Source organism: Snodgrassella alvi (genome assembly GCF_002777855.1).
Classification (GTDB): Bacteria; Pseudomonadota; Gammaproteobacteria; order Burkholderiales; family Neisseriaceae; genus Snodgrassella; species Snodgrassella alvi_E.
On the sequence record NZ_MEIK01000015.1, the window covers coordinates 1 to 57,671 of the forward strand.

Annotated in this window: 43 protein-coding genes, 2 rRNA genes and 2 pseudogenes (1 of these 47 running past the window's edge); 32 read left to right on the forward strand and 15 right to left on the reverse strand. The window is 44.1% G+C overall.

All coding sequences use genetic code 11. From position 1 onward, the window contains the following. Both BHC43_RS00785 and rrf read left to right on the forward strand, forming a co-directional pair. Positions 1–311 (forward strand): 23S ribosomal RNA (locus tag BHC43_RS00785); the annotation flags it as partial. Between the two features lie 110 nt (positions 312–421). Next, positions 422–534, forward strand: a 5S ribosomal RNA gene (gene rrf, locus BHC43_RS00790). A 70-nt stretch (positions 535–604) separates the two neighbouring features. On the opposite strand, the pseudogene BHC43_RS00795 reads toward rrf, so the two are convergent. Next, positions 605–790, reverse strand: a pseudogene (locus BHC43_RS00795) (tRNA (cytidine(34)-2'-O)-methyltransferase); the annotation flags it as partial. Positions 791–1,005: 215 nt separating this feature from the next. Here BHC43_RS00795 and BHC43_RS00800 point away from each other — a divergent pair. The 4 genes from BHC43_RS00800 (at position 1,006) to BHC43_RS00815 (ending at position 7,953) form a co-directional block, all read left to right on the forward strand. Further along, complete coding sequence (locus tag BHC43_RS00800) at positions 1,006–2,436, forward strand: UbiA family prenyltransferase (RefSeq protein WP_180297400.1); 1,431 nt, start codon at positions 1,006–1,008, stop codon at positions 2,434–2,436. A 317-nt stretch (positions 2,437–2,753) separates the two neighbouring features. Beyond that, positions 2,754–5,081: a hypothetical protein gene (locus BHC43_RS00805; RefSeq protein WP_100156207.1), complete on the forward strand. Its 2,328-nt coding sequence runs from the start codon at positions 2,754–2,756 to the stop codon at positions 5,079–5,081. Positions 5,082–5,447: 366 nt separating this feature from the next. After that, positions 5,448–6,635, forward strand: coding sequence for a M20 aminoacylase family protein (locus BHC43_RS00810; RefSeq protein ID WP_218966440.1), 1,188 nt, complete (start codon positions 5,448–5,450; stop codon positions 6,633–6,635). Positions 6,636–6,672: 37 nt separating this feature from the next. Further along, on the forward strand, positions 6,673–7,953 hold the full coding sequence (locus BHC43_RS00815) for an MFS transporter (protein ID WP_100139623.1): 1,281 nt from the start codon (positions 6,673–6,675) through the stop codon (positions 7,951–7,953). Between the two features lie 59 nt (positions 7,954–8,012). Here BHC43_RS00815 and tkt read toward each other — a convergent pair whose 3' ends face one another. Beyond that, positions 8,013–9,998 (reverse strand): transketolase, encoded by a 1,986-nt coding sequence (gene tkt, locus BHC43_RS00820; RefSeq protein WP_100152150.1) that lies wholly within the window; start codon positions 9,996–9,998, stop codon positions 8,013–8,015. A gap of 307 nt (positions 9,999–10,305) precedes the next feature. Between tkt and BHC43_RS00825 the strand changes: the two genes are divergently transcribed. Further along, positions 10,306–10,629, forward strand: a complete 324-nt coding sequence (locus tag BHC43_RS00825; protein WP_100152698.1) for a ComEA family DNA-binding protein — start codon at positions 10,306–10,308, stop codon at positions 10,627–10,629. Positions 10,630–10,653: 24 nt separating this feature from the next. On the opposite strand, the gene BHC43_RS00830 is transcribed toward BHC43_RS00825, so the two are convergent. Continuing rightward, positions 10,654–11,541, reverse strand: a complete 888-nt coding sequence (locus tag BHC43_RS00830) for a LysR family transcriptional regulator (protein WP_100156209.1) — start codon at positions 11,539–11,541, stop codon at positions 10,654–10,656. 229 nt (positions 11,542–11,770) lie between these two features. Here BHC43_RS00830 and BHC43_RS00835 point away from each other — a divergent pair, with 229 nt between their 5' ends. The 6 genes from BHC43_RS00835 to BHC43_RS00860 all read left to right on the forward strand — a co-directional run bounded on the left by BHC43_RS00835 (position 11,771) and on the right by BHC43_RS00860 (position 17,480). Beyond that, positions 11,771–13,126 carry a CitMHS family transporter gene (locus tag BHC43_RS00835; RefSeq protein WP_100139626.1) on the forward strand — a complete coding sequence of 452 codons (1,356 nt, stop codon included), beginning with the start codon at positions 11,771–11,773 and terminating at the stop codon, positions 13,124–13,126. Between the two features lie 41 nt (positions 13,127–13,167). Continuing rightward, complete coding sequence (locus tag BHC43_RS00840) at positions 13,168–14,505, forward strand: acyclic terpene utilization AtuA family protein (RefSeq protein ID WP_100152699.1); 1,338 nt, start codon at positions 13,168–13,170, stop codon at positions 14,503–14,505. A gap of 2 nt (positions 14,506–14,507) precedes the next feature. After that, positions 14,508–14,810: an AtuA-related protein gene (locus BHC43_RS00845; RefSeq protein ID WP_100139627.1), complete on the forward strand. Its 303-nt coding sequence runs from the start codon at positions 14,508–14,510 to the stop codon at positions 14,808–14,810. 126 nt (positions 14,811–14,936) lie between these two features. Further along, positions 14,937–15,590, forward strand: a complete 654-nt coding sequence (gene atoD, locus BHC43_RS00850; RefSeq protein WP_100152152.1) for an acetate CoA-transferase subunit alpha — start codon at positions 14,937–14,939, stop codon at positions 15,588–15,590. 12 nt (positions 15,591–15,602) lie between these two features. Next, complete coding sequence (locus BHC43_RS00855; RefSeq protein ID WP_100152153.1) at positions 15,603–16,268, forward strand: 3-oxoacid CoA-transferase subunit B; 666 nt, start codon at positions 15,603–15,605, stop codon at positions 16,266–16,268. Between the two features lie 30 nt (positions 16,269–16,298). After that, positions 16,299–17,480: an acetyl-CoA C-acetyltransferase gene (locus BHC43_RS00860; protein WP_100156210.1), complete on the forward strand. Its 1,182-nt coding sequence runs from the start codon at positions 16,299–16,301 to the stop codon at positions 17,478–17,480. A 115-nt stretch (positions 17,481–17,595) separates the two neighbouring features. Here the strand turns inward: BHC43_RS00860 and BHC43_RS00865 are convergent, their stop codons facing one another. Together BHC43_RS00865 and BHC43_RS00870 are read right to left on the reverse strand one after the other, a co-directional pair. Further along, positions 17,596–18,012, reverse strand: a complete 417-nt coding sequence (locus tag BHC43_RS00865) for a GFA family protein (RefSeq protein ID WP_100156211.1) — start codon at positions 18,010–18,012, stop codon at positions 17,596–17,598. 116 nt (positions 18,013–18,128) lie between these two features. Next, the gene (locus BHC43_RS00870) at positions 18,129–18,512 is read right to left on the reverse strand and encodes an MAPEG family protein (protein WP_100139632.1); all 384 of its coding nucleotides are present in this window, start codon (positions 18,510–18,512) and stop codon (positions 18,129–18,131) included. A gap of 254 nt (positions 18,513–18,766) precedes the next feature. On the opposite strand from BHC43_RS00870, the gene BHC43_RS00875 reads away from it, so the two are divergent. From BHC43_RS00875 to BHC43_RS00885, 3 genes are all read left to right on the forward strand, one after another. Beyond that, positions 18,767–19,942: a phosphoglycerate kinase gene (locus BHC43_RS00875; RefSeq protein ID WP_100156212.1), complete on the forward strand. Its 1,176-nt coding sequence runs from the start codon at positions 18,767–18,769 to the stop codon at positions 19,940–19,942. Between the two features lie 465 nt (positions 19,943–20,407). Next, a complete protein-coding gene (locus BHC43_RS00880; RefSeq protein WP_100156213.1) occupies positions 20,408–22,816 on the forward strand; it encodes a membrane-bound PQQ-dependent dehydrogenase, glucose/quinate/shikimate family in 2,409 nt (802 codons plus the stop codon). Between the two features lie 190 nt (positions 22,817–23,006). After that, positions 23,007–23,507 (forward strand): Spy/CpxP family protein refolding chaperone, encoded by a 501-nt coding sequence (locus BHC43_RS00885; protein WP_100156214.1) that lies wholly within the window; start codon positions 23,007–23,009, stop codon positions 23,505–23,507. A 71-nt stretch (positions 23,508–23,578) separates the two neighbouring features. Here BHC43_RS00885 and BHC43_RS00890 read toward each other — a convergent pair whose 3' ends face one another. From BHC43_RS00890 to recC, 5 genes are all read right to left on the reverse strand, one after another. Beyond that, a complete protein-coding gene (locus BHC43_RS00890) occupies positions 23,579–25,672 on the reverse strand; it encodes a TonB-dependent receptor domain-containing protein (RefSeq protein ID WP_100156215.1) in 2,094 nt (697 codons plus the stop codon). Positions 25,673–25,791: 119 nt separating this feature from the next. Next, positions 25,792–27,105: a DUF445 domain-containing protein gene (locus tag BHC43_RS00895; protein WP_100156216.1), complete on the reverse strand. Its 1,314-nt coding sequence runs from the start codon at positions 27,103–27,105 to the stop codon at positions 25,792–25,794. 245 nt (positions 27,106–27,350) lie between these two features. Continuing rightward, a complete protein-coding gene (locus BHC43_RS00900) occupies positions 27,351–27,752 on the reverse strand; it encodes a hypothetical protein (RefSeq protein WP_100156217.1) in 402 nt (133 codons plus the stop codon). A gap of 50 nt (positions 27,753–27,802) precedes the next feature. After that, on the reverse strand, positions 27,803–31,432 hold the full coding sequence (gene recB / locus BHC43_RS00905) for an exodeoxyribonuclease V subunit beta (protein ID WP_100156218.1): 3,630 nt from the start codon (positions 31,430–31,432) through the stop codon (positions 27,803–27,805). Continuing rightward, positions 31,429–34,656: an exodeoxyribonuclease V subunit gamma gene (recC, locus tag BHC43_RS00910; RefSeq protein WP_100156219.1), complete on the reverse strand. Its 3,228-nt coding sequence runs from the start codon at positions 34,654–34,656 to the stop codon at positions 31,429–31,431. The genes recB and recC overlap by 4 nt, the downstream gene beginning before the upstream one ends. Positions 34,657–34,897: 241 nt before the next feature. Between recC and BHC43_RS00915 the strand changes: the two genes are divergently transcribed. After that, positions 34,898–35,269, forward strand: a complete 372-nt coding sequence (locus BHC43_RS00915; protein ID WP_257377951.1) for a hypothetical protein — start codon at positions 34,898–34,900, stop codon at positions 35,267–35,269. 77 nt (positions 35,270–35,346) lie between these two features. Here BHC43_RS00915 and dsbD read toward each other — a convergent pair whose 3' ends face one another. Further along, on the reverse strand, positions 35,347–37,206 hold the full coding sequence (dsbD, locus tag BHC43_RS00920) for a protein-disulfide reductase DsbD (protein WP_100156220.1): 1,860 nt from the start codon (positions 37,204–37,206) through the stop codon (positions 35,347–35,349). Between the two features lie 155 nt (positions 37,207–37,361). Continuing rightward, on the reverse strand, positions 37,362–38,135 hold the full coding sequence (gene folE2 / locus BHC43_RS00925) for a GTP cyclohydrolase FolE2 (protein WP_100156221.1): 774 nt from the start codon (positions 38,133–38,135) through the stop codon (positions 37,362–37,364). Between the two features lie 259 nt (positions 38,136–38,394). Between folE2 and BHC43_RS00930 the strand changes: the two genes are divergently transcribed. From BHC43_RS00930 to BHC43_RS00940, 3 genes are read left to right on the forward strand one after another with little or no spacing between them, the layout of a single operon-like run. After that, the gene (locus BHC43_RS00930; protein ID WP_100156364.1) at positions 38,395–39,552 is read left to right on the forward strand and encodes a trans-sulfuration enzyme family protein; all 1,158 of its coding nucleotides are present in this window, start codon (positions 38,395–38,397) and stop codon (positions 39,550–39,552) included. Positions 39,553–39,572: 20 nt separating this feature from the next. After that, positions 39,573–40,355: a J domain-containing protein gene (locus BHC43_RS00935; protein WP_100139643.1), complete on the forward strand. Its 783-nt coding sequence runs from the start codon at positions 39,573–39,575 to the stop codon at positions 40,353–40,355. Positions 40,356–40,404: 49 nt separating this feature from the next. Then, a complete protein-coding gene (locus BHC43_RS00940; RefSeq protein ID WP_100156222.1) occupies positions 40,405–41,178 on the forward strand; it encodes a ferredoxin--NADP reductase in 774 nt (257 codons plus the stop codon). A 454-nt stretch (positions 41,179–41,632) separates the two neighbouring features. Here BHC43_RS00940 and BHC43_RS00945 read toward each other — a convergent pair whose 3' ends face one another. After that, on the reverse strand, positions 41,633–42,277 hold the full coding sequence (locus BHC43_RS00945) for a cysteine hydrolase (RefSeq protein WP_100139645.1): 645 nt from the start codon (positions 42,275–42,277) through the stop codon (positions 41,633–41,635). A 158-nt stretch (positions 42,278–42,435) separates the two neighbouring features. On the opposite strand from BHC43_RS00945, the gene BHC43_RS00950 reads away from it, so the two are divergent. From BHC43_RS00950 to BHC43_RS00960, 3 genes are all read left to right on the forward strand, one after another. Beyond that, complete coding sequence (locus BHC43_RS00950) at positions 42,436–42,732, forward strand: MerR family transcriptional regulator (RefSeq protein WP_100139646.1); 297 nt, start codon at positions 42,436–42,438, stop codon at positions 42,730–42,732. 11 nt (positions 42,733–42,743) lie between these two features. Then, positions 42,744–43,001, forward strand: a complete 258-nt coding sequence (locus BHC43_RS00955; protein ID WP_100156223.1) for a DciA family protein — start codon at positions 42,744–42,746, stop codon at positions 42,999–43,001. A gap of 177 nt (positions 43,002–43,178) precedes the next feature. After that, positions 43,179–43,565, forward strand: coding sequence for a cytoplasmic protein (locus BHC43_RS00960; protein WP_100156224.1), 387 nt, complete (start codon positions 43,179–43,181; stop codon positions 43,563–43,565). A 73-nt stretch (positions 43,566–43,638) separates the two neighbouring features. On the opposite strand, the pseudogene BHC43_RS00965 reads toward BHC43_RS00960, so the two are convergent. Next, a pseudogene (locus BHC43_RS00965) lies at positions 43,639–44,413 on the reverse strand (ferredoxin--NADP reductase). Between the two features lie 289 nt (positions 44,414–44,702). Between BHC43_RS00965 and BHC43_RS00970 the strand changes: the two are divergent. The 8 genes from BHC43_RS00970 to BHC43_RS01005 all read left to right on the forward strand — a co-directional run bounded on the left by BHC43_RS00970 (position 44,703) and on the right by BHC43_RS01005 (position 55,456). Next, positions 44,703–45,119, forward strand: coding sequence for a DUF721 domain-containing protein (locus tag BHC43_RS00970; RefSeq protein ID WP_257377961.1), 417 nt, complete (start codon positions 44,703–44,705; stop codon positions 45,117–45,119). 119 nt (positions 45,120–45,238) lie between these two features. After that, positions 45,239–45,772 carry a hypothetical protein gene (locus tag BHC43_RS00975; RefSeq protein ID WP_100156226.1) on the forward strand — a complete coding sequence of 178 codons (534 nt, stop codon included), beginning with the start codon at positions 45,239–45,241 and terminating at the stop codon, positions 45,770–45,772. A gap of 372 nt (positions 45,773–46,144) precedes the next feature. Next, positions 46,145–48,820, forward strand: coding sequence for a preprotein translocase subunit SecA (gene secA, locus BHC43_RS00980; protein WP_100156227.1), 2,676 nt, complete (start codon positions 46,145–46,147; stop codon positions 48,818–48,820). 265 nt (positions 48,821–49,085) lie between these two features. Next, complete coding sequence (locus BHC43_RS00985) at positions 49,086–49,862, forward strand: ferredoxin--NADP reductase (protein WP_100139650.1); 777 nt, start codon at positions 49,086–49,088, stop codon at positions 49,860–49,862. A 111-nt stretch (positions 49,863–49,973) separates the two neighbouring features. Next, positions 49,974–50,891, forward strand: coding sequence for a lysine exporter LysO family protein (locus BHC43_RS00990; RefSeq protein WP_100156365.1), 918 nt, complete (start codon positions 49,974–49,976; stop codon positions 50,889–50,891). A gap of 1,479 nt (positions 50,892–52,370) precedes the next feature. After that, positions 52,371–53,639: an MFS transporter gene (locus BHC43_RS00995; RefSeq protein WP_100139653.1), complete on the forward strand. Its 1,269-nt coding sequence runs from the start codon at positions 52,371–52,373 to the stop codon at positions 53,637–53,639. A 21-nt stretch (positions 53,640–53,660) separates the two neighbouring features. Further along, positions 53,661–54,485, forward strand: coding sequence for an amidohydrolase family protein (locus BHC43_RS01000; protein WP_100156228.1), 825 nt, complete (start codon positions 53,661–53,663; stop codon positions 54,483–54,485). Positions 54,486–54,904: 419 nt separating this feature from the next. Next, the gene (locus tag BHC43_RS01005) at positions 54,905–55,456 is read left to right on the forward strand and encodes a hypothetical protein (protein ID WP_100156229.1); all 552 of its coding nucleotides are present in this window, start codon (positions 54,905–54,907) and stop codon (positions 55,454–55,456) included. A 272-nt stretch (positions 55,457–55,728) separates the two neighbouring features. Here the strand turns inward: BHC43_RS01005 and BHC43_RS01010 are convergent, their stop codons facing one another. Further along, positions 55,729–57,120, reverse strand: a complete 1,392-nt coding sequence (locus BHC43_RS01010) for a KAP family P-loop NTPase fold protein (protein WP_100156230.1) — start codon at positions 57,118–57,120, stop codon at positions 55,729–55,731. A 497-nt stretch (positions 57,121–57,617) separates the two neighbouring features. On the opposite strand from BHC43_RS01010, the gene uvrB reads away from it, so the two are divergent. Continuing rightward, positions 57,618–57,671 carry the beginning of an excinuclease ABC subunit UvrB gene (gene uvrB, locus BHC43_RS01015; protein WP_100139657.1) on the forward strand. It continues 1,974 nt past the right edge of the window, so only the first 54 of its 2,028 coding nucleotides appear in the window; it begins with the start codon at positions 57,618–57,620; its stop codon lies beyond the right edge, outside the window.

Below are 57,671 nucleotides of genomic sequence, written 5' to 3' on the forward strand. Positions count from 1 at the left end.
CGTGAGACAGTTTGGTCCCTATCTGCAGTGGGCGTTGGAAGTTTGACGGGGGCTGCTCCTAGTACGAGAGGACCGGAGTGGACGAACCTCTGGTGTACCGGTTGTGACGCCAGTCGCATCGCCGGGTAGCTAAGTTCGGAAGAGATAAACGCTGAAAGCATCTAAGCGTGAAACTCGCCTGAAGATGAGACTTCCCTAGGGATTTAATCCCTCTGAAGAGACGTTCGAGACCAGGACGTTGATAGGTCGGGTGTGGAAGAGTGGTAACACTTGGAGCTAACCGATACTAATTGCTCGTGAGGCTTGACTCTATCATTTGAAGGACTTCGCACACAGAAGGTGTGCAAGGTAAATGATAAAGCTTACTGATGAGAATACAAGCATCACCAAGATTAAGGCTTTCTGATTTGACAGTTTAAAGTCTGGCGGCCATAGCGGGTTGGTCCCACGCCTTCCCATCCCGAACAGGACCGTGAAACGACCTAGCGCCGATGATAGTATGGATGCCCATGTGAAAGTAGGACACCGCCAGACACCCATTAAGAAGAACCCAGTAGACTATCTACTGGGTTCTTTGCTTTGTGCTAAATGGAAACGCAACTGGTTAAGACAAACCAGCGAACCCCTGCTGCCGTAGCGCTTCGTACAACACAATGGCCGCTGCGTTGGATAGATTCAATGAGCGGATATGGGAAGTCTGAGGGATACGCAGGCAGTGATCTGCTCTGGCCTGTGCGAACTCCTGCGGCAGGCCGGTCGTTTCCCGGCCAAAGAGGAAATAGATTGCTTGCCTGCTGTTGCTGTAGTCAAATCCTGTGTGGGGGCGGGTATAATTAGTATAAAATTATTAACTATATATTTACTCATAACTGTTTCTAAATCAGGGAAAGTTGTTCTTTATTTGTTTGATATCTGATTTAATCAAGATAAATAATCTATATGTTGATGGTATTGACTGTTATATATAAAATTATTTTTTTTTGTTTGATTTGCTAAGGAAAAATAGTGCAAGAATCTAGTCATCCACTTGTAGTGGATTTAGATGGAACTTTAATTCTGACTGATTCGTTACATGAAAATTTAATAGCCTTGATTAAGATAAAACCTTATGTAATTTTTAAACTGATCAAGTTATGTTTTCATAGCAAGGTAGAATTAAAAAAATTTGTTTATGAGCAGACAGGTTATCGTGCTGAACAAATGCCTTATCGCCAAGAACTACTCGAATATATTTGGCATGAAAAACAAAATGGAAGAAAAATCTACCTAGCCACTGCTGCATATGAAGGTATTGCAGAAAAAACTGCTAACTATCTTCAATGCTTCGATGATGTTATTGCTACTAATTCTAGGCAAAATCTAAAAGGTATTAATAAACTCAATGCCATACAGGAAAAGATTGGTCAAGAATTTGTTTATGCCGGTGATAATGTTGCTGATTTAGTAATCTGGAATGAAGCATGTGGTGCAATTGTAGTAGGAAAAAAAGTAAATCAATTAACTCTCAAGATTCAACAATCTGGAACACCTGTTTTAAAGAAATGGGAAAATACAGGTTTTAGCATCACTATCTGGATGAAAGCGATTCGCATACATCAATGGCTAAAAAATATTTTACTTTTTGTTCCTCTGTTAACTGCTTTTCAGTTCTTTGATTTGCATAAATTATTTACAACTTTTGTCGGATTTGTGGCTTTTTCTTTAGGTGCATCAGCAACTTATATCCTTAACGATTTATGGGACATAGAAAATGATCGTGTCCATAGTAATAAAATGCAGCGCCCTTTCGCATCGGGAAAGTTATCAATCGTACAAGGTATAACAGCCAGTCTAGTACTATTAATCATTGCTGCTATTATTGCTATCAATATTTCTTGGATGTTTTTTAGTGTTTTTTTATTATATTTATTGATAACTACTATATATAGTTTGAGATTAAAACAAATTATATTGCTTGATATTATAATTTTGTCTGTTTTGTATACCATCCGAATTTTTGCTGGAGGTGTGGTTACAAATATTGATTTAAGCTATCCGCTTTTAGCTTTTTCAATTTCCATTTTCTTAAGTCTAGCTACAGTTAAACGTTGTACTGAGCTGATTGCTATGCCAGATGAAAAAAAAGTAATTGCTGGTAGGGGTTATATTAAATCCGATTTGGATATACTTTGGCCTTTGGGTATAAGCACCTATATCGGAGCCATTATTCTATTTGGTCTATACATTACTGCATCTGAAACAATTGTTCTTTATCATGTCCCCGCTTTATTGTGGTTGGTGCAGCTCCTCATGATTTATTTGATAGGTAACTTATGGATGATGACAAAACGTGGTTTGATGAATGAGGATCCAATTGTTTTTTTAATTCAGGATAAAAAAAGCCTAGCTTTGCTGGCTTTAATTATAGGTATCATATTATTGGCTAGATATTTATAAATTTAGAAAGTGGAAGAGTTGCAGAAATATTTTCTACTTGCTGTTATTAATTCTAGAATAGGGTTATAAGCCATTTTAGTACATTTCAATTCCGGACTATTTGTTTAGCAGGTTCATTCTGGATTCACTGTACTTGGCGTATCAGTTTTGATGATTTTTATAACACACCTATTTAAAGTACTGTTTGCGAACGTTGATCAAAAGTTTATGTCAGATACTGATAAGATGATTCGATAATTTGTATGAATTCTGTCTAGTACCGATATTGAGTTGATATGTGCCGCTTGTAATAATCTTAATGATTCGGATAAAAATTGATGAACCAAAATAAAATTAACCCTAAACAGGCTCTGTTATTTTCTTTTTTTTATGCTATTACTGTTATAACTATTTGTTGTTTGTTTCAGAACGATTTTTTTTGTGTTGATGATGCCGAATTTGAAATGCTGGGTTTTTTCAAACAGATGGGCCATATATGGTCACAGGGTAAAATACCTTTAATTGTTGATTCGATGTATTTTGGCGGTAATGAAGTGATTGATTTAGATAGAGGAATTTTTTTGCCGCAAAATATTCTCGTTTCTCTCATTACTTACAAGTTTGATGATATTCAGTTACCTGGACGGGTATTAGCTTTCATTAATATTGTATTAGTATGCCTTTCGTCTTTGTCTATTGCTAAAACGTTCAAACTGCAAAATTGTTATGCTTATGCATTTGCTAGTTTAGCTGTGATTCAGCCAATTTTTCTTTATCAGTATTTAGGTGCATGGTGGAATGCAGCTAGTGGGCAGGCTTGGGCCATGGTTTCTATTGCCACTTTTTTGTTACTTCAAAATCATTTTTCTAAAACAAATATTGTTTTAAATTTTATTTCAGTCATTTTTTTGTTAGCAGCTGGCTGGCCACATGGTGTCATCGGGTACGTTGTTTTTGTTGTAGTCAGTGTAGCTTATCAACTAAAACAGTTTAATGGATTGCATAAAGCATTTTATTTAAGTTTACCTACTATTTTGGCTTTTATTTTTGCTTTACCGATTTATTCTGAATATATTTTTTCACATGAGTTAATTAACCGTGTTAGTGGATTTGATAACCAAAATAAAGCTTTTATACCGTCTTGGGCAACAATCCTTATGGGTTTTTTCCCTACATTTTATGATTACATGACTTATTTTAGCTATAAATTAATACTCATTCCTTTAGGTTTTTCAACTTTATTCGTGCCAATAGTTTTTTTTTACTACAATGTGAAATCATTATGGCAAAAAAATGACAATTTAAAATTATTTTTGACTTTAATGATTGCGTTTTTTGTTTTGTCACAAATGCCCAGTCAGTTTGGACCTTTTCGCTGGCCTTTTCGCTTTTTACCTTTTCTAAGTTTATTTGAGTGTTTAGCTGTATTCTATATTTTGCAATTTGCTCAAGGTGTAAATGAGAAAGGTATAAATTTAAATAAAAAAGTTTCTTTTGTTTTATACATTATCTTGGGCTGTTTTTTTCTTGGATTACCTTTTTATGCCGGATTTGATACATTTGCGCTGATTTTATGTTTTATATTAATTTTATTTTTATTGGAGCGCGATTTATTTTTTTTAGATAAAAGTATTTTGGCAAATTTGAATAAGAAATATTTGTGTTTTATTCTTTTGTCGTCAATATTTGTTTTTTTTAATTCTTGGAATCTCCATCCTATTTTTGTTGTGTTGCAGATTTTTTCAATTTGGTTACTTTTATTGAGCCCTATGTTTATAAAGAGAAAAAGCTCATTTTCAATGGTAGGGTTAAGTTTATTAATACTATTAATTATATTAAATGGATTGCCAACTTTGGGTGGCTATTATTCAAGACATACTGATTTAGCAGAGCAAATTAGTTTACCTAAAAATGTCAATTTGGAAGGCTATGTTTTATCGCTTCCTGATAATACTAATTTAAAACAGATTAGACAATTTAATGATATTGCTTCTGCTCTGTTTGGTTTTTATGGTATTAAATCAATAAATGGTTATACTCCGGTTGGTAATAAAAGATTAGATAAGGTTCTGCCTGCAAATCAAACTTCGCATGGTATTTTCAAGCCTGAGATGGCTTTAAAGAATATTTTGCAATTATCTGACAAATCTCATGTTTGTCAGGCTGAATTGATGCGTATTAGCACAATTATTGTAGATAAAGCTAATTATTCTGCTTTTAGTTCTCAGTTTGAGCAATGTGGATATACCGTGGTTCAAAATGCTGGTAGCAAAAATGATCTTTATGTTTCGCTATCGTTTGACAAAACTATAGGATGGAACAGAAATTCTCCTTTTGTATTTCCTAATATTGCGGGCGTTAATGTCTTATCACATCAAAATAATATTGATTTAATTAGAATCCCAGAACATAAAGAGGTGTTAACTCTTATTTTTCCTCGCTTATGGTGGTTTGGTTATACTGCAAAAATTAACGATCACTCTTTACCTGTTGTTGCGGATGATTCTGGATCTTTAGTGCAAGTTTCAGTCCCACCACAATGGAATGGTGTGTTAAAGCTTAGTTATTTTCCTGTTACTTGGCGCTATGTTTGGGTTTTACCTTTGGTTGCCATGTTTGCGCTAATTTTATTATTGATATTTAATAGAGATATGAAATTTAGGTAGAATATTGAATTTTTGTGAGAATTTAATATTTTGATATATATTAAAAGCTGGATAATACGTTTTTAATGTTTAAATGCACTTTATATTTTGATGTAAAGTGCATTTTCTTTTAAATTTTTTTTGGATATTAATCTATCAATTAACAACTTAATTTTAATAATGTTGAAAAAAATTTAAGTTATTAGTTTGATTTTTGGATATAAATATGTAATCTATTTAAATAAATCATATATTTATATAATAGGTTCCTAATAATTATCGTTTATAAAATCAAATTCTGTTTTTAATTATTCTTTTTTGTCAATGAAAATTATGTTTGTTAAGCTATAATCCTTTCTTTTAAATAATATGTGTAAGGGTATGTTTATGAAAGCAGTGAGGGAAATGGTAGAGGCTGAATTGGATACTTTTGTTCAGCTACGTCATGATATTCATCAACACCCTGAGCTGGCTTTTGCTGAAAATCGTACCAGTGATCTGGTTGCTGGTATGTTGGAGCAATGGGGTTATCAAGTTGAGCGAGGAATTGGGGGCACCGGTTTAGTTGCCCAGCTTCGTGTTGGTGATGGTTCAAAGAGTGTCGGTATTCGTGCTGATATGGATGCGCTTCCGATTCTGGAAGAAAGTGGTGTGACGCATTCGAGTAAACATGAAGGGAAGATGCATGCCTGTGGTCATGATGGGCATACGACGATGTTGTTGGCAGCAGCGAAAGTGCTGGCAAGTAGAAAGGTGTTTAATGGAACGCTGAATTTGATTTTTCAGCCGGCTGAAGAGTATGGTAAATCGGGTAGCGGCGCAATGCAGATGATTGCTGACGGCCTTTTTGAAAAATATCCGTGTGATGCGGTATATGGTATGCACAATATGCCTGGTTATCCTCAGGGTGAGTTGCATTTTTATGATGGCTGGATGATGGCTTCTTCTGATGTGGCTACGATTACGGTTAAAGGGGTAGGTGGTCACGGGGCGAAACCACATAATACGCACGACCCTATTGTGGCTGCTTCTTCTATTGTGATGGCTTTGCAGACAATTGTGTCTCGTAATGTGAATCCGCTTGATTCAGCAGTGGTGACTGTGGGTATGTTCCATGCAGGTGTAGCCAATAATGTGATACCGGAACAAGCTGAATTAAAGCTGACTGTGCGTTGTTTTAAGCCGGAAGTACGTAAGATGTTGCAGGAACGTATTGAGGCTATAGCTCAGGCTCAGGCACAAAGTTTTAATGTGGTGGCTTCTGTGGATTATCAACATGGGTATGCTCCTGTATTTAACACGAGTAAGGAAACACAATTTGCCCGTGATGTTGCCCGTGATGTGGTTGCAGAAGAAAATATTGTAGACCAGACGCAACCTATGGCTGGTAGTGAAGATTTTGCGTTTATGCTGGAAAAGTGTCCGGGAAGTTATTTATTTATTGGTAATGGTCTGAAGGAAAAGGATGCTGCTTCTGGTTTTGATCTGCATAATCCTTATTATGATTTTAATGACAAGAATATTGCTATTGGTGCCACTTACTGGGTGGCGCTGGCAGAAAGATTTTTAAAATAATTCTGTTTTGATCTTTTTTTAATCAGGGAGTTTTGATATGAATACAGGCCAAGAGGCTGTTGAACACAGGAAGCCACCGGCGAAGGCGATTGCTGCGGCAGTAGCGGGTAATGCACTAGAATTTTACGATTTTATTATTTATTCGTTTTTCTCTGTTTATATTGCAAAGTCTTTTTTTCCAAACGATGATAAATTTATCAGCTTGCTGACTGCTGTGGCTGTTTATGGTGTTGGTTTTTTTACTCGTCCTCTTGGTGGACTCTTAATTGGCACTTATGCAGATAAAAAAGGGCGTAGAGCTGCCATGATTTTAACGGTAACGTTAATAACGATTGGTACGCTGGGACTGGCTGCTACGCCTAGTTATGAAAGTATCGGTGTTGCTGCCCCAATTATTGTGCTGTTGGCTCGTCTAGTACAAGGTTTGGCGCTAGGTGGAGAGGTTGGTCCGGCTTCATCTATGCTTATCGAATCAGCGCCTCCTAATCAACGCGCTTTTTATGCCAGCTGGCAAATGGCTAGTCAGGGTATTGCAGTGGCTGTAGGCGGAGTGGTAGGTTATGTGGTTTCTGCTACACTGAGTTCCGAGCAGTTGGCTAGTTGGGGATGGCGTATACCATTTCTGGTAAGTCTGGCATTAATTCCGATTGCTGTTTATATTCGCCGTGCTTTACCGGAAACTTTGGAAGAACCAGCCTATCATAGTGATTCTCAGATAATAAAATTAATATTCACGCGTTATCGAAAAGAAGTTATTCTGGGTATTTTAGCTTTGATGTCGACTGCTATTACGGCTCAGGTTGGCAATTATATGACTACTTTTGCTATTAATACGCTTGAGTTGAATCCGGCAGTTGCTCAAATTAGTACTGTTTTGGGCGGGATAATGATGTTTCTGTTTTCTCTGCTTGCGGGTTTTCTAGCTGATAAATATGGGCGCAAAAGTATTATGCTCTGGCCACGTGTGGCTTTGATGTTGCTGATTGTGCCAATGTTTTATATGTTGGTAAAAACTGAAAGTGTGGCAATGTTGTTGCTGGTGACGATGACAGTTACGTTGTTAACAGGAATGAGTGGTGCCAGTAGTTTGGTGGCAATTCCAGAAATGATGCCGATTGCGTTGCGCGCAACGGGTGTATCGTTAATTTATGCGATTGGTGTGACATTGTTCGGAGGTACGGCGCAGTTTGTGTTAACTTGGTTAATAGAGCATTTTGGTGCCGTTTCCCCTGCTTATTATGTGGTGGTTACCAGTGTATTTTCAATCATAGCGATGTTGATGATGCCAGAAACGCGCCATGTTAATGTAAAAGATTGATGAGAATTGATCTGATATAAAAAAGCCAGCAACTATTGCTGGCTTTTTTACGAGTTGATTTAAATTAGGCGTTTAACCACATCAATTACTTGTTCAACGGTAAAGCCAAATTCTTTGAAGAGTTGCTCTGCAGGCGCAGATTCACCAAAGCGGTTGATGCCGATAATAGCTCCGTTGTTGCCTACGTATTTGTACCAAGAATCACTGACGCCAGCTTCTATGGCAATACGAGGTAAGCCGGCTGGTAAGACGCTGTCGCGATAAGCTTTATCTTGCCTGTCGAAGATATTGGTATTGGGCATAGAGACAACGGTGGTGTCTATGCCCATTTCGGCTAGTTTGCTTTGCGCATTAATGGCTAGTTCAACTTCGGAACCAGTGGCAATCAGTACGGCCTGTGTTGTTTTTTCATTTGCGGTTTTCAACACGTATCCGCCACGGCGTATATCTGCTAGCTGTTGGCTGGTTCTTGGCATAAAAGGTAATCCCTGACGGCTGAAAATCAAGCAGCTTGGGTGGTTTTCAGCAGCTACGGCATCAGCCCAAGCTACCAATGATTCTGCGCTGTCGCACGGACGCCATACACTCATATTCGGAATGAGGCGTAAGGTAGCGATTTGTTCCACAGGCTGGTGTGTAGGGCCGTCTTCTCCTAAGCCAATTGAGTCGTGAGTAAATACGAATATCGGATTGATACGCATCAGTGCGGCCATGCGCAGGGCATTACGTGCATATTCGCTAAACATTAGGAAAGTAGCACCAAACGGCTTAATACCACCATGTAGGCTTAGGCCATTCATAATGGCTGCCATGCCGAATTCGCGCACGCCATAATGGATGTAGTTGCCGCCGTCTGTGGCTGTTACTGTACTACTGCCGGACCAGTCGGTAAGGTTGGAGGGAGTAAGGTCGGCTGAACCGCCAACAAACTCTGGCAGGATTTGCGCCAGAATTTCGATGCTGTTCTGACTGGCTTTACGTGTGGCTACTTTTTCTGCTTTATTGCATACTTGTTCAAGTGCGTTTTGCACGTGTTCGTTAAAATTTTCTGGCAATTTGCCATCCATGCGTCGCAAGAATTCGGCTGCTTCAGCCGGATATTGCTGCTGGTAATGGCTAAATAAATCTTGCCAGTCTTGTTCCAGTTTTGCGCCGGCTGCTGCTGCATTCCAATCGTCGTAGATTTCCTGTGGAATGGTAAAGGGCGCATGTGTCCAGTTAAGGGCTGTCCGTGTGGCGGCAATTTCTTCGGCACCTAGTGGGGCGCCGTGGGTTTTATGGCTACCCTCTTTATTAGCTGCACCTTTTCCAATTTTGGTTTTGCAGCATATGATAGATGGTTTATCTGTTTCTGCTTTAGCGGCGGTGATGGCTGCGCGGATGGCGGCTTCATCATGGCCGTCTACATTGGCCACGGTATGCCAGCCGTAAGCAGCAAAGCGTTCAGGAATGTTTTCGCTAAACCAGTTGTCTACTTTGCCATCAATGGAAATGTTATTGTCATCATATAAAACAATTAGTTTGCCTAGTTTGAGGGTGCCGGCCAGTGAGCATACTTCGTGTGAGATACCTTCCATTAAGCAGCCATCACCGACGAAAACGTAGGTGTAATGATCTATGATGTTGAAGCCGGGTTTATTGAATCGGGCTGCCAGAATTTTTTCGGCTAATGCCATACCAACTGCATTACCGATGCCCTGTCCCAGAGGACCGGTGGTGGTTTCGACGCCATCAGTGTAGCCATACTCGGGGTGGCCGGGTGTTTTGCTATGCAGCTGACGAAAGTTTTTCAGGTCTTCTATGCTGAGGTTGTAGCCGCTCAGATGCAGCAGGCTGTACAGCAACATGGAGGCGTGGCCATTGGATAAAATGAAGCGGTCACGGTTGTAGAATTTAGGATTTGCCGGGTTGTGTTGCAGGAATTCGCGCCACAGTACAGTTGCCATTTCGGCCATGCCCATTGGTGCGCCAGGGTGGCCGGAGTTGGCCTGTTGAATTGCGTCCATTGCTAGAAAGCGAATTGCGTTAGCCTGATGTGATGCCATGAAGTTGCCTTTTGATGAAGGGTGACAGCTGCCTGAATCAGCTTTGTTTTAGTGAGGTTCTAAACCTTGTTGTATGGGACAGGGTTTATCCGGTATGGATTATCCTGAATCTGTGCAAACCTTTCAAGGAAAGTATATTTTTTATGTTTGGTTTGTGGTGGGTTGTTTGGGTATTTGTGCTATATGAATTACTGAATGGGTATAAAAATAATATTTGCATAAATGTTATTTGTGTTTTATGCTTTTGGCACATTCTGAGTGTAAGGATGTGTTCAATTCTTCAAGTGGATATGCAGGGGAAATGCAAATGCGGAAAATGTTTGTGCTGCTGACATTATTGTTGGCTATGGTTTCGGTGCGGGCAGCGGTAAATATTAATTCTGCTACAGCACAGCAGCTACAATCCTTACCGAATATTGGAACGGTAAAAGCGCAGGCGATTGTGGAATATCGGAATGCACATGGTCCTTTTGCTTCTACTGCGGATATTATGAAGGTAAAGGGTATAGGTAAAGCTACTTATGAGAAGTTGCAGTATGAAATTAGTGTGAGCGGTAGTACTGCTTCGCCTGCTGTATCTCGTTCTGCATCCGGCCAGCGTCGTGCGCGTCCGGCTACAGCTGTAAAATAGGGTTATTCTAGTTTTTATGCGTATTTAATCGCTGAAGATGTTGGCTTTGATATGGTGGTAAAAATTCTCCGCCTGTGCTGAGAGTTTTCGTTCTTTGTGTTTTATCAGATATATGGATCTTTCCAGATTCATATCTTGTACGTCTTTGACGACCAAATTGTTGTGCTCAAACTGAAATAAGGTCAGTCTGGGCACCAGTCCAATGCCATAATTGGCAGCAACCAGCCCCATCATGGTGGTAAGCTGGCTGACTTCAATTACATAATTAATTCCAAATAAATCAACAATCTTATCGACATAATGGCGGATGCTAGTGCCTTTAGTGAAGCCTATCATGTCATATTCCAGTAGATCTTTGAGTTGGATATTATCTTTGCACGCCAGTGGATGGTTGATATGACAAATAAGATGAAATTTATCTGAAAAAAGAAATTCAGATGATATTTCTGTTAAAGACGGGGATTTGGCGGTTAAGGCCAGCTCGGCGTGTCCTTGTAATAAAGCTTGTAGGCATAAGTCCCATTGTGTGTCTAACAGTTCGACTTTGATGTTGGCATGCTGGTGATGAAAGGTGGCTAGCAGCTGCGACACCCATTGCACGACGATGGAGGGCATGACTGCGAGTATTAGTTTTTCCTTATAGGCATTGGCATGAGAACGTATTTCTTTGGTTGTTCGTTCGTAAGCAAACATGAGTTCACGTGCCAGTTTGATGAAGTGGATACCGTTTTCATTTAGGCAAACTTTGCGGGTATCTCTGTCAAACAGGCGGTAGCCAATTTCCTGTTCTAAATTAGCTATAAGGCTGCTGAATGCAGGCTGAGATAAATGAATTTTCTGTGCGGCCCGGGTGAAATTGTCTTCTTCAACCAATGCGAGAAAAGCTTTTATTTGTTTGATTGATATATTCATTTATCATTAATTGCCGGTTTTTATTTTTATCATTTTCTACGATAGCATATTTTCTGCAAAGTTTATTTTTTTTTTATCAATGTTTTTTAAAGCGGATTTGATTAATCGATTTTCTTTATTAATCCATCTTTTTAATCGATTAGACAGGGTGGGTCGTTATGGTGAGAATGCTGCATTGTTGGATATTGATTCTTTTTTTTATTAATAACGACCCAAAAAGGGGACTTTTATGCTGGCTTTAATAGGCATATTAACTATTGCAACTTTGCTGTTTTGTATTATGAGCAAGCGGCTATCGCCGATTGTCGCTTTAATTACGATTCCGATTCTGGGAGCGGTGGTTGCGCTTTATGCTGTGCCATTGTTCGATGGTGGTCAGGAAATTGTGCCACATTACACCACGATTCCTAAGATGGTGGTGGCGGGGATTGCGAAACTGGCACCGATGGCGGCTATGTTTGTGTTTGCCATTATTTTCTTTGGTGTGGTAAGCGATGCGGGGATGTTTGATCCGATTATTGCCAAAATTCTGAAGGTTGTCGGTACCAGTCCGAAGAAAATCATTATCGGTACGGGTGTGCTGGCGCTGATTGCGCATTTGGATGGTAATGGTGCGGTGACTTTTCTGATAACTGTACCGGCGATGCTGCCTTTGTATGACAAGTTGGGCATCGATAAAAGAATTCTGGCCGGTATTACGGCATTGAGTGCAGGTGTAAATTTTCTGCCTTGGACGGGGCCGATGATTCGCGCTGCGGCTGCTTTGGATGTATCGACGCATGATTTGTTTACGCCTTTGATTCCCGCACAGATTTGCGGTTTGGCATTCATGGTATTTATGGGCTGGTACTGGGGTCGTAAGGAAGAACGGCGTTTGGGGCTGGCTGGAGCTACAGCCGGTGCTGGTGGTGATGAAAATGCGGTAACGCATTTTGCGCCTAAAGAGCTGACTGAGGAAGAACGCAAACTGCGTCGTCCGCATTTATTCTGGCCGAATATTATTCTGGTGGTTTTGGTGATTACCGGTATGGTGGCCACTAAGATTCCGCCGGTTGTTATTTTTATGGTGGCCTGCTGTATTGCGCTGACGCTGAATTACCGTAAACCGGCTGAGCAATCTGCGCGAATTAATGCGCATGCTAAGGGTGCGCTGATGATGGCCTCGATTTTGTTTGCGGCAGGTGTGTTCACGGGCATTATGGGTGAATCCGGCATGCTTAAGGCGATGGCGGTTTCTGCTGGTCATTTTGTGCCTGATGCGCTTTCTTCTCATATTCCGTTTATTGTCAGTCTGATTGCGATGCCGCTGAGTCTGGTATTTGATCCTGATTCTTATTATTTCGGCATTATGCCGGTAGTGGCGAATATTGGCGGTTTCCCGCCGATTGAGGTGGCACAGGCTTCTTTGCTGGGACAGATGACTACAGGTTTTCCGGTAAGTCCGCTGACGCCTGCTACTTTTCTCTTATGCAGTCTGTGTGGTGTGGATCTGGCCGATCATCAGAGATTCAGTATTCCGGTTTTGTGGCTGGCTTCTATTGTGATGGCGATTGGTGCAGTGGTGACGGGTGTATTCCCGCTGTAAAAGGCTGTTTGTAAATTATTGTGTGTAATGAGGTATGGATGATGAAAAAAATCAGAATTGGTTGCGGTGCCGGATATGCCGGCGACCGGATTGAGCCGGCGGTTGAGTTGGCTGAAAAAGGGAATATTCAGTATCTGGTGTTTGAATGTTTGGCTGAGCGGACGATTGCGATTGGTCAGCGCCAGAAAAAACACAATCCGGATGCTGGTTTTAATGAATTGCTGGGTGCACGCATGCGGGCGGTATTGCCGGCCTGTCTGGAAAAGGGCATTAGGATTGTGACCAATATGGGTTCTGCCAATCCGCGGGCTGCTGCGAAGTTAACTGCTGAGATTGCGCGTTCGCTAGGCGCTAAAAATCTGAAAATTGCGATTATTGAAGGTGATGATGTTTTTGAACAGGTCATGCAGCAGGATTTGCTGCTGGATGAACAGCAAAAACCGGTTTCGCAATGTGGCAAGAAAATTGTATCCGCCAACGCCTATATTGGTGCAGAACCTTTGGTGCAGGCACTGGCTAATGGTGCAGATATTGTGATTGCAGGACGTGTTTCTGACCCGTCTTTATTCCTGTCTATTATGATGCATGAGTTTCAATGGGCAGCGGATGATTGGGCGCATCTGGGTAAAGGCACGATTCTAGGACATTTGTTGGAATGTGCCGGCCAAATTACCGGTGGCTATTTTGCTGACCCAGGCTATCGTGATGTACCTGATCTGGCACGTTTAGGCTTTCCAATTGCTGAAATCAGTGCGGATGGTGATGCGGTGATTACTAAAGTTGAAGGTTCTGGCGGTATGGTGACGCCTGATACTTGTAAAGAACAGATGCTGTATGAAATTCATCGGCCGGATGAGTACAAAACGCCGGATGTGACTGCTGATTTCAGTCAGGTAACGTTTACTCAGGTGGGTAAGGATCGTGTGGCGGTATCAGGCGGTACCGGCCGTGCGCGTCCAGAAACGTTGAAGGTGTCTGTGGGGTATGAGGATGGCTTTATTGGTGAAGGTGAGATGAGCTATGCCGGCCCTGGTGCGGTTGAGCGTGGTCGTTTGGCTTTGGACATTGTGAAAGAACGTTTTGCGATTACTGGTGTACAGCCACAAGAGGTTCGTTTCGATTTAATCGGAGTGGATTCTTTGCATGGGGCGACGTTGTCTCGGAATAGTCAACCTTATGAAGTGCGTGTACGTGTAGCCGGCCGTTTTGAAACGAAAGCTGCTGCTGCGGTGGTGGGTAATGAAGTGGAAGCTTTGTATACCAATGGTCCTGCTGGCGGTGGCGGTGCAATGAAGTCTGTCAAAGAAATTGTGGCGATGGATTCTACTTATATTCCGCGTAATCTGGTGACAACCAGCATTGACTATCTGGAGGTTTGATAATGAAGCTACGTGAAATTGCACACTCTCGTACTGGTGATAAGGGCAATACTTCTAATATTTCAGTAATTGCTTATCAACCTGAAGACTTTGAGCGTCTGAAAGCGGCTGTTACACCGGAAAAGGTGAAAGCGTTTTTTGCTGACGTTGTGACCGGTGAGGTGGTGCGCTATGAGCTGCCAAATATTGGTGCGCTGAATTTTGTGATGTATGGCGCGCTGGGTGGCGGGGTGACCCGTTCTCTGGCTCATGATATGCATGGCAAAGGGCTAAGCGCCGCAATTCTAGATATGGATATTGAGTAATTGCTAAATGGCTGGCGGTAGCTGTGGGCACCGCCGGCCGACAAGACGATATGCCCTGATGTGCATGTAGGCTGGAAGGGTAGTTGCTTTTTGTCTAGATTTTGGTTTGTCTCAGGTTAGAAAAATATGAAAACGAAACAGCTCAGTTTGGCAGATGTGAAAAATCATTTGTGGGATGGCATGACAATCATGTTTGGTGGTTTTATGGGTATAGGTACGCCCGCCAAATTAGTACAGGCCATTCTGGATGCAGGGGTGAAAGATTTAACGATTATTGGCAATGACACGGCATTTGTAGAAACCGGTGTAGGGCCGTTGATTACGCATAATCGGGTGAAAAAAGTAATTACTTCCCACATTGGTACCAATCCGGAAACTGGTAAAAAAATGATTGCCGGCGAGATTGAGGTGGAGTTGGTGCCGCAGGGTACTTTGGCTGAGCGTATTCGTGCAGCCGGTGCCGGTCTGGGCGGAGTGCTGACGCCAACAGGGCTGGGAACGGTGGTTGAGGAAGGTAAGCAGAAAATTGAGGTGAATGGGCGCGAGTTTCTGCTGGAACTGCCTCTAGAGGCTGACTTGGCTATTGTGGAAGCCAAAACGGCCGATAAGCTGGGTAATTTGGTGTATGAGCTGGCGGCGCAGAATTTCAACCCGCTGGTTGCTCTGGCGGCGAAAACGGTAATTGTGGAAGCGAATAACGTGGTTGAAGTAGGCGCAATTACACCAGATGCAGCGATTACGCCAGCAGCACTGATTGATTATATTGTTTATCCAGCATAGGGGATTATTGCCATGAATGCAAAAGAGCTGATTGCACGCAGAATTGCGCTGGAATTTAATGACGGTGATGTGGTGAATCTGGGGATTGGTCTGCCGACACAGGTGGCCAATTATGTGCCGGAAGATGTTCATATTACCTTACAGTCTGAAAATGGTTTTCTGGGTCTGGCAGCATTTAATCCAGATGAAGCCAATCCGAATATGGTGAATGCTGGGGGGCAGCCGTGTGGTATTGCAGCTGGTGGCTGTACTTTTGATAGTGCGTTTTCATTTGCGCTGATTCGCGGCGGCCATGTGGATGCCTGTGTGCTGGGTGGTCTGGAAGTGGATCAGGAAGCCAGTCTGGCCAATTGGATGGTACCGGGCAAAATGGTGCCGGGCATGGGCGGAGCGATGGATTTGGTTACCGGAGCTCGCCGTGTGATTATCGGTATGGAACACTGCACGAAGAACGGTGAATCGAAGATTCTGAAAAAATGTAGTCTGCCGCTGACAGCTAAAAACAAAGTAAATCTGATTGTTACTGAGCTGGCGGTGTTTGCTTTTGTCGATGGACAGCTGGTGTTGCAGGAGCATGCGCCGGGCGTTGATTTGGAAACGATTAAGGCCAAAACACAGGCTGAATTTGTGGTTGCAGAAAATTTCTGCGAAATGACAATCAGCCAGCGAGGTTTGTAAAACGGGCAGTTGTCAGGTTAAGGAGTAGATATGGAACATGCGGTAATTGTTAGTGCAGCGCGTACACCAGTAGGCAGTTTCAATGGTTCGCTGGCCAGTGTGGGTACGGTGGATTTAGGCAGATTAGTGATTGCAGAATCGATTAGTCGTGCCGGTGTCGATGCGGGGCTGGTTGATGAAGTTGTGATGGGTAATGTGTTGCAGGCTGGGCTGGGACAAAATCCAGCACGGCAGGCAGCTCTGGCAGCTGGGTTGAATGATACGGTACCGGCTTATACGGTAAATAAAGTATGCGGTTCTGGTCTGAAAACGGTGGCTTTGGCGGCACAGGCTATTGCAGCTAAAGATGCAGAAGTGGTTATTGCGGGTGGTATGGAAAATATGAGCCGTGCACCGTATCTGCTGGACAGTGGAGCACGCTGGGGCTTTCGTATGGGCAATCAGCAGGTAATTGATACGATGGTTCATGATGGTTTGACTTGTGCAACCAATCATTATCATATGGGTATTACTGCTGAAAATATTGCACAAAAATATCAGATTAGCCGGCAGGAGCAGGACGAACTCGCTTTACGTTCGCAGCAGCTGGCGGCACAGGCTGTGGCTGCTGGTGTGTTCGACGCTGAAATTGTGCCGGTGACGATTAAGTCGCGTAAGGGTGAAATGGTGTTTGCTCGTGATGAGTATCCGCGTGCAGAAGCAACCACTGAGGGGCTGGCTAAGTTAAAACCAGCTTTCCGCGCCGAAGGTACGGTGACGGCGGGTAATTCATCTGGTATTAATGATGGTGCGGCAGCAGTGATGGTGATGGCGGAAAGTAAAGCTAGGGACCTAGGTTTGCAACCGCTAGCGCGTATTCGCAGCTATGCCAGTGCCGGTGTTGATCCTGCGCTGATGGGGCTTGGGCCAGTGCCGGCGACTCAGAAAGCTTTACAGAAAGCTGGTCTGTCTCTGGCAGATATTGATCTGATCGAGGCTAATGAAGCTTTTGCTGCGCAGTTTCTCGGGGTTGGGCGTGAGTTAAACTTTGATATGGATAAAACCAATGTTCATGGAGGGGCAATTGCACTTGGTCACCCCATTGGTGCCAGTGGTACACGTATTCTGGTAAGCCTGCTGTATGGTTTGCGTAAACGTGATGTACAGCTAGGTTTGGCTACTCTGTGTATTGGCGGCGGTCAGGGTATTGCCATGATAGTGGAACGGATGTGATGTTGTCGCAATTGTGTTAGTAAGGAATGGAATATGTGAGCCATGTAATACGGATGTGTTATGTGGCTTGTTTTTTGTCAGAAGCTATACCTGTTGATAGGGTGTGACTGGTATATTAGTTTTTATCTGCAATCATTTTCAGAATGTCGGCTTCTGTCATGTTGTGGGTTTGATTGGCAAAGGTGTAGCAGTCGGGTTTGTTGTCTATATACACTTGTAGGTTGAAGTTCAGTGGCAGGGGCGGTTTGAAAATCCATGCAGCTATGTAGTATCGGCCGCTGTGTTTTAATTGGTAGTAAAGATGGGTGCCGCAAGCTGAACAGAATGCCCGTTCTGCCCATTCTGATGATTGATAATGAGTGATCAGCTCTTTGTTATGAAATTGAATTTCACCAGTATGCATGATGGTCATTAATGGACCAGCATTCCATTGGCGGCAGGTATGGCAGTGGCAGGCACTCATGGAATAATCTTCCAGTTCAAGGGAAAAAGTAATTTTTCCACACAAACATGAGGCAGTGTGATTTGCCATGTATGGACTCCAATAGAAGATGTATAGCGTAGTAGACGGCAGCAGTTAGGCTTTTGGTCTGACTACTGCTGTCTGTAGGCTTTGGTTATGTTTTTATATTGCTACTGACTACACTTTTAGATGGCAGCGATATATAAGGCGATGATGCACACGACGCCTAATCCCCAAATGCAGGAGCGGGCAAAGGATTTATCTTGGATGTAGCAGTATAGGTAACCTATCCGGCTGAGTATGAATAGAATGCTCCAGAAGTTAATAGTGAACTGAGCAGCCTCGCCAGTGGCATGAGCTATGATAACCGCAGCGGCAAAGGGGGCGAAAATTTCGTAACCATTTTGTTGCGCTGCATTGGCGCGAGCAGCTTTGCCTTCTGCTCTAGCCAGAAATTCGCGCGGCTGATGATTGTCGTCAGCACTGAAGCCACCGCTTTTTTTTGCATAGGAGGCGGCAATCCATGGCAGTAGCATGGCTATGAAAACACACCAGTAGGCAAGGGTCATGATGTTATCCTGTTTGAGTATGCTTACGTATTGGGTTGATAATGGTTTTAACTATATTAAGGGTATATGTGCTTTCGGTTTTATCCGGTTTCTGACTTTACCCTGAATTTAAATTATAAGATAATTCAAAGTTTTTCAAGTTTTTTGTGCTTGATAACTATTTTTATGTGTTTGTTGCGCTGATGAGGTGGTCGTCGGGCGGTTTTGGGTGGTAAGGCGATTTTGTCGGCGTTTTTTGTTTCGGGAACTCTACCATGTTGTTTAAAAAGTTGGCTGACCAGAATGTGTCGGGCAAAACTGTTGTTATTCGGGTGGATATGAATGTGCCGGTAAAGGATGGTGTGATTGCAGATGATACGCGCATTCGTGCTTCGCTGGATTCAATCCGTTTTTGTTTGCAGCAAGGGGCTGCTGTTGTGGTATTGACGCATCTGGGGCGTCCGAAAGCTGGAGCACCGAAGCCGGAAGACAGTGTGGCGCCGGTAGCACAGCGTCTAGGCGATCTGCTGGGGCAAGAAGTCAGGGTAGTGGAAGATTGGCGTGAGCATAAACCGCAGTTACAGGCGGGAGAGGTGGTGATGCTGCCTAATGTGCGCCTGAATGTTGGAGAGAAAGAAAATGACTCTGCTCTGGCTGAGGCTTATGCTGCGCTGGGTGATGTGTATGTAAATGATGCGTTTGGGACGGCACACCGAGCTGAAGCTTCTACTGTAGCGGTAGCCGCGGTGGCGGGTATTGCCTGTGCTGGTATGCTGTTGACGGCTGAGCTAGATGCGCTGTCACAAGCGTTGCAAAATCCCCAAACACCGGTGGTGGCGATTGTGGGTGGCAGTAAGGTATCGACTAAACTGACGATTCTGGAGAGTTTGGCTGATAAAGTGGACCATTTGATTGTTGGCGGCGGGATTGCCAATACTTTTTTGCTGGCACAAGGCTTGCCAGTGGGACAGTCGCTGGCGGAAGCGGAGCTAGTAAACAATGCGCGGCAGATTCTGGACAAAATTGCGGCTAAGGGCGGGGATATTCCGCTGCCCACTGATGTGGTAGTGGCGAAACGCTTTGCGGCAGATGCGCCGGCTGAAATCAAAAATGTGGCAGATGTGGCGGCGGATGATATGATTTTGGATATTGGCCCGCAGTCAGCACAAAAGCTGGCACAGATGCTGAAATCGGCCAGAACAATTGTTTGGAACGGCCCTGTAGGGGTGTTTGAGTTTGCTTCGTTTGCGCATGGTACTGAGGTGCTGGCTGAGGCAATTGCGGCTAGTGATGCTTTTTCAATTGCTGGTGGCGGCGATACGCTGGCGGCGATTGCTCAGTTTGGTGTCAAGGATGATATTAGTTATATCAGTACTGGCGGTGGTGCATTTTTGGAGTTTTTGGAGGGTAAGACCTTGCCAGCTGTGGCTGCGTTAACTGCCCGTGCGTAGGTCGGAATAATTCTGCCGGTACTGCTCCGGTATCTATGATGATGGCGAAACCGCTACTAATAGCGGTTTCGCTTTTTTTATGGCCGTAAGTCCGGCTGTTATGACTACTCTGATGTGATGATAAAGAATGAGATTATGGATTTGTTTGGATTTAAATGAGTGCCTGCACTGGCTAGGAGCAGAAATTTTTTAAAAAGCGCACTTTTTTAATTTTTTGCTTGGTCTGTTTTTACTTATCAACTATAGCTTGAATGTTAATTTTTTGACAATGGCTTATTTTCAAGTTAATAATAATGCTGTTTTGTTAATTTTATTTTAATTTTGTTTGTTTAGGTCATTTAATTTCATTGATTTATAAATAATTATTTCAAATATTGGTATTGATTGCTGGCTGACGGGCAGGGTGGAGGCTTTGCGTGTTGGGTGGCAATTTTTTATTCACACACTTCAGGTTAGGAGTAGTTGATGTCTGGTTCTTCAGGTGGTTGCTGGCGTTGTTTACCTCGCTGGCTGCTGGTATTGATTTTACTGGCAAGTGGTCTGGCGCTGGGCTATGGCGGGATAGTGCTGCTGATGCAGGGCGGATCCATGTATTATCTGCTGGCCGGTATTGCGTATTTGGTGCTGGCGGTGCTGGTAGCTAAGCGTAAGCCTTGTATGGCTTTAGTTTCACTGCTGATTTTTGTGGCAACGTTTATCTGGGCATTGGTGGATGCACCGGAGCTGACTTTCTGGCCGCTATTGTCGCGACTGGTAGTGCCGGCTCTGCTGCTGATGATGACTTTCTGGTCAGGCAGTGGTTATTCAGGTGTTTCGACTGGGGCTCGCCGTTTCTACAACTGGGGCGGAGCAGTTATTTTCCTGGTGTTGCTGGCTACGCTTATTGCGGCATATTTTCCGCATGGTGAGATTCGTAATCAGGTCGCCATTAGCGAGAATGCAGCTGCTGCTCAGGAAAGTGCGCGTAATCCAGCTGATTGGGCATTTTTTGGCCGTAATCAGCACGGGACGCGTTTTGCGCCTTATACGCAAATTAATCCGGATAATGTACGTAATCTACAGGTGGCATGGACATTCCATACCGGCCGCCGTACCAGTGGCAAGGCGATTGGTGTGGATGAGAATACGCCGTTGCAGATTGGTGACAAACTGTATTCGTGTACACCGGAAAATCTGGTTTCGGCTATTGATGCGGATACAGGTAAGCTGATTTGGCGCTTTGACCCAAAAGCGCGTACAGCTGAACATGTGACCTGTCGTGGTGTTGGCTATTATGATATGGATAAGGACGAAAGTCTTACTGCAGCTGAGAAAGCAGCCTATACTGAGCCAGTATGCCGCCGCCGTATTGTGGTTTCTACTGTTGATGCGCGTTTATTTACACTGGATGCGGATAAAGGTACGTTGTGCCCAGGTTTCGGTAATAAAGGCTATGTGGACCTGAAAACATATATGGGGCCGACTGAAAACAGTAAGCGCTATCACCCAACTTCGGTACCGGTGATGATGGGGCATCTGACGGTGGTTGGCGGCTGGGTACGTGATATCGTGCATGGTGAGCCTTCCGGTGCGGTGCGTGCGTTTGATGTGCGTGACGGTAAGCTGGTGTGGACTTGGGATATTGGTAAACCGGATGGTTTAGCTAAACCTGGTCAGAACTATACTTTAGAAACGCCAAATGTATGGACTATTCCTACTTATGATAAGGAACTGAATCAAGTTTACTTACCAACTGGTAATGGCCCTCCGGATTACTGGGGCGGTGACCGCAATCACATTAAAGAAAAATTTGGTGCAGCTGTGGTGGCTCTAGATGCCAGCACGGGTAAGCTGCGCTGGGTGCGTCAGCTGATTCACCATGATGTGTGGGACTATGACCTGCCTTCTCAGCCGGTGATGTATGATGTGACTAATGATAAGGGACAGAAAGTTCCTGCTCTGATTCAGACCACTAAGACCGGTCAGATTTTTGTGATTGACCGTCGTAATGGTGAGTTTGTGACTAAGGTAGTGGAACGCCCTGTACCGACTGCTCCGGCTGCAGAAGGTGAGCATTTGGCGACTACGCAGCCGGATTCGGTAGGTATGCCGAGTATCGGAAATGAAACGCTGACTGAGCAACGGATGTGGGGTATTACACCGTTTGACCAGTTGTATTGCCGTATTTTGTTTAAGAAATCGGTATACAAAGGCCGTTTCACGCCACCGGGTGCGCAACCCTATATTGAATGGCCTAGTCTATTGGGTGGTATGAACTGGGGCGGTATTTCGATTGATGAATCGCGCAATCTAATGTTTGTTAATGATATGCGCATGGCACTGCGTATGCAGTTGGTCACTCGTGAGCAGGCTAAGCAGTATAAGGTATCCACTGATGAAGTACCTGGCTTTATGGGTACAATCCGGCCACAGGTGGCAGGTATTTATGGTGGGGTGAAGATTGATATTCTGCAATCTCCACTGGGTGTGCCGTGTCAGCAGCCTCCGTTCGGTACAATGAGTGCTATTGATTTAACCACTAAGCAGCTGGTATGGCAGGTACCTTTGGGTACGGTGCAGGATACTGGTCCGCTGGGTATTAAGACGCATCAGCAAATGCCGATTGGTATGCCTACTTTGGGCGGTCCTACGGCTACAGCTTCTGGTCTGGTGTTCTTTGCTGGTACGCAGGATTATTATCTGCGTGCTCTGGATGCGAAAACAGGTAAGGAAGTGTGGAAAGCGCGTCTGCCGGTAGGTTCGGTGGCTGCTCCGCTGATTTATGTTTCGCCGAAAACAGGTAAGGAATATGTAGTGATTTCAGCTGGTGGCACCAGCCATGCTACGGATGTAGGCGATTATGTAATTGCTTATGCGCTGCCGGATAAGAAATAATTCTGGCCGTTTGATTCAACAGCACCTGTAATGCAGGTGCTGTTTTTTTTCTGATAGCGCTATAATGGTATTGTTTACTTATTAATTGCATTTATATTCCTGTTTTTACGCTGGTTTATGAAATACTGTTGATGATATAAGAATGTGATGCTGTGGTGCATTGTTAACTGAAATAATAAGGAGTTGTGTTATGAAAAGTTTTACCCGTGTAGTAACGCTGGCTGCTTTGTCTTCTTTGAGTATGGCCGCTTTTGCAGCACCCGCAACGGAGGTGCCCACTGCGGTGATGACTGAAACTGTAGTGGTTCAAGAACATGCACCGGTAAAAGGGTGGGTGAATACGCATTCAATTTTGCCGCAGTTGAATTTGAGTACGCAACAGAAGGCGCTGGTGCAGAAAATTGATCATCAATATGCTAGTCAGCGTCCGTTGATGAGTAATGAAAATCGGCAGACATTGTCTAATCTTCAGCAGCTGCGTAGAAATCTGGTTACTGGCAAACGTTTTGATGATGCTAAGGCTAAGAATATGATTGCGCAGGAACAGCAGATATGGGCGCAGCAGCAACAGGCTCGTGCTGATTATGATTTTTTACAGCTGAAACGAGAACACGATATTTATCAGATTCTGACGCCTAAACAGCAGCAGCAATATTGGCATTTACGCCAGCAGCAGAAGTTGTTGCACTGATGCGCTGGTGTGTATTCTGTTGATTGAAAACCCCGGATATCCGGGGTTTTTGTATGTGGGTTGGCAATGTATCAGAAGCGTATCTGAGCCCGTGCCCAAAGAGTACGGCCGGGTTCGTTGACGCGACGTTCTTGTACGGAATAGGTGTCGAAGTCGTAGGCAGATTTGTTGACAGCTTCGGCATAGGTTTTGTTGAAGAGGTTGTCGATGCCGATTTGTACGAGTGCGTGTTTGTTGGGTTTCCAGCCTGCATTGAGGGCAAGCGTGCCGAAACCATTGCTGCGGCCTAAATCCATGCCGACGATGTTGCCCTGATTTTTGGCATAGCGATGCTGGCTGGCAGCTAAACGCCAAAGGGCACCGGCGCTGAAGTGTTCGTTTTCCCAGTTGAGATAGGTGCGCCATTCTAGTGGTGGGGTTTGTGCTAGCGGCCGTTTGTCGCTGCGGTTGCTGGCGTAGGTATAAGCCAGACTGCCACCAAGATTCCAGTGTGGGGCAAACTGCCAGTTGGTTTTGGCTTCGAAGCCATAGCGACGGGCATTAATCTGGCGGGCAAAATTTTTGTTGTTTATGCTTTCAATCAATATGAAATCATTGATTCTGCTAGCGAAGATGTCGATGGAGCTGGTGATGCTGCTGCCTTGATAGCTGAGACCAGCGTCGATTTCGTGATTGGTTTCTTTGTGCAGTTTTTCTCCATTTGTTTTGCTGCGTTCCCAATAATCGGGGGCACGCTCGGCCTGACCATAGCCAATATAGCTGGTGAATCTGTCACCACGGTGTTGCAAACGCATGAAGCCTGCGTTTAGGCCTTCATGCTGATGTAGATAATTTGGGGCAATGGTATTTTTCTTAGGGTTGAACTGGGTATTGGTCCAGTCGTGACGCAGACCGCCGTAGAGACTATTGTTTTCGTCGAAATTCCATTCGCTTTGCATGTAGACGCCATGGCGTTTATAAGTCTGATTCCATTCAAACGGCCATCTGGTGAAGTTTTCTGCCTGATGTTTGTCGGTGCTCATTACCATCGGGCGTGCGCTGACTTCGTCACTCTGCCAGTCTGTGCCAATTTCGCTGTGGGTGTTGCCAAGCTCTATCTGTGCCGACAGTTTGGCTGATTTAATTTCACGTCCTGGATTCATGACTGAATACATGCGCCGTACCGGCATGGCTGCTTGATGCGTACTGTCCATTCCGTTTATGCCTGTACCCATTTTCATGCCCATACCTATGCCGCCATTCATTTTCATTGGTGGAGTAGTACGCAGGCTGAAGTTGTCCATGACATGATCAATTTTGCTGCGGCCGTATTCAAACTGTATCTGGCTTAGCCAGTCGGTTATGTTTTGCTGACGCAGTTTCATTGACCAGCCACGGCGGTTAAATTGGGTACCATCCATTGACCGGTCGGCATAGCGGGCATGGCCGGTGCTGTGTTCATACTGTACGGCCAGCAAGGTATCAGTAAAGGGTGTGAGGGCAGCCTGCACCATCTGGTTGTTGCGCTTGAAAGCGGAATGAACGGTGTCACCATCACCATCTTTGTAGTCTTTTGATTCGTTGTGGCTGGCGTTGAGTCGCAGCCAGCCGTACTGATTGCCCAGTGTGCTGTCTAAGTAGGCATCGCTACGTCCGAATGAGCCTTTGGTAAGGGCGCTATCGAGTTTGGCCGTGGGCTGTGTGAGTGGTTTTTCGTCACGCATGAATCGGACTGAACCAGTAATCATGCCCGGACCTTGATTAACGGCCTGAGGGCCTTTAGTAATGATTACGCGGTCGTAGCTGGCCGGAAAGAGGTAGGATGTGGGCGGGTCCATGCGTCCGGGGCAACCACCGAGTACAAACTGGTCGTCGGCGGTAATGAGCAGGCGCGAACCGCCAAGACCGCGCAGCAAAGGGTCGCCGGAGCTACCGCCTTTGCGGGTAACACTCATGCCGGCTACGGATTTGAGTAAGTCGGCACCATCCTGTGCCGGTAGGGGTTGAAGGGCAGTTTTGGGGTCTATAATTTCGATACCGGGTGCATTTTGCTTTGAAGCAACAACCACAATGGGACTTAGTTCGGCGGTATGAGAATCAGAATTAACTGGCTGGGGCTGAGCCTGTGCTTTGACGAGAATGCAGGACAGTGCAAGAAAAACAAGAAAGCGAGAAGGAATATACATGGGGTGAGTCTGTCCAGATGCAGGTATGGATGTGGCTTATTATATCTTAATCAATACAAACAAATCTTTAAACAATAAAATCATTTGTTTAGGCGGACAGGTTAATGTGCTTTAATTTTTTAGTGACTTAACCATTGTGATAGTACGTAGATGATGAGACCGATACATCCGCCCACCAATGTGCCGTTGATGCGGATGAATTGTAAATCGCGGCCAACACTTAGCTCGAGTTTATCTACCATCTGCCGGCTGTCCCAACTTTTTACTTTGTCGGCGATAAACTGGCTGACACGATTTTTGTACTGCTTGATGAAATGGCGTGCACATAGTGTGATGCGGGTGTCGAGCCGGCGCATAAATTGCGGATACTGGCTGGCTTGCTGTTGCATATGGGTACACAGGCGAATGAGCTGCTGCTGCCACCATGAATTATGTTGAGTGATGTCCTGCTCACTCCAACCAACGAAGCTATCCCATAAATCCATGATGCTTTGCTGTAAGGCGGCCGATTGTAGTAATTGCTGCCGGCTAGTGGCCAGTTGGCGATGCCAGCGGCGGTTGCGGCGTAACTGCCGCTCGATGATGAGCAGTTGTTTGCGACTGGCACGCCAGAATGCATGTTGTGGATTGTCTAGTACAGCGTCTATATAGGAATCAGCCCAGTTGAGGGCTTTGCCGGCTACCCAATCATCTATCTGTGCAGTGAGGGTGGTTTTGAGCGAGGCTTTGAGTTTGTCCCATGTAGAGGGGTCGCTTTTTTCAATTCTGCCTACCCATGACAGCAGGCTTTTTTCCAACTGAGCTCGTGTTTGTTCGTTTTGTAGCCAGCGGCACACTTGTTGTAATAGTGCACGCAGGAGAATGGTGTCGATTCCTTGTTTGTTTATCAATAGCAGGAGGTTGGCTAATGTTTTGCCTACGCGGGCACCGCTGTACTGTGTGTTTAGCAGTTGGCTAATGAATCGGGAGACGTCGCTAGCGGTGGCGGTGCGTAATAGGAGCGGAATCTGACGAGTAAGGATAGGCAACCATTGCTGCTGGTTGTCTGTATTGACCAGCCATTGTAATGCGCTGGTGGCCGGATGCAGACGATAAATGCGGCCGGCGATGGCTTTGTCTTGCAAAAAATTGTTTTCGATAAAGCGTGCGAGCTCATCAGCGATTTTATTTTGCTTTTGCGGCAGAATGGCGGTGTGAGGAATGGGCAAACCGAGTGGATGGCGGAATAGGGCTGTAACCGCAAACCAGTCAGCCAGTGCACCTACCATGGCTGCTTCGGCAAATGCTTTCAGGTAAGCGAGTGCCGGATAGTGCTGCTGCCACAGACAACTGAACACAAATAAGATGCAGGCAGCACACAGTAGGCTGGTAGCCAGAAGGCGCATGCGGCCTAATCGACGGCGTTGCTGCAAATTGTGTGCGGTATGGGACATGGGTTTGGGCTGATGTGTTCTGTGGTAGATGTAGTGATTTTAGTGGTTGCTGTCCGGTTATCCAGTCTGATTTCCGGAATTTTACCCGATTAAGTAAAAATATGGATTTTGGGAGCAGATGTGTGTGACAGGCTGTTGTTTTTTGCCGGCAGGATTTGGATTGTGGAAAAGCCGCCTATCTTCTGTAAATGAGTTTGCGGCAAAACTGTGGTTTTGCCGCACGGTAGAATGATGCGAATGGAAATTTAGGCGCTAGGCTGCGGGCGTTGCCGTTTATGCTGCCACCATTTGAAAGCATAGCCGGCAATAACCGGAATCAGGGCGTAGATAATGAGTGCTGTCCAGCTGCCGTACCAATGTACCAATTTGGTTGTGCTGCCATCACTATTGAGCATGATTTCGCTTGAGCCGTAGTGAATGGCACGCCACCAGCACATGACCAATAAACCCAAGAATAATGGCCATATGTTGCGCGTGCGTGCCCGTTGCCATAGAAGAAAAAACACCAGTGCCCACACCAGTGTCAAGGTGGTGACGAGCAAACCCGTATCTGTTGGCAATTGCAGATAGCGGCAGATGATGAAGGTGATCACTACCCAGATGCCGGCGAGAATGGCCATGATGAATTCTTCGGGTTTATTTAGCATGCTGTTGCTTCCTTAGCGAATTTACGGCAGTTACGTTCAATATACCGCAGCTATTTTGCTTTGTCATGTGCTGGCAGCCATGGCTTCAGGGTACTAGTATCGATATCCCACTGCCAGATGCCATGCTGATTAAGAGGATTGAGACCGCGCAGAAACAGATACCGTACGCTGATAGTGGGCGGTAGCTGTCCGTGGCTGTGCAAAAATCGGGCGCAGGCGATGCAGTAAATGAGTGCCTGTAAATAGTAATGATGTCTGGCGATAGCGGTGTCCATGTTTGCCTGGGTATAGTCGTCAAGGCGGTTGCCCAGATGGTTAGATTTGTAATCGATTACATATACTTGCCCGTGTATGTCTTCGCCCATTAGGTCAATGGCGCCGTTGATATAGCCGCTGACGGTGGCAAAGTCTAGCTCTTGAGCTGCCTGAACACAGCATTCAGGCAGGCCGGGTGCTTGGGCAAACCACTGTTGTAAATCTGCGATATTAAAGTCGTCGACATGTAGCATGAAATTCATTTCGGCGACGCGCTGTGTGATGGGCAGGTTTGCTATGGTGGTCTGTGCGGACAAGGGGCAGTGGCGTACGGCATCGCTGAGTTCCTGCATGGTAGCAGCATGGGTGCTATCGAAACCGTAGCGGGCGAGACAGGCAAGTATTTGTTCTTGTTCGTCACTGTTGGCTGGCTGGCTAAATTCAGTCTGTTCTAGTATGGCATGCAGGCACAAGCCGGCATTGATGCCACGTTCAAATGCCAATAGGGCGGTTTCGGCTTCAGCGACGGTGGTTGCAGGCTGTGACAATATTTCCGCCTGATCGAGTGCTGGTGCCAGTTTTTCTTCTTCGAGGCTGTGTTCGTAGTGACGGTATTCGTGGCGGCTTAAGCTGGTGAAGCTGGTATAGCGTACAGTCTGAAATTCTCGTGTTGGCAGGTTTAGGGCGCGATAGGGTTGCTCTGGCGCTACTGCTTCATCCGCAACGGTAGGCGCAACACTGCCTTCGCACCAGTGAAACATGGATGCGCTGCAGCCGGCTAATCGTTTTTGCCATGCTGCATGCAGGGTGCTGGAGAGATTTTTTTTGTGGGTTTGCTGCCAAAACTGTAGTGATTGTTCAAGTGTGCCGTCGGGCTGCTCATCCAGTAACCATGCCATGGGGTTGCTGGCGGTGTTGTTGCAGGCGGCTGTATAGAGAATGAGTTGTTCACGAGCACGGGTGAAAGCTACGTAATACAGGCGCAAGCGTTCGGCCATACTTTCGCGTACCAATTCTGTGCGGTCAGTGTCGCTAAGAAGGCTGCTGGCAATCAGTTCTGTCTTATCCTGCTGATGCAAGCGCTGCCAATTTTCCTGATTGCTGATGGCCTCTTTGCCGTCCCAAACAAAAGGACAGAATACAACAGGATATTCTAGCCCTTTGGAGGCATGCATGGTGACAATTTTAACCAATGCTTCGTCGCTTTCCAGCCGCAGCAGGCTGTTTTCAGCGGCCGGCCGTTCGTTGTCGATGGCACTGGCAAGCCAGTCGAGTAAGGCGGTGGCGGTGGGCAGGGTTTGTTCGGCGTCGGCAAGTAATTCAGTGAGTTGCCACAGATTGGTCAGGCTGCGTTCATTGCGCTGGCTAAGCAGGTTCGTTTCCATGCTGGTGTGGCCGGCAAACCACTGCATGGCGCTATAAATGCCATACTGCTGCCATAGCTCGCGGGTTTGCTGTGCCAGCTGTATCCATTCGCTGAGGTCGTTTTCATTTTCGTTCAGTTGTGCCAGTTGTGCTGCTGTTTGGTTATACAGTATGCCGCCAAGAATAAAGCGCAAAATTTCGGTACGTTGCGGTTGCAGCCAAAAACGGAGCAACGCCAGTACAGCCTGTGCTTCGGTACTGGCAAATACGGACTGATTACCGAGTGACACACTCATGATACCGCAGCGTTTAAGGGCACTGGCAATCATGCTGCCCTCGTTGTGGGAATGTACCAGTACAGCGATGTCGCCTGCCTGTAATGGCCGTGTGTTGAGTAACAGTTCATCACGTCTGCCTTGATTAATCAGGGCGGCTATTTCGTGGGCACAGCATTCTGCGGCACGTACACGCAAGCTGTCTTTATTGGGGATAAGCTCTTCGCCTTTGCTATTAAGCTCAATTTGTTCGGGTAGCCAGCGTACGACCACGGCAGGTACGACTGTTTTGCTCAGTCTGCTATGCAGGCGGCTTTCGGGTGCCTGTGCTTGTACCGGTGGGTAATCGATACCTTCCAGCACAAATGGTAGCTGTTTGCCATTGAAAAGATGCCCGATTGCCTGTACGAGTGCCTGATGGCTGCGGTAATTGGTGGTGAGGGTATAGCGCTGTTGCGGCGGGGTATCAGCGGCAGCACGTAGATAGGCATGAATGTCGGCACCGCGAAAACGATAAATAGCTTGTTTGGGGTCGCCAACCATAATCAGTGGCCGATTTTGCTCGGCGAAAGCGGTTTTGAATATTTTGTATTGCAGCGGGTCGGTGTCTTGGCATTCGTCTACAAGTGCTATTTGCCATGTTTGTGCTAATGCGGCAGCCAGTGCAGAGGCCATGGGATTTTCTGTAGATAGTGCCATACCAACGTCGGCAAGAAGGTCGTCGTAGCTGCGCTGATGGCTGTGGCGCCGATGTTCGCTCAGACACTTTCTTACGTAATTGAAGCAATCCAGCTGTAATTGCAGTACAACGCTGGTGTCTGCTGCTTGCAAGGCACTGAAAGCAGCAGCCAACTCGGCTAATACCGCTACTTCCGCTACCAGTACATCGTTTAGAGTTTGTCCTTTTTTGGTTTTTTCGTGCAGTTGGTCAGCAGCCAGTTTGGCACATCTTTCTAGTGTCGCAGTGGAAAAGGTCGGTATGCTGGCTACACTTTCCAGAGCTGATTGTAGGTCGCAGAAAAGTTGTTGGTAGCTGCTGGTGCGATAAACATTGCCGTTGAGTTGTGGCTGTAATTGCCAGAATGCATCCTGAATATGAGCAAAGCGCGTACAGACAGTGTGCCAGGTCTGCTGCCAACATGCATGGATATCATCTTTGTTTACAGCCGGCGGCTGACGCAACTGGATATCGGCTATGCCACAAAAACGACCCATTTCACGCATTAGGCGTGCCGGTGTTAGTTTGTAGGTTACCGCAAGCTCAGCTAGGCTGTTGTTGTTGCTGACTTGCTGGCGCCAGAAATCTTCGGCAAACCGGCACAATAGTTCAGGGTCGGTTTCGATGGTTTCCGTATCAAATGGTGTCTGGCACAAAAAGGCGTAGTCAGTGAGTACGCGCTGACAGAAGCCGTGAATGGTGTACACGGCGGCGCGGTCGAATTGGGTAATCGCAGCCTGTAGGCGCAGTATCAGACTGGTTTCGTCTTCCTGAGCGCGCGCATAGTCAATGAGTTGTTGCAGTACCGGATCGTTTTGTTCGGCGGGCAGAGTGTTTTGCAGTAAGGCCAGAGCTTGGTTGAGGCGTGTCCGCAGGCGGGTTTTTAGTTCGGCTGTGGCGGCTTTGGTGAAGGTCACCACCAGTATGGCATCTATCGGCATGTGTTCCAGCAATACCAGCCGTGCAAACAGTGCGGCGATGTTGAAAGTTTTGCCGGTACCGGCAGAAGCTTCTATCAAGCTGCTGCCGTTTAAAGGCATGGTAATGGGGTTTAAGGCTTGGCTCATTGTTCTTTTTCGGCTGTTTCCAGCGCGGCCATCATTGGCAGCAGTAGTTTTTCAATCAGCTGCCAAAACAGCGGGCTGTCAATCGGCAGGGTTTCGTCACGGCCGAATACTTGGGCTACTTCGGGATATTCGGCCTGCGGTTTGCCGTTGTGGCTGTCCATATACATTTTAAAAGCTGCGCTGCGTTCTTCCGAGCCATATTCTGGTAGGGTGTTGGCTTTTTGTCGGCGCTTATACCAGTAGCGGGCGGCACTGAGACTGGTTTTCGGAAAAAATGGCAGTGGCCGGTGTTGCCCAAGCTGGTAATAATCCAGCCATAAGGCCAGCTGCGCCTGTGCATCCGGCCGGCTTAGTGCGGCTAGCTTGCGTGGCTGGGGCGGGTATAGCTCGTAGGTATCCTGTTTAAACTCAGTGGCGCTGGCGCTAAAAAGTAAATGGCGCAGGTACAATTCAATGTTATCTGGTGCGGTGGGCGCCTGAGTGCGCTCGAGTAATTGTCCGCACTGGTGTATATGGCTGATGTTGCCACTGAGTTGTAGCTGTTGATGATTGAAAACGAAAACGATATCGGCTACAGCGGGGCTAAACAGTATTTCACCATCCAGAGCGAGTGTTTGGGTGCGTAAAGTCTGGCTGACAACTAAACCAAGCGCGCCTTCTGGCACCAATCCGCTGACCGCTAATGCTGCATCCACGTCGTTAAAATCCAGATGCTGCTGGCGCGCGCGCGTGTAAGCACTATAGATTAGGGCACTGTTTTCAATGGCAAATGGTTCTGCGGCGCTGACTGGTGCTTCTTGATACGGTACTTGCCATTGCAATTGTTGTTGTAGCCAATGGCGTACCGGATTGCGCCAGAAACGGATAAACGTTTCAGTATCAATTTCTTGTGGTTGTAATTCGGCTTCTTCTGTGGCTGCATAAAATGGCAGTGGCTTGACCATTTTTTGATTCAAAGCTTCGGCATAATCAGAGCGGCTGCTATTCAGGTCTCCATTAAAATATCGATAGGAAAACGGTTGTAATGGATGGCGAATGATATGTTGCTGATTGAACTGCAACGGGTTGCAGCCGGTCATTGCCGACAGTACATCTATTAGCTCATGCAGTAGGGCAGAGGGTGCCAGCTCTTCGTTTTTGCGTATATCTTTACCAATGTATGACAGATAGAGTTTCTCTTGTGCGCTCAAAATGGATTCAAGAAACAGATAGCGGTCGTCATTTCGGCGGGCACGGTCACCACGGCGTGGATGGCGGGCAATCAAATCGAAAGCAGCGGATTTAGTGGTACGCGGGTAGTCTCCGTCGTTTAGGCCAAGTAGGCAAATACAACGAAAGGGTAGACTGCGCATCGGCACCATACTGCAAAAGGTGATGCCACCCCGTAAAAAGCCGGCCTGACGAGTACCGGATAGATAGTTCTGTAAATGCTCTATGGCGATTTCTGGCTCAATTAGACACTCAAATTGTGCCAGCTCTGCTTGTGCCTGCCATTCGCCAAGGCTGGTTTCCAGTTGCTGCATGGCTTGACCAGCCAGAGAATCCGCATCGGCTACATCGCGCAGGAGCAGGCGTGTGCGGGCAATCCAATCGCTGATGTTGGCAGCGCTTTGCCAGCAACTGTGGTGCTTAATCAGACAATCAATTAACTGTTGTCCCCGAGCTAAAATCTCTGTCTGGCCAACATCGCCAAACCATGGCAATTGTTGCTGCCACAGGGCAGTGCGTTTATCGTCTGGCAGCAGCCAGCCTAGTACAGTTCGTTCACGAGCTTGCTGCCAAGTAAAAAGTTTGCTTTCACCGCCATATTTATGGCGCATATCTGTGTCTATGCCCCAGCGAACACCTTGTTCTCGCCAGACACGGCTAATTAGTTCCACGTCGCTGTCACTTAAATCGAAACGTGCGCGCAGCGGTGATTCGTCTAATAAGGGCTGTATGCTTTCGATGTCGAAGCGGCTTTGCATGAGTTGCAAGAGTTTTTCCAGCAATTGCAGTAATGGCTCCTGCAAGCTGATTTTTACGTCAGCAATGTTGTAGGGCAGTGCAGGGGTGTTGCCCTGAGTCTGACCAAATACCGCATGTATGAACGGTAAATAAGGCTCGATATGCGGAGTGAGTACGGCAATGTCTTGTGGCTGCCACTCTGGATGTGTGGCTAAATCCTGCATCAGCTGCTCTTTCAGAATTTGCAGCTCACGTAAGCAAGAGTGTGCAGACACAATCTGTATAGAATTATCATAAGCTTGCTGTACATAAGGTGGGTCGGTCTGTTTGGGATGGTGCAGACACTGAATATCGTTTTGTAGCCGGTGTAGCAGGCTGTCGGCAGTGTCGCCGCATTCTGCATAAACTGGTGGCATGTACACTACTTCGCCTAAATCATTGAGTGCATCAAAAAAATCACGCCCCTGTTTTCCCAGACTGGCGAGTAGGGGATGGCCGACCATACTTGAATCCGCTTGCTGATGCTCGAGCAGTAAATCAGCAGAAAGGACATTGCCCCAGTATTCGGCACATGGATTCACTGCAAACACATGTACATCAGTGTGCTGTGCCATTATCTGCAAAGCGTGTAGATAGACTGGTGCCAGAGTGGCAATGCCAAAAACAAAAATACGTTTCGGTAGGTGTTCTTCTCGCAGCTGTGACAAAAAATCTTGCATTAGGCCGGCACGATGGGGGAAACTGGTTTCTTTACTTAGCCAATACCATAATTCTGCCTGCCAGTCCTCATCTTCTCCAAGACCAACTAATTCTTTTTTTTGCCAATTATTTATCCAATCATTGCGATAAATTAAATATTGGTCAAACATATCTGCAAGTTTGCCGGCAAGATGGTAGGGTGCCTGTATACTGCTTTCAAGGTATGATTGCAATGCTTTGGCAGTCAGGCATAATTGTGCTCCCTGTAATTCATTGCTACGAAACAGGCTGAATAGGCGCCAGCGCAGCACATCTGTTTGAAAAGGATTGAGTCTGGGCGTGTCAGGTAGTACTTTATGAGTTAACTGCCAGATGTAAGCAGCTGGTAGGCTGAAATGCAGATTGGCTGCGATGCCGTGTTCCTGAGCCAGATAGTGGTTGAGGTAGCGTCGCATGCCCTGACTTTGAACTACAATTTCAGTCGGTGTCCAGGCTGAATACTCGGCGGTGTGCTGATACACGCTGGCTAAAAGTGCAGCTAAATCAGATAAGTGATTGGATTGATAAACATACAGCATAACAGCTTCCGCCCCTGTTCAATGTTGCTATTATAGCGGTAGCACGGTGGTTTGCATCTGATTCAGAACTGGAATTTGCTTCTCAGGGCTGATTGGGCTATCTGTATGAAGATAAATAAATATCGAAAAGAGCCTCTAGTTAAAAAATAGTTAATGCTGGTCAAAAGCGGGAAAAAATTGGAAAATAGATGATTAAATACCCTGCCATAAGCAAGTATGGCATCAGAAGAAGGATATCACAGTGAGATTTGAAGGCGTCATTGATGAGCTGGCGGCAACTAAAGGTGTCATGGCGTGTGCTGTCGTGGATTATGAAAGCGGAATGTTTATAGATGGAGTCAGCCCGTCTGGCATGGATCTGGACATTCTTTCTGCTGGCAATACTGAAATTGTACGTTCCGAGGTAAAAGCCATTGCACGCCTCTATGGACAGGAAAGTAATGAAGATGCAATAGATGATATTCTCATCAGCCTGCATAAGCAGTATTACCTGCTGCGGCCGATGAAGAATGTGAAAGGCGTATTCATGTTTATGGTGCTCGACCGTAAAACGGCCAATTTGGCTCTGGCTCGGCGGGCGCTGAAAGTAGCCGACCGCAAATATCACGATTGAACACTTTTCTTTGATACAGCCGATACAGTTTGTTATCTGCGCGGCAGTCTCCCTGCATTTGCAGCGAGGCTGCTAATTTATTGTGCTTTCTGTACTTGCTTGTCATACCAACTTAATAATTCCGGTGCTGGTACATAGCCAATTAAGGGTTTACTGCGATAGCCGTTACTGTGTACCACAAATAGACCCGGTGGTCCGTACAAGCCATACTGTTGCAACATGTGTCGTTGCGCTGGTGTATTGTTGGTAACATCAATTTGTAAGAAGCGATCTTCTTCAATAACTCTTCTGACCGCAGCATTACTTAATGTAAACGCTGTCATTTCTTTACAGGAAATGCACCAGTCGGCATAGAAATCTACGACTACCGGTTTGTCTGGATCCTTATCAAACAGCTCCTGCATGGCCTGTCGCAAATGAATTGGCTTAGTGAAATATCGTCCGAAATGCTGGCCGTTTGGCGGTGTTAATGTCAAAAAGCGATGGAGTGGGGTGACATGGTGCATGAGGCTGGCTGTCATAAAATAAATACCACCAGTCAGAAATAGTATGCCGGCCAGTGCTGTGAACCAGCGTCTGCGTTTGGGGGCATAATACCACTGCCAGCCCAGATAACACGCTGGTGCAACCATCAGCAAGGTATAAATGATGATTACCAAATAGTAGTTTAGAAACGGGGTGGCAATATAAGTGGCCGCGCCCAATAGCATCAACCCGAATAAATATTTTACACATGTCATCCAGTTTCCGGCACGCGGTAGAATATGTACGCCAAATACGGAAATCAGAATCAGTGGAACACCAGTACCCAGTGCCATGACATACAGTGCCATACCTCCCAGAGCAGCATCACCGCTCTGACCAATATAGCCAAGCGCAAAAGCCAATGGCGGTGCAACACAAGGACCGATAATTAGTGCCGACAATGCCCCCATAACCAGTACTGATAATAAATGACCGCCACGGAAACGGTTGCTCATGCGTTGAAAATATGCCTGCCAGCTGGCGGGTAGCTGAATACTGTATAAATCAAACATCGACAATGCCAGAATCACCAATATTGCTGCTGCAGATAGCACTACTGCCGGCTGTTGAAGCCAGCCGGTGAGAAAAGCTCCGGTACGTGCCGTTACAATACCCACCACGGTGTAAGTAAAAGCCAGCCCCTGCACATACACAAACGACAGCAGAAATGCCCGCCATTTTGTAGTTTTCTGGCGCGAACCCATGACAATTGCCGACACAATCGGCAGCAATGGGTACATACATGCCGTCAGGCTCAAACCCATGCCGGCAATGAAAAACGTCATTAAATTGGTAATTAGGGTTGTCCGAGATAACTGAAACAGACTGTCGCTGCCCGAATTGCCAGACCATTCTGGAGGTGGAGCAATAGCAGGAGGGCTGCTGAAACTATCCAGTTCCGGCTGATTAGGCGCAGAAGATGGGACAATATGATATTTGCCAGTGCGGCTGATGGTAAGGGTATTTTCCACTGGCGGATAACAGATACCAGCTTCAGCACAGCCCTGATAGGATAAGGTCAGCTGATATGGTTCGGTTTGTGTGCCTTTGTTATAGCGCCAGACCACATCAGTATGTTGGTAATAAACCTCTTGCTTGCCAAAGAATTCATCCTCTTTTTGTTTTCCCGACTGGTTAAACTGAGCGGCACCGAGCACGCCCGCCGGCTCAGTAGTAGCTAAAATTTTATTGCGGTATAAATAATAGCCATTTGCAATAACAAAATGTACCCGTATTTCATTATCGTGAACATTTAACTGTGGCACAAAAGCCTGTTCTGGCGGCAACAGTCTACCGTTATTACCGGCAGCCAGCCCAGCGTGGCTCAGAACCAATAGCAGCGCAGATAACAGCACCAAATGCTTCAGTAGGAAATCCGTGCAGACACGCAAGCGAGAAAAAGAGTGATACATAAATGTCACAGTAGCCAGTGTAATTCCAACCAGAACATCGAACTCAGTAAATGGCTACCAGCAAAACCAAGCGGGGGGTAGCCATTCACTTCCCCTTATGTTTTCTAAGTTTATCCACACAGAAACGGATAAAGATTGAATGTTGAGATATCAAATCAGGGGTATTGTATCAGTGCATAGGCCGAGTGATTGTGAATAGATTCGAAATTTTCGCTTTCCACGGTAAAAGATTGAATGCGCGTGTCGGCTTTAAGCGCCGTAGCTACATCGCGTACCATATCCTCAACAAATTTCGGATTGTCGTAAGCGTATTCAGTTACATATTTTTCATCCGGCCGTTTCAGCAGACCATATAATTGACAGGAACCCTGCTGCTCCACCATATCAATGATTTCTTCAATCATCACGGCTTCGCAGGATTGTAGTGTAACTGTCACATGTGAGCGCTGATTATGTGCACCGTAAGCCGAAATTTCCTTACTACACGGACATAAGCTAGTTACCGGAATCATTACCTGCAACGTGTGCTGATAAATACCGTCCTTGATCTCCCCACAGAGCTTCACTTCGTAATCCAGCAGGCTGGAAATAGCCGTCACTGGTGCCTGCTTGTGCCGAAAAAAAGGAAAACGCATACTGATTTTACCAGCCGTTGCCTGTAGCTTCTGCAACATGCTCGCGGTAAGCTCTTTGAGCGCCGCAAAATCGATGCTGACTTGCTGCGAATGCATTAACTCGACAAAACGAGACATATGCGTGCCCTTCTGCTCGGCTGGCAGCGCTACTGTCATGGTTAAATCAGCTATTGTGTGTTGTTCACCGGCCGCACTCATAATACATAGCGGTAGCCGTAAGCCCTTCACACCAACCTGATTGATTGGCATATTGCGTTTATCAACACTGCTTTGCACATCGGCAATAGTGTCCATTCTGATGGTTTTCCTCTTGAAACAATGTCAAATCTGCCAGCCAGATACTATAAAAAAACATCCAAACTGGCGGCACATAAGGCGTAAAATTATACTGTATGGCTTAATTCCGAGCAAATCACTCGGGTTTAGGTATTCGGCAACGTGAAGCTGCCTCAGAAGCAGGGTGCATGCTAAACTAAGCACCCGCGGCAGCTGGTATTTTGCCAGTACCTGCTGCGGTACCGACAAAACCAAGACTTATCTCAGCGGAGAAAATATGAAATTTGCCACACAGACCATCCATTCAAGTTATCAGCCTGAAGAGCATAACCGTGCTTTAATGCCGCCTATTTACCAAAATAGCATGTTTGCCCTACATGAAATTGGCGAAAATATCCCGTTTCGTTATGCACGCATCTCCAACCCTACCCGTCAGGTACTAGAAGACACGGTAGCCGAGCTTGAAAATGGTTGCGCTGGCTTTGCCTATGCCAGTGGTATGGCCGGAATTGATGCTGTGTGGCGTACTTTTCTGCGTCCAGGTGACACTATTGTGGCTGTAGCCGATATTTATGGTGGTGCCTACGACCTACTCACAGAAGTGTATGCCCAATGGGGCGTGAATGTTATTTTTGCAGACCTCACCAATCCAGCTAATCTGGATAGCATATTGGCACAAACAAAAGTCAAAATGGTATGGCTAGAAACCCCGAGTAACCCGTTACTGCGTCTGGTAGACATTGCCGCACTTTCTGCGAAAGCCAAAGCAGCCGGAGCCATTGTCGGTATAGACAATACCTTTGGCACACCCTATGTTCAGCAACCGCTAAATCTGGGTGTAGACATCGTTTTTCATTCTGCTACCAAATATTTGTGCGGACATTCCGATGTATTAATGGGTATAGTCGTGGTTAAAGACGAGGCACATGCACGCCAGTTGCGTGCTTTGAGCATCAACACCGGCGGCGTAGCGGGTCCGATGGATTGTGCGCTGGTATTGCGCGGTATCAAAACTCTGGTTGTACGCATGGATCGGCATCTGGCCAATGCAGCTGAGCTAGCGCGCCGGCTGAAGCAGCATCCGGCGGTAGAAAAAGTGTTTTATCCCGGCCTGCCTGAACACGAGCATCACGATATCGCTTGCAAACAGATGAAGCATGGCTTCGGCGGAGTAGTCTCCATCTACCTACGCCAGAACAGCCGCGAAGCGGCCAACAGCGTAATTAAAAACTTGCGCCTAATCCGCATGGCTGCTAGCCTCGGTGGCGTGGAAAGCTTAATTAACCACAGCTCCAGCCAGTCGCACAGCGGCATGAGTAAAGAAGTAAAAGAAGCATTAGGTATTCGGGAAGGTCTGCTGCGTATTTCTGCCGGCATCGAAGATATCGAGGATATCTGGGAGGATATCAGCCATGCACTCAATACCTTGAATTAACCAGTGTAAGTGAACAATCCGTGCACAACTACTACGACGTATTAAATGTAGCTCCCGGCGCGTCTGCAGAAGTGATTCGCGCCGCCTATCGGGCTTTGTCTCAAAAATACCATCCAGACCGCAATCCGCATAATCCGCAGGCACATCAGCGCATGGCTGAAATCAACGAAGCCTACAACGTGCTCTCGGACCCAGAAAAACGCCATCATCATGATGTGTGGATTGCGCGCCAAAGCCTGCAAGCACATGTGTCACCGGCCTTACTGGCTCGAAAGCAGACCCCGTTTGCTCCGCCAGTTTTGCTACCCAATCATCAAGACCACGTGGTTGACCTGCACGACCATGGCCATGGATGGATGTGGATAGTGGGTATCGCGATTCTGATAGCTATGGGTGGCGTGTGGTGGCGTCTGGCCTATCCGCCTGCGGAAAATACGCCGGCGCAGGCCGGCGGACCAGTGCTAACAGCACCCAACGGTCAGCTTTTTCCGCTTAAGGCTGCCTATGTATCCGGTTATCCAGTTTTGCGTGAACGCGGTAATAACACCATCATCGTGCACGCCTCATCCTTGCAATCGCCGGTATTTGCCCAATTATACGAATTGCACGCTGGAAAATTCACCGCTATCCGCTCTTTTTATATTCCAGCGGGCGAAACCTTTGCCCTGCATAAAATCGGCGATGGCGACTTCAGCCTGCAATACCAGCGTATCAACGATGGTAAATGGGCAGTAAGCGACGGCATTGAAATCAAAAATACCGAAATCAGCCGCAAATATCAGGACATCGATATCAGACTCTAACACAATACAGCGCCGCCGCTTGGCTGGTGGCCGACACAGGAACAACTGCATGCAGGCTGCTGAAGCCAAATTTACCGAAGAAACCGTACTGTGGGTAAAACACCATACCCCGAAACTGCTGACTTTTGCCATTACCCGCCCCGAAGCCTATCGCTTCAGTGCCGGCCAGTTTGCGCGATTAGGTTTTCGTGATGGAGCTGGATATATCTGGCGCGCCTATTCCATCGTCTCAGCCGAATATGCTGAGACATTAGAATTTTTTGTGGTACTGATTGAAAACGGGCCGATGAGTGCAAGGCTGGCGCAGTTAAAAGCAAAAGACACCATCCTGCTTGATAAAACTGCATTTGGCTTTCTATTGCCCGGCCGCTTCACCGATGGTGAGCAACTGGTTCTGCTCAGTACCGGCAGCGGCATCTCCCCGTTTCTTTCTATGCTACAACAACCATCGGTGTGGGAGCGTTTTCAGCAAATTGGGCTGGTGCATTCTGTTTCTCACGCAAATGAATTGATTTTTAACAATTATATCAACGAATTAAATCACCATCCGCTAGTTGGAGAATATGTTGATAGACTATCTTACCAACCAGTGGTCACCCGTGAAAATGTCACAGGTGCGCTGAATGAACGTTTACCACAATTATTGTCAAATGATTCTCTAGCCAAGGGTTTACGGCTTGATTTTGCTCCAGAGAAGACTCGGTTTATGTTATGTGGTAATCCAAGCATGGTAGCAGATACATTTCAATCACTGCTGAATATGGGCTATAGCATGCATCGCAATAGAGTACCAGGACAGATTATTATGGAAAATGGTTTTTAACAAAGGGTACGATATTCAACTGCGTTCAGCATATTTTCCCATTTTGAGATATTGTGAATTCATGCCTGCGTCGCCTGAAATATTTTTTGCATGGTAATATTTAGACCAGTATACAAATGCTAAAAGGTTAAAAATAACCCAATCCTTTTTTTTAACATTATCAAGCTAAAGTCAAAAATTCATACTCTGTGATCAGGCTGAATTTTTTAAATATATTTAATTGATTGAATTTAATATAAAAATATTATAAATGCTGATTTTTATTTTAACTAAAGCGATAAATTTGTATCCTACATTTTATTATAAATTAAAAAAGCCTTTTACCAGTTGTTTATAATATTAGTTAATATTTAGAATGAATTGTGAAGAATATGATTTAGCTATCCTAATCATCAGGATAGCTAAAAAAACTGTTCTATAATCTATTGAATTTATTTATATTTAAATTAAAATTTTAGCTATAGTCATATAGCCGTTCAAATTCGCTAGTCGTTATTGATTCACCATAATGGGGAACTGTATACTTCAGCATATGATCTTGTTGAATTCTATCAAATGTTCCAGTTGCATCACTAATAATGACTGGAAGATAGCCTTTGTCTTGAGCTTCACGGAAAGTTGATTCCACACAAACATTAGTAGCATATCCTACTAAATAAAGTGTTTCTATATTATTGTTTCTTAGATATACATCCAAATTGGAACCAGCAAATCCACTTGATCCAGTTCTTCCCATTACAATAAATTCTTCGTTTATTGGTGCTAAAGTTTCATAAAATTGTGAATTAAAAGTGTCAATAGGAAAAGTACCATAGTGACTAATGGCACATCTCAAGCCTGTTTTTCCATTGGCTAATTCTGGATATCCCTTTTGAAATCTTAAACCACAGTGAATAATTGGCATCTTAATCTGTCTTGCATAGACCAAAGCTGATTCAATATTTTTGATTGAATCTTCAAATAAATCTTTATCTTTAAAGCTCTGATATAAATGGCCTGTTGGGTGAAGCCATTCATTTTGGCATTCGATTAGAACTAATGCAGATTTTTTTACATCATCTGTCTTTGATTTCAATGTGGTTAAATTTGCTTTTGTCATATTATATCTCTGAAAATTAGCGGTTAGTACAGGATAATCAGCTGATTACATTGCAATTTGGTATTTAATTTTTATACAGGTATACTATTTTACAGAATAAATTTATTTTTGCAATTTATTTACAATCATTGCAAATAAATTCCAAATAAGGTTGTAATATGGCATTTGATGATAAATTTTTAGAAACACTTATTGTGGGTATTGGTGAGGTGTCTCAGATAACAGGAATTCCGACACGGCAAATCCGTTATTGGGAGGACAAAGGTATAGTAACCAGTCTTACAAATGGTGAAGGAAAAAATAGAAGATATAATTATATCAACATAAAAAAAATGCTTTTGATTAAAGAGCTGATAGATGAAGGCTATACATTAGAGACAGCGAACTTAAAAGTTGTTAAACGTATGGAAATGATTGAATCTACAATGAACTCTTTGAAATCAATTCAATCTTGACAGTGACTGCTATGAATCTAAATCATTTTGGCCAAAAAAATAAGCAACTTCAACAGTTGTTGGCACAGTCTACACATTGGCAACGTTTGACAAACTGTCTCAAGCAAGAATTGCCTGCCACCATGAGACCACACTTTAATGTAGCTTGTGTGCGCGATGGATGTTTAGTCGTCATCGCCTATAACAGCATGGCCGCTTCTCGATTACGCATGGTATTACCAGCATTTATATATTTAAAAATTCAATTTAGAATATGTGATATTTTTTAATGTGTTATATATTTAAAAATATTGTAAAGAAAGAAATGTTAGTATAAAATTGATTGATTTTTGTTATAGGATGAAAAAAACCACTATTAAAAATTTAAATTTATTAACATATAAATATAGTACATAAAACAATTGGATTCTCAATAATAATCAGACTGAAATAAGGATAAATTTTATATGGATTGGGATATTAATAAAGCTGTACAGTATCTTGAAAATCACGCACAGCGCCGTTCGACTGGATTTTGTGCTAAATTTGTTAGAGAAGCTATAGAAGCCGGTGGTTTAATTAATTTAATCCGTCAAAATTCAGCAAAAAACTATGGTCCAAGTTTGCGTATAGCAGGATTTACAGAATATTCTTCAATGCCTCCTGGTGGCTATAAAGCAGGTGACATAGCTGTTATCCAGTCACCAAATTCTAACCATCCGCATGGACACATTCAGATGTATTCAGGTAACAGATGGATTTCAGATTTTGTTCAAAAAAATTTTTGGCCTGGCTCAATATATCAGACGCAAAAACCTTCATTTAAAATCTATCGAATGGAAAAAAACAATTAATAAAAAAAGCTAATAGTTAAAATATGTTTTTTTACTAAAAGTGCTTTACTATAAAGCAATCATTCACATTTTATTAAAAGCCATTTTCCATAATAATCTGTCCTGGTAGTCTATTGCGATGCATGCTATAGCCCATATTCAGCAGTGACTGAAATGTATCAGCTACCATGCTTGGATTGCCACATAACATAAACCGAGTCTTCTCTGGAGTAAAATCAAGCCGTAAACCCTTGGCTAGAGAACCATTTGACAATAATTGTGGTAAACGTTCATTCAGCGCACCTGTGACATTTTCACGGGTGACCACTGGTTGGTAAGATAGTCTATCAACATATTCTCCAACTAGCGGATGGTGATTTAATTCGTTGATATAATTGTTAAAAATTAATTCATTTGCGTGAGAAACAGAATGCACCAGCCCAATTTGCTGAAAACGCTCCCACACCGATGGTTGTTGTAGCATAGATAGAAACGGGGAGATGCCGCTGCCGGTACTGAGCAGAACCAGTTGCTCACCATCGGTGAAGCGGCCGGGCAATAGAAAGCCAAATGCAGTTTTATCAAGCAGGATGGTGTCTTCTGCTTTTAACTGCGCCAGCCTTGCACTCATCGGCCCGTTTTCAATCAGTACCACAAAAAAAATTCTAATGTCTCAGCATATTCGGCTGAGACAATGGAATAGGCGCGCCAGATATATCCAGCGCCATCACGAAACCCTAGTCGCGCAAACTGGCCGGCACTGAAGCGATAAGCTTCGGGACGGGTAATGCAAAAGTCAGCAGTTTCGGGGTATGGTGTTTTACCCACAGTACGGTTTCTTCGGTAAATTTGGCTTCAGCAGCCTGCATGCAATTGTTCCTGTGTCGGCCACCGGCCAAACGGCGGCACTATAACTATGTGTGTCAGAGTCTGATATCAATGTCCTGATATCTGCGGCTGATTTCGGTATTTTTGATTTCAATATTTATTTTGTATTTTTATTAATTAGTACCTAATATTCATGATATCTTTTAACATAATTTTGAATATAAATTATTATTTTTGAATAAATAAAAACAATCCCAATTGTTATTCAAAGCGATGGCAAATCAAATACCAAAACATTTTATAATGTTACAAGTTATAATTATGTTTATTATGAATATAAACCGGTTTTCAAAAAAAAATCCCCAGCTCAATTTGTTGCTGACACAGTCGGCTCATTGGCAACGCCTAAATACATGCCTTAAAAAGGAACTTCCTAACAGCATGCATCCCCATTTTAATGTTGCTTGTGTGCGAGCAGGCTGTTTAATGGTAATTGCTTATAACAGCATGGCCGCTTCTCGATTGCGCATGGTGTTACCTGCGTTGATACCACAATTACAACTTATTGATGCCACAATTAAGTCCATAAAAATTAAGATAGTGCCACTGGATTCGAAGTTGAAAATAGTTAAACGCGCAAGTCTAGGTCCTATAGCGCGTAATGAATTGGCGCGCTCAGCTGAGGCTTTAAGCCATCATCCTGAGTTGGCAATTGCATTACAGCGCTTAAGTGAAAAAAAAGACTAAAAATCTAAACGTAAACTTTAATTTAATCAGTATTATTAACTGGTTTTAATAGATAAAAAATGTTAAGATAAAAACAATTTAAATTTAATCAATATCATTCATAATGAGAAGGTTGTAATATGAGGAGACATAAAGTAATTATATGTGCCTTACTATTCTTTTTTAATTTAAATCATTGGGCTGCCGTAGCTAAAAGCAATATAGTATCTCCAGAACAATTTAGGGCAGCACTATTATGTAAGGCTGAACCCATAGATGCTCGTGATGCGAATATCGCTAATCAGCTAAAAAAACAAAAAATTGCCGTAAAAGACTATGAAAAAAATGGTCTCATAAATTTAAAATATCGCTTTGCAAAACCATTGTACATTTCAAATGTTAAAGTTTCTGCTATCCGATATCAAGGAGATAGTGGTTCATACTTTTATGCAATAGCAAAAGGTGATATGGCTAAGTTTGCTGAATCTATCGGCGCTAAATCTGTTCCTCGCACATCAAAAGAAACTCTATCATGGGGCGATATAAATCAATATTTTAAATATACTAATCCTGTAACAACATCTCACCCTTATCCAAACATTATTCTTATCGGCCGAGACAAAACTTCAAAACAAGGTGAGTTTTATTTTGGCTGTTTACGCTTTGATTATTGATTTTATTTAATAATCAATAACCTAAATAATAAAATTGTTTACACTCAATTGGATCATTTAAAATGCTTTATTCTGAATTATGTTCTGTAGTTTGTGATCATCGATCGTTATCTATATAGATAAAGCTTTTTATTTTTCTACTTCAGTTTTTACAAACAAATAGTTTTACATCATCTAAACTGCTTGGAAAAAACCAATTTACTATTATATTAACCAGCATAATACGCAACCTTATGCGCCAAACAGGTTTTTTGTTTCCGATAATTGAAACAAGCATGCAATCAGCCGCACAGTAGCACAGAGGCTTGTGTTAAAATTCCCTATTTCATGCTTACTTTTTACTGCGCCCTTTAGGTGCCGGACTATTGATTTATGTTGAAGAACCTGGCAAAAAAAATTCTCGGAAGCCGCAACGACCGGCTTTTGAAACAATATCGTAAAGAAGTATCCAAAATCAATGCCCTTGAACCAACCATTCAGGCACTTAGTGATACTGATCTACAGGCTAAAACAGCTGAATTCAAACAACGTCTGGCCGATGGCGAAAAACTGGACCACCTGCTGGCAGAAGCCTTTGCCGTATGTCGTGAGGCTAGCCGACGCGTACTTGGCATGCGCCACTTTGATGTGCAGCTGATTGGCGGCATGGTGCTGCATCACGGCAAAATTGCCGAAATGCGCACCGGTGAAGGTAAAACACTGGTGGCCACCACAGCTGTGTATCTTAATGCTCTGGCTGGCAAAGGCGTGCACGTCGTTACCGTTAACGATTATCTGGCCGCTCGTGACGCCGGCATCATGCGTCCGCTGTATGAATTCCTTGGCATGTCTGTTGGCATCATTATCAGCAACATGGACCATGAAGATAAAAAAGCCGCTTATCAGGCTGATATCACCTACGGTACCAACAACGAATACGGCTTTGATTATCTCCGCGACAATATGGTCAGCGACTTGAGCGAAAAAGTACAGCGCGAACTCTCATACGCTGTAGTCGACGAAGTCGATTCCATCCTAATTGACGAAGCACGTACTCCACTAATTATTTCCGGTCAGGCCGATGATAACGTCACTCTATATCAGGTAATGAACCAGATACCACCGCAACTAATCGCTCAGAAGACCGAAGAAGGCGAGGGCGATTACTGGGTAGACGAAAAAGGTAGACAGGTCATTCTCAGCGATCAGGGGCATGAGCACGCCGAACAGATTCTCACCAAAATGGGATTGTTAAAAGAGGGCGATTCCCTTTACTCCACTACCAACATCATGCTGATGCACCATCTGATGGCTGCATTGCGTGCCTATACCTTATACCAGCGCGACCAGCATTACGTGGTGCAGGATGGCGAAGTAGTGATTGTAGACGAGTTTACCGGCCGTCTGATGGCCGGCCGGCGCTGGTCTGATGGTCTTCATCAGGCAGTAGAAGCCAAAGAAGGTGTGGAAATCAATAAAGAAAACCAGACACTGGCTTCCATTACTTTCCAGAATTTCTTCCGCCTGTACGACAAACTAGCCGGAATGACCGGTACTGCCGATACCGAAGCATTCGAATTCCAGAATATTTATGGTCTTGAAACCGTTATCATCCCGCCAAATCGCCCGATGATCCGTAAAGACCTAAACGACCAGATTTACCGTTCCATCGAAGAGAAGTTCGAAGCCGTGGTGGCTGATATCAAAGAGCGCCACGCCAAAGGCCAGCCCATACTGGTCGGTACTACCAGTATCGAAAACTCCGAGCTGGTATCCGCATTATTGGATAAAGAGCATTTGCAGCACAATGTGCTCAATGCCAAAGAGCATGCCCGCGAAGCCGACATCATTGCACAGGCCGGCCGCCCAGGCATGATTACCGTTGCCACCAACATGGCAGGCCGCGGTACCGATATCGTACTTGGCGGCAACATCAAGCCGCAAATCGATGCCATTCAGGACGATGAGAGTCTCAGTGAAGCTGCCAAAGCAGAAAAAATTGCCAAATTACAAGAACAATGGCAGCGCGATCATGATGCTGTAATAGCCGCAGGCGGGTTGCACATCATTGGTACTGAACGCCATGAAAGTCGCCGTATCGACAACCAATTGCGTGGCCGCGCCGGCCGTCAGGGTGATGCCGGTTCGAGCCGTTTTTATCTTTCATTTGAAGACCCGCTGCTACGCCTGTTTGCCCTTGACCGTGCCACGGCCATTCTCAATCGCCTCGCGCCTGAACGTGGCGTTGCCATAGAAGCCGGCATGCTGACCCGGCAGATTGAAGGTGCCCAGCGCAAAGTGGAAAACCGCAATTTCGACATGCGTAAGCAAGTACTGGAATACGACGACGTCGCCAACGACCAGCGTAAAGTGATTTACCATCAGCGTGCCGAAATACTGGCTAGCAACGATATCGATGGTCTGATGCAGGAAATTCGTCACGATGCCATCGTGGAAACAGTAGACAGCTTTATCCCGCCCGATAGCATGGAAGAGCAATGGGATATTGCTGGACTGGAGCACAAACTGGCCAGCGATTTCCACATCGAAATTTCCATCAACGATTGGCTAAAAGAAGACAATAGCCTCGACAATGAAAGCATCTGTGAGCGCTTACTAGACATGGTTGAAAAGGATTATGCTTATAAAGTCGAACAGGTTGGCCTTGAAACCATGCGAAGATTTGAACGCGATATCATGCTGCAAATCATCGACAACCGCTGGCGCGAGCATCTGGCCGATATGGATTACCTGCGGCAAGGGATTCATCTGCGCGGATACGCCCAGAAAAACCCCAAACAAGAATACAAACGCGAAGCATTTGAAATGTTTCAGGCCATGTGGAGCAACATACGCAATACCGTAGCCTCATTGCTGATTTCCGTGCGTTTCGAACAGGCGCCGGCAGAAGAAGAGACACCGCCGCAGCAGATGTTTACAGCCGGTGCTGACGACGATGAGGATTACAGCCCCACAGCCATGGAAGCACGCGGCATCATTGTGCGCCGCAACGACCCTTGTCCCTGTGGCAGTGGCCTGAAATATAAATTGTGCCACGGCCGCCTGTAATTTCGACTAAATTATTTCATCATTCACAACAGGCTGTCGGGAAACTGGCAGTCTGTTGCTGTATTGGCAGAAGCTTGTGCTAAATGTTTCATGCCACCTGAAATGATTAAAGTGATTACTCTAAAACCCATTGAATCGCGCATCAAATTGTCTTAAAATTCACACCTTACGCCAGCGCCGACAGCAAAAATGCTTATTCAGACATCAGGCTGGCGTATTTTCGGTTTACGCTAAAAATACCGCTTTCCTTAATCATGGATTATTAATGGCAGCCTACAACACTCAAAAAGTCCTGTCCGTACATCACTGGACAGATGCATACTTCACATTTACCTGCACCCGTGACGAATCTCTGCGTTTTCAGAATGGCCAGTTTGTCATGATTGGCTTGCTGGTAGATGGTAAACCACTAATGCGTGCTTACAGTATTGCCAGTGCCAATTGGGAAGAAGAGCTGGCTTTTTTCAGTATTAAAGTACAGGATGGCCCATTAACCAGTCGCCTGCAACATCTAAAGCCGGGCGATGAAGTGCTCGTTAGCAAAAAGCCCACTGGTACATTGATTGCTGGTGATCTCAATCCTGGTAAAAACCTGTATTTACTTTCTACCGGTACCGGTTTAGCACCGTTTCTCAGTGTCACCAAAGACCCTGATATCTACGAGCAGTTTGAAAAAATTATCCTGATTCACGGCGTGCGCTACCAGAAAGATTTGGCCTATTACGATCACTTCACTACCGAACTGCCTAATCACGAATATCTGGGCGAGATGGTGCGCGAAAAACTGATTTATTATCCGGTGGTATCACGTGAAGACTACATTCATCATGGGCGCTTAACTGATTTAATGAAATCAGGTAAACTTTTCACTGATATCGGTTTACCGCCGATCAATCCCGCCGACGACCGAGCTATGATTTGTGGTAGTCCGGAAATGCTCAAAGATTGCTGTGACACCCTCAATAGCTTCGGGCTATCCATTTCCCCGAAAATGGGGCAGCGCGGTGACTATGTAATCGAGCGCGCATTCGTAGAGCAGTAAAGCTACACCGGACGAATTCGGCAGCAGCCATTGTCAGTCAATGTGCTGCTGATTTTATTTAGTCTGGCAGCCGTACCGTGTTCCTCATTTAACTGCACCTTAACCGCGACTATGCAAAATCTGCTTACTTTGTTCATCATCTTGATTCCGCTGTTTGCCGGATTTTGTATTCCTGTGCCTGCGCGTGCCGTTAGCTGGCTGAATATCGGACTCTCATGGCTGGTGTATTTGATTTTATTTTTGATTGGTCTGTCACTGGCACAAGTGCCTAATCTAGGTGACGAGCTGGCCGTTATCAGCTTTACCGTAGCAGTATTATTTCTCTGCCTTATAAGTACCAATCTATTGCTGTTTATCTGGTTTGACCGCCGTTACCCGTGGCATCTGCAACAGCAGCAGACCGCCACCCCGTCTGGTGATATCAGCATTATGGGTAGCTTAAAACAGGTAGCCTGTCTGCTGCTCGGTTTGACCGCCGGCCACTTTTTTTCTTTTAGCTGGTTAGGCAATCCGCAGGCTGCTGTCAACAAGGCACTGATTATTCTATTGCTGCTGGTGGGAATGCAGTTGCGTAGCTGCGGTATTACCTTGCGACAAGTATTTCTGAATCGCCGTGGTGTGATTTGTGCCATTTTATTCACACTGGCCAGTCTGCTTGGCGGTCTACTGTTTGCGTTGTTGATGCCAAACGTATCCATTAGCAAAGGGCTGGCACTGAGTAGTGGATATGGCTGGTATTCGCTTTCCAGCATTATTATGAGTAAATCCTATGGAGCCGTGTGGGGCAGCATTGCCATGTTCAATGATCTGGCACGCGAATTCTTTGCCCTGCTGTTTATTCCTCTTCTGATGCGACGCTATCCTACTGCTGCTGTCAGCATCGGCGGCGCTACCAGCCTTGATTTCACCCTGCCCGCGATACAGGCTTCCGGTGGAATTAGCGCCGTACCATTGGCCATCAGCTTCGGCTTTATTGTTAACCTCACCGCACCGGTACTAATGGTGTTTTTTTCTTCGTTGAATTTTTAGCGTAAAAATTTTGTTGTTTAGCTCTGCGATTGACCAAAATAGTCGCTGGCCAGAGTGAATCAGTTTCCACGAAAAAGGTGTTTTAGTTCAATGTATTATATGGATATTATCTATTACAATGTCCTTGTCCAACATTATTTGGATTATTTTTAAAGTCCATAAATAATCGCGTAACCCAAAGTTTTTTGTCTAAAAATGACATCTATGGCTAGGTTAATGTTGCATTTAAATACAAAACAAATTACGCCTATATCAATACGACTAATGTGTTTTATATCCCGTTTTTTACCACTCTATCCGTACCAAGAAAAATTATCTTCTTCACATATCCAACATCAAGCTTTTATGAATTGAAGATGATATTAATTGTCGGAAGAAGCTAAATCATATTCACAAGTAAATAAATATCTTTATAGAAAATTTTGTCTAATTTAGGTTTAACTCTTTCTATTAAACTTCAAAACATTTTCTAATTTAAATAACATTTTATTATTAATACTTACCTTGAACGTATATATATTAAATGTTTGTGTCAAAGTTAAAACTATTTATCAAGATTTTATATTTCTGATTATTCATAATAAAACCAGCAATAAGATATTTTAAACTGATAATATTAAATATATATTCTATATATATAATTTACAAAATTATATTTTATAGAATTATATTCAAACAAAACTAATTAAATCCTTTTTTAAAATCATTTATTTTGACAAAACTTATTTTAAGTATTAATATTTTAATGTTGAATTTAATAAATATAATGTAAAAATTGAAATTACAAGCTGTGGGAGAACAGCAACCAGACAGGAGGAACAATCTGCCGGATATCATCCGGCTAGCTATTCCGGCCGCAATAAAAATTGTTGCCTTAAATTTGGAAACAACATACAGGTATCAATCCTGATTTATTGCAATATCATTTAAATTTCACCATTCTCTAGCGGCAGTCAACGGTGACAGAGGAAAGCAAAGCCACAGTGAATATTATTAAATATTAAATTAATGATTTGAATTGGCATTTTATTTTAAATATATAGATTTATGCGCAATTTTTAACGGTATCTAAAAATATGTACGCAAATAGATTGCAACAAATGAAATATCTTCATTAAAATTAAATGAAATTACTTATTCCTAACCATAATTTACAATTACAGCTTCCCGAATTAGACCTGCCGTTGCTCGTGTTTAAGGCGCTGCATAGTATCTGAATGATACTCAGCCTGATTTAATCAATAAAATTCGATGAACCTATACGGTAAGAAAAGAGTTGATTAATAAGTTACTGAGTTTTAAAGATTCGAAAAAATCATTCTGCCTATTTGTTTTAGTTCAAATAAACAAAGCTTTTTTATTGGCTAAAAATGCTGTTAAGAGTAAATTAAAGGCATAAAGTTTTAAAAAAAACTTTAATCTGTAAGAAATTAATCAAAACGATATATTCTCAAAACTAGACAAAGAAAGAGAACCATTATGTTTATGTGGTATAAAAATGTATCAAGAAATGAGAGAAAAACTTTTTGGGCGTGTTTCAGTGGCTGGGCACTCGATGCACTCGAAAATCAGATGTTCGGATTGGTGATTCCCTCATTAATTGCCTATTTTGCCATTACCAAAGGGCAGGCCGGATTACTCAGCAGTGCGACATTAGTTACCTCAGCTTTGGGCGGTTGGTTTGCTGGAGCACTTTCCGACCGCTGCGGACGCGTCCGGACACTGCAAATCATGATTGTGTGGTTTGCATTTTTTACATTTCTGGCTGCATTTGTAACCGATTACCATTGGTTGTTAGCACTCAAAGCCTTACAGGGGTTTGGTATTGGGGGAGAATGGGCTGCCGGTGCTGTACTGATGGCCGAAACTATTTCCAGTCAGTATCGAGGCAAGGTAATGGCTATTGTACAAAGTGCATGGGCTGTGGGATGGGGATTATCCGTAATCTTGTTTTCTATTGTATTCAGTCTGGCACCAGAAAGCATGGCTTGGCGCATTATGTTTGCTGTGGGTCTATTGCCATCGTTACTTATATTTTATGTTCGCCGGCATGTAGAGGAACCGGTCAAGCAGACAGTCGAAACATCAAAAACCGAAGAAAGGCAACCATTAGCTGATGCACTCTTCGGTATTTTTTCACCCAAGCTTATTCGCACCACAGTATTGGGTGGTTTACTAGGACTGGGTGCACATGGCGGCTATCATGCCATTATGTCGTGGCTGCCAACCTTTCTTAAAGAAGAGCGCCATCTTTCGGTACTGAATTCAAGTGGCTATTTGGCCGTGATTATCGTTGCATTCTGGTGTGGCTGTATTGCTAGCTCGGTACTGCTCGACAAAATCGGCCGCCGCTTTAATGTAGCTTGCTTTGCCATCTGTTGTGTAATTACCGTCCGCATTTATCTTTTTGTACCATTGACTAATACCCAAATGCTGTTTCTCGGTTTTCCACTAGGCTTTTTTGCCGCTGGTATACCTTCAAGTCTTGGTGCATTGTTTAACGAACTCTATCCGCAACAGTATCGCGGTGCCGGCGTGGGTTTTTGTTATAACTTTGGCCGCATACTTTCCTCAATCTTTCCGTTTCTGGTTGGTCACATGAGTGCATCTATGTCACTGGGTTCCGCAATCGGTATTGATGCCAGCTGGGCTTATTCAATTGTAGTTATCAGTGTATTGCTACTGCCGGAAACCAAAGGCCGTGATTTAAAGCAGATCAATCAGGATGGTCAGATTTCCGATAAGTAGTATATTAAATAAGGTAAAAAAATGATTCAGCCAACAATCGGCAGAATAGACAGTCATGCACATGTATTTACACTAGATTTGCCGATGGTGGCTTGCCGGCGCTATACACCGGCTCAGAATGCGCCACTGTCTGCTTATCTGGCGCATCTGGATGCGCTTGGCTGCACCCATGGTGTATTAATCCAGCCAAGTTTTCTGGGTAGTGACAATAGCTTTATGCTGCAAGCGATAGCTCAGGCTGCCCCGAGGCTCAGAGGCGTAGCCTGTGTTACTCCAGATATCAGCTTACCCGAATTGGAAGCATTAGACAGAAGCGGCATCGTTGGCATTCGTCTTAATGTTATCGATGGCACCCAGCCGGATCTGAATACTGCTGCATGGCAAGATCTGCTCGAAAAAATCAAATCTCTTAGCTGGCACGTAGAAGTGCATTGCCGCAGCAACAAACTCAGCTCCATTCTGGTGCCACTGCTTAGAAAGCAGATCAATGTAGTAATTGACCATTTCGGCCGGCCATCAGATTGTAATCATAGCCGTGATTACGGTTTTCAGCAGCTATTAGAATGGGGGCACAGTGGGCTGGTGTGGTGCAAAATCTCTGCGGTTTACCGCACCTGTGCTCATGCGGACGAAGGTCATAAATTTTTAGCCGATACTGTACCTAAGCTTGTGGAAAACCTTGGCCATGAGCGCCTGATGTGGGGCAGTGACTGGCCGCATACTCAGTACGAACAGCAGATTAATCCTGAATATTTGACTACACAGCTGAATATATTGTTACAGGATGAAACACTGGCACAGGCCGTACTGTGGGACACTCCGGCTAAGTTTTTTAAATTTATTTAAACCAAATTCAGATTGATACAACTTCTTTTATGTTAAATACATTTTTTGGCACAATGTTAGCAAAAATCTTTATTTTGTTATTAAGTAGCAACTCTTTATTATTTAGACCAATTTTGCAAACAAATAGCGGTGAGGAGCCCTCATTCGGAAAATGATTTAGAACATATTAGAAGACAGGTTTGCTATAAGTTTTGATGTATAAATTGAACAAATATTAGACACTTTTGGTTGTTAAAACAAAGATAGTTATAAACAGTAGCAAAATTGTTTATATATTAATTTTGGCTGTTGGATTAAATTTATGCGATGGGTTAAATCAGGGCAAATGCTCTGAAATTTTATAATTGCGAAGCATATATTGCAGGCTGTATAAAGAAAGTCTGGTTTAATCCACTCATCTACATTAGGAATATTCACATATGAAAAAATACATTTTAGCTTCTGCATTATTATTTGGGCTGTGTTCGGGCGTATTTGCTAAAGGATATAGCTATGATTCCTCTAACATCGAAGACTTACCTGCACAATGTATAACCTTGGAAACGGTTTTATCAACCACCTATAATCAATATAATATGGCTTACAGAGGGCAAAGATCGCTGGCGGATGCTGATAGAGTAGTGGGTACAGAAATTGAAAAAGCCTTTTTAAAAGGCACACCTGATGAGTACCTGCTCAATAAAAATCTACAACAATTTACTATGATTAAAAGAAACGGGCTAGAAAATGAGATTGCTCGAAACAGAATTTACAATCTCACCGGATTGATGACGAGACAGGAATTAATCAACATCGCTAAAAAAATGAAAAAGAAAGCAATGAATGGTGGTTTGACTGATAAAGATTATCGTATGTATGATGAATCGGTAATTAACGATTGCCTTGCCAGAGTGAAAAAACATCCGGAAGGTAATAGCGGTTCAGATTACTATAAAGTTATTGATTATTCAAAACGCAAAGCCGCCAAGTAATATATCCAGCCGCCAAATAGGCGGCTGATTATTTTATTAATAAATGGAAAGCATCAATCCAATATTGGATACCGGTGCTGGCAGCGGGGTAGGTTGGTCGCTGCGGCAATGATGGAGTATTTACTCAAAGATACAAGTACAATCGGCTTTTAGGCTGAGTCTAAACAGATCCTTATTTTGTACATCTTTAGAGCCTTGCAGATATGCTTCATAATGTTTAACTTTGAATGTTTTAAATAAAGTCTTATCAAGAATGCTAATTCAATTTAGAGTTATATATTTGAAAATTCAATTATATTTTTTGGGATTAATAATGAATTAAAATCATATTGAGTTTCCCCAACACTTTTCAAATCTTCTAATAACCTATTTTTTTTGCTTTCATTAAAATCATATTCTTCAATGTACGCTTTAAAAATGGGAGCATCGGAATTAAGCTTAATGCCACTACAAATACTTAACAAAATACATTCTAAGTACTCTATATGATAATTAACATTATCTAATTCTACCGTGTACTTTGCATTAAAATTCTTTAGAATAAGACGAATGATATTGGCTGTATCAAACCTATTCAGACTTTTGTATAATTCTGGTTCCTTTATTTTCAAGATAATAAGTAAAAACACCAGAACAGAATTTTCTTGCATTGTATGGTATTTGGTTTTAATCACAACATTGAGAATATTACAAAAACTCTCCTGTTCTCTTAATGTCAGGTTATATAATCTAATAATCGAATCTAATTTTTTTTGATGATGATATATATGTGTTTCATCATTATTTAAATTTTTATCAAATCCCATTTTTGTAACTAAATATTTGATATAAACAGATCCAACTGGGCTAGGTAATAAATAATCAAAATCAATAAACCGGCGCAGATAGCCATTTACATCCAGTCCTTGCCCATATACCGCCCGAATGGAATGCGCTAGCTGGCTTTTATCTGCGGCCAGTACAAAAATAATATTGTCCACGTTAAACAAATGTTTGGCTTTTTCCAGTACTTGAATTGCAAAATTAGGGCGGCAGCGATCCAGCTCATCAATAAAGATGACCAATGGAGTATCCTTATTCCCATTCGCATAAGAACGAGCGAGTTCGCTGAGGGCTTCTTTGAAATTACCTAGCGTTCTGCGCGATTCTTCATATTGGTTAATTTGTTCTTTTACCAGCGACTCACTTAGGCTGCTCAGTGCTTTGGTTAATTCATCGGTATTTGTTAATCCGCCTGATACCGCTTTAATTCCAAGATTGGCCAGAGTTGGCGCTGTAGCTTTGAGAAAATTTACTACAAATTCATAAATTTTATTGATGGATTTTTCAGCTTCATTTTTGTCCTGTATAGCCAGTTTTTCGGCTGCCAGATCAATCTCTCCAATCAATGCAATCAGCGCATCATCAGTATAATCACTTTCCCAGGCATTAAAATAAATCGTTGGAATAGAGTGTTGAAGCAAATATTTTTCCCACATCCTGATAAAAGTGGTTTTGCCTTGCCCCCAGCCGCCATCAATACACAGCACAATCGATTGTTCAAAGCTGGTGATAAATGTTGTGAGAGTTTCTATATTGTCTTTTCTGTTCAGTACATCGTTCTGAAACGGATTATCATCAGGAATTTCGATTGGTACGCATTTTTTCAGGTTGTTTTCACTCATTTCAGCTTATCCCTTGTAGAAGATTTGTTAGTGGACAGCGGCCACTTGGTTTCATCTGATTTTGTATAGATTATAACTGTTTATGTTGTATACAAGTCCGATATCATTGCATAGGTGAAGCACATTAGCGCAATATAAATATATTAACAGTCAGATAAGCATAAAATATCGAATCAGCTCTGTATTCGGCCACTAAATTCCAGCGGCTTGTTGCAATTAGCTTTGCTAGTAGTAGCGATAAGCAGTACAACAGGCCTTGCATTTCACTTGAGAGTATTAGTTCCATCTAATAAGATGATTTGTAAGAAAATTATTATGAATAGTAAAGTCTGGTCACAGCCGTTGCTGAAATGCCCGATTGCGTTATAAATCCCCTGTGGCTGCTTGCTTTTTGCTATAGATGGCCTTATGTGTAGCTTAAACCGCGCACTGCGGTTTTTTAGCCGTTATGAGCAGTGTCAATTTTTTGGATGAATTTATTTTCAGGTAGCAGACATATGGATGTGATTCAGTATCCCGGTAGTGTATTCAAATTGCACCAGCCGTTTCCA

What these genes read in the sequence shown, in the direction of transcription:
- BHC43_RS00805 (WP_100156207.1), top strand. Translation starts at nt 2,754, where the DNA reads ATGAACCAAAATAAAATTAACCCTAAACAGGCTCTGTTATTTTCTTTT.
- BHC43_RS00810 (WP_218966440.1), top strand. Translation starts at nt 5,448, where the DNA reads ATGAAAGCAGTGAGGGAAATGGTAGAGGCTGAATTGGATACTTTTGTT.
- BHC43_RS00815 (WP_100139623.1), top strand. Translation starts at nt 6,673, where the DNA reads ATGAATACAGGCCAAGAGGCTGTTGAACACAGGAAGCCACCGGCGAAG.
- tkt (WP_100152150.1), bottom strand. Translation starts at nt 9,998, where the DNA reads ATGGCATCACATCAGGCTAACGCAATTCGCTTTCTAGCAATGGACGCA.
- BHC43_RS00825 (WP_100152698.1), top strand. Translation starts at nt 10,306, where the DNA reads ATGCGGAAAATGTTTGTGCTGCTGACATTATTGTTGGCTATGGTTTCG.
- BHC43_RS00830 (WP_100156209.1), bottom strand. Translation starts at nt 11,541, where the DNA reads ATGAATATATCAATCAAACAAATAAAAGCTTTTCTCGCATTGGTTGAA.
- BHC43_RS00835 (WP_100139626.1), top strand. Translation starts at nt 11,771, where the DNA reads ATGCTGGCTTTAATAGGCATATTAACTATTGCAACTTTGCTGTTTTGT.
- BHC43_RS00840 (WP_100152699.1), top strand. Translation starts at nt 13,168, where the DNA reads ATGAAAAAAATCAGAATTGGTTGCGGTGCCGGATATGCCGGCGACCGG.
- BHC43_RS00845 (WP_100139627.1), top strand. Translation starts at nt 14,508, where the DNA reads ATGAAGCTACGTGAAATTGCACACTCTCGTACTGGTGATAAGGGCAAT.
- atoD (WP_100152152.1), top strand. Translation starts at nt 14,937, where the DNA reads ATGAAAACGAAACAGCTCAGTTTGGCAGATGTGAAAAATCATTTGTGG.
- BHC43_RS00855 (WP_100152153.1), top strand. Translation starts at nt 15,603, where the DNA reads ATGAATGCAAAAGAGCTGATTGCACGCAGAATTGCGCTGGAATTTAAT.
- BHC43_RS00860 (WP_100156210.1), top strand. Translation starts at nt 16,299, where the DNA reads ATGGAACATGCGGTAATTGTTAGTGCAGCGCGTACACCAGTAGGCAGT.
- BHC43_RS00865 (WP_100156211.1), bottom strand. Translation starts at nt 18,012, where the DNA reads ATGGCAAATCACACTGCCTCATGTTTGTGTGGAAAAATTACTTTTTCC.
- BHC43_RS00870 (WP_100139632.1), bottom strand. Translation starts at nt 18,512, where the DNA reads ATGACCCTTGCCTACTGGTGTGTTTTCATAGCCATGCTACTGCCATGG.
- BHC43_RS00875 (WP_100156212.1), top strand. Translation starts at nt 18,767, where the DNA reads ATGTTGTTTAAAAAGTTGGCTGACCAGAATGTGTCGGGCAAAACTGTT.
- BHC43_RS00880 (WP_100156213.1), top strand. Translation starts at nt 20,408, where the DNA reads ATGTCTGGTTCTTCAGGTGGTTGCTGGCGTTGTTTACCTCGCTGGCTG.
- BHC43_RS00885 (WP_100156214.1), top strand. Translation starts at nt 23,007, where the DNA reads ATGAAAAGTTTTACCCGTGTAGTAACGCTGGCTGCTTTGTCTTCTTTG.
- BHC43_RS00890 (WP_100156215.1), bottom strand. Translation starts at nt 25,672, where the DNA reads ATGTATATTCCTTCTCGCTTTCTTGTTTTTCTTGCACTGTCCTGCATT.
- BHC43_RS00895 (WP_100156216.1), bottom strand. Translation starts at nt 27,105, where the DNA reads ATGTCCCATACCGCACACAATTTGCAGCAACGCCGTCGATTAGGCCGC.
- BHC43_RS00900 (WP_100156217.1), bottom strand. Translation starts at nt 27,752, where the DNA reads ATGCTAAATAAACCCGAAGAATTCATCATGGCCATTCTCGCCGGCATC.
- recB (WP_100156218.1), bottom strand. Translation starts at nt 31,432, where the DNA reads ATGAGCCAAGCCTTAAACCCCATTACCATGCCTTTAAACGGCAGCAGC.
- recC (WP_100156219.1), bottom strand. Translation starts at nt 34,656, where the DNA reads ATGCTGTATGTTTATCAATCCAATCACTTATCTGATTTAGCTGCACTT.
- dsbD (WP_100156220.1), bottom strand. Translation starts at nt 37,206, where the DNA reads ATGTATCACTCTTTTTCTCGCTTGCGTGTCTGCACGGATTTCCTACTG.
- folE2 (WP_100156221.1), bottom strand. Translation starts at nt 38,135, where the DNA reads ATGGACACTATTGCCGATGTGCAAAGCAGTGTTGATAAACGCAATATG.
- BHC43_RS00930 (WP_100156364.1), top strand. Translation starts at nt 38,395, where the DNA reads ATGAAATTTGCCACACAGACCATCCATTCAAGTTATCAGCCTGAAGAG.
- BHC43_RS00940 (WP_100156222.1), top strand. Translation starts at nt 40,405, where the DNA reads ATGCAGGCTGCTGAAGCCAAATTTACCGAAGAAACCGTACTGTGGGTA.
- BHC43_RS00945 (WP_100139645.1), bottom strand. Translation starts at nt 42,277, where the DNA reads ATGACAAAAGCAAATTTAACCACATTGAAATCAAAGACAGATGATGTA.
- BHC43_RS00950 (WP_100139646.1), top strand. Translation starts at nt 42,436, where the DNA reads ATGGCATTTGATGATAAATTTTTAGAAACACTTATTGTGGGTATTGGT.
- BHC43_RS00955 (WP_100156223.1), top strand. Translation starts at nt 42,744, where the DNA reads ATGAATCTAAATCATTTTGGCCAAAAAAATAAGCAACTTCAACAGTTG.
- BHC43_RS00960 (WP_100156224.1), top strand. Translation starts at nt 43,179, where the DNA reads ATGGATTGGGATATTAATAAAGCTGTACAGTATCTTGAAAATCACGCA.
- BHC43_RS00970 (WP_257377961.1), top strand. Translation starts at nt 44,703, where the DNA reads ATGAATATAAACCGGTTTTCAAAAAAAAATCCCCAGCTCAATTTGTTG.
- BHC43_RS00975 (WP_100156226.1), top strand. Translation starts at nt 45,239, where the DNA reads ATGAGGAGACATAAAGTAATTATATGTGCCTTACTATTCTTTTTTAAT.
- secA (WP_100156227.1), top strand. Translation starts at nt 46,145, where the DNA reads ATGTTGAAGAACCTGGCAAAAAAAATTCTCGGAAGCCGCAACGACCGG.
- BHC43_RS00985 (WP_100139650.1), top strand. Translation starts at nt 49,086, where the DNA reads ATGGCAGCCTACAACACTCAAAAAGTCCTGTCCGTACATCACTGGACA.
- BHC43_RS00990 (WP_100156365.1), top strand. Translation starts at nt 49,974, where the DNA reads ATGCAAAATCTGCTTACTTTGTTCATCATCTTGATTCCGCTGTTTGCC.
- BHC43_RS00995 (WP_100139653.1), top strand. Translation starts at nt 52,371, where the DNA reads ATGTTTATGTGGTATAAAAATGTATCAAGAAATGAGAGAAAAACTTTT.
- BHC43_RS01000 (WP_100156228.1), top strand. Translation starts at nt 53,661, where the DNA reads ATGATTCAGCCAACAATCGGCAGAATAGACAGTCATGCACATGTATTT.
- BHC43_RS01005 (WP_100156229.1), top strand. Translation starts at nt 54,905, where the DNA reads ATGAAAAAATACATTTTAGCTTCTGCATTATTATTTGGGCTGTGTTCG.
- BHC43_RS01010 (WP_100156230.1), bottom strand. Translation starts at nt 57,120, where the DNA reads ATGAGTGAAAACAACCTGAAAAAATGCGTACCAATCGAAATTCCTGAT.